The 52,577-nt window shown below is 56.9% G+C and carries 51 protein-coding genes and 2 tRNA genes; 31 read left to right on the top strand and 22 right to left on the bottom strand.

Annotation, left to right across the window (positions count from 1 at the left end; genetic code table 11):
- Positions 1-66: 66 nt before the first annotated feature.
- The 3 genes from Q0O33_RS06820 to Q0O33_RS06830 form a co-directional block, all read right to left on the bottom strand.
- Positions 67-142: transfer RNA gene (locus Q0O33_RS06820), tRNA-Thr, on the bottom strand.
- A gap of 64 nt (positions 143-206) precedes the next feature.
- Positions 207-1,478 (bottom strand): hypothetical protein, encoded by a 1,272-nt coding sequence (locus Q0O33_RS06825; RefSeq protein WP_295497596.1) that lies wholly within the window; start codon positions 1,476-1,478, stop codon positions 207-209.
- Between the two features lie 206 nt (positions 1,479-1,684).
- Positions 1,685-2,557 (bottom strand): zinc-ribbon domain-containing protein, encoded by an 873-nt coding sequence (locus Q0O33_RS06830; RefSeq protein ID WP_295497598.1) that lies wholly within the window; start codon positions 2,555-2,557, stop codon positions 1,685-1,687.
- A 300-nt stretch (positions 2,558-2,857) separates the two neighbouring features.
- Here Q0O33_RS06830 and Q0O33_RS06835 point away from each other — a divergent pair, with 300 nt between their 5' ends.
- Positions 2,858-3,388 carry a YdcF family protein gene (locus Q0O33_RS06835; protein ID WP_295497601.1) on the top strand — a complete coding sequence of 177 codons (531 nt, stop codon included), beginning with the start codon at positions 2,858-2,860 and terminating at the stop codon, positions 3,386-3,388.
- Positions 3,389-3,391: 3 nt separating this feature from the next.
- On the top strand, positions 3,392-4,081 hold the full coding sequence (locus tag Q0O33_RS06840; RefSeq protein ID WP_295497603.1) for a lysophospholipid acyltransferase family protein: 690 nt from the start codon (positions 3,392-3,394) through the stop codon (positions 4,079-4,081).
- 4 nt (positions 4,082-4,085) lie between these two features.
- Here the strand turns inward: Q0O33_RS06840 and Q0O33_RS06845 are convergent, their stop codons facing one another.
- Together Q0O33_RS06845 and hisC are read right to left on the bottom strand one after the other, a co-directional pair.
- The gene (locus Q0O33_RS06845; protein WP_295497604.1) at positions 4,086-4,991 is read right to left on the bottom strand and encodes a prephenate/arogenate dehydrogenase family protein; all 906 of its coding nucleotides are present in this window, start codon (positions 4,989-4,991) and stop codon (positions 4,086-4,088) included.
- Positions 4,991-6,088 (bottom strand): histidinol-phosphate transaminase, encoded by a 1,098-nt coding sequence (gene hisC, locus Q0O33_RS06850; RefSeq protein WP_295497605.1) that lies wholly within the window; start codon positions 6,086-6,088, stop codon positions 4,991-4,993. The genes Q0O33_RS06845 and hisC overlap by 1 nt, the downstream gene beginning before the upstream one ends.
- A gap of 139 nt (positions 6,089-6,227) precedes the next feature.
- Here hisC and Q0O33_RS06855 point away from each other — a divergent pair, with 139 nt between their 5' ends.
- From Q0O33_RS06855 to Q0O33_RS06865, 3 genes are all read left to right on the top strand, one after another.
- Positions 6,228-7,361 (top strand): homoserine O-acetyltransferase, encoded by a 1,134-nt coding sequence (locus Q0O33_RS06855; RefSeq protein WP_295497606.1) that lies wholly within the window; start codon positions 6,228-6,230, stop codon positions 7,359-7,361.
- Positions 7,358-7,951, top strand: coding sequence for a methionine biosynthesis protein MetW (gene metW / locus Q0O33_RS06860; RefSeq protein ID WP_295497607.1), 594 nt, complete (start codon positions 7,358-7,360; stop codon positions 7,949-7,951). The genes Q0O33_RS06855 and metW overlap by 4 nt, the downstream gene beginning before the upstream one ends.
- Before the next feature lie 78 nt (positions 7,952-8,029).
- Positions 8,030-8,116 (top strand) — tRNA-Leu (locus Q0O33_RS06865).
- Between the two features lie 83 nt (positions 8,117-8,199).
- On the opposite strand, the gene Q0O33_RS06870 is transcribed toward Q0O33_RS06865, so the two are convergent.
- Positions 8,200-8,793 (bottom strand): TlpA family protein disulfide reductase, encoded by a 594-nt coding sequence (locus Q0O33_RS06870; RefSeq protein ID WP_295497608.1) that lies wholly within the window; start codon positions 8,791-8,793, stop codon positions 8,200-8,202.
- Positions 8,794-8,809: 16 nt separating this feature from the next.
- On the opposite strand from Q0O33_RS06870, the gene argH reads away from it, so the two are divergent.
- From argH to Q0O33_RS06910, 8 genes are read left to right on the top strand one after another with little or no spacing between them, the layout of a single operon-like run.
- Positions 8,810-10,180: an argininosuccinate lyase gene (gene argH, locus Q0O33_RS06875; protein WP_295497686.1), complete on the top strand. Its 1,371-nt coding sequence runs from the start codon at positions 8,810-8,812 to the stop codon at positions 10,178-10,180.
- Positions 10,177-10,482: a hypothetical protein gene (locus Q0O33_RS06880; protein WP_295497609.1), complete on the top strand. Its 306-nt coding sequence runs from the start codon at positions 10,177-10,179 to the stop codon at positions 10,480-10,482. Before argH ends, Q0O33_RS06880 begins: the two co-directional genes overlap by 4 nt.
- 6 nt (positions 10,483-10,488) lie before the next feature.
- Entirely contained in the window at positions 10,489-11,751 is a 1,263-nt protein-coding gene (gene lysA / locus Q0O33_RS06885) for a diaminopimelate decarboxylase (RefSeq protein ID WP_295497611.1), read from the top strand.
- A gap of 9 nt (positions 11,752-11,760) precedes the next feature.
- Positions 11,761-12,540, top strand: coding sequence for an NAD(P)-dependent oxidoreductase (locus tag Q0O33_RS06890; RefSeq protein WP_295497613.1), 780 nt, complete (start codon positions 11,761-11,763; stop codon positions 12,538-12,540).
- A 14-nt stretch (positions 12,541-12,554) separates the two neighbouring features.
- The gene (gene proC, locus Q0O33_RS06895) at positions 12,555-13,388 is read left to right on the top strand and encodes a pyrroline-5-carboxylate reductase (RefSeq protein WP_295497615.1); all 834 of its coding nucleotides are present in this window, start codon (positions 12,555-12,557) and stop codon (positions 13,386-13,388) included.
- Positions 13,385-14,989: an amidase gene (locus tag Q0O33_RS06900; RefSeq protein ID WP_295497617.1), complete on the top strand. Its 1,605-nt coding sequence runs from the start codon at positions 13,385-13,387 to the stop codon at positions 14,987-14,989. The genes proC and Q0O33_RS06900 overlap by 4 nt, the downstream gene beginning before the upstream one ends.
- Entirely contained in the window at positions 14,990-15,463 is a 474-nt protein-coding gene (locus Q0O33_RS06905; protein WP_295497619.1) for a PaaI family thioesterase, read from the top strand.
- Entirely contained in the window at positions 15,460-15,870 is a 411-nt protein-coding gene (locus Q0O33_RS06910) for a PaaI family thioesterase (RefSeq protein WP_295497621.1), read from the top strand. The genes Q0O33_RS06905 and Q0O33_RS06910 overlap by 4 nt, the downstream gene beginning before the upstream one ends.
- 5 nt (positions 15,871-15,875) lie before the next feature.
- Here Q0O33_RS06910 and Q0O33_RS06915 read toward each other — a convergent pair whose 3' ends face one another.
- The 6 genes from Q0O33_RS06915 to Q0O33_RS06940 form a co-directional block, all read right to left on the bottom strand.
- Positions 15,876-16,388 carry a YbjN domain-containing protein gene (locus Q0O33_RS06915; protein WP_295497623.1) on the bottom strand — a complete coding sequence of 171 codons (513 nt, stop codon included), beginning with the start codon at positions 16,386-16,388 and terminating at the stop codon, positions 15,876-15,878.
- Between the two features lie 107 nt (positions 16,389-16,495).
- A complete protein-coding gene (locus tag Q0O33_RS06920; RefSeq protein WP_295497625.1) occupies positions 16,496-16,804 on the bottom strand; it encodes an accessory factor UbiK family protein in 309 nt (102 codons plus the stop codon).
- A gap of 37 nt (positions 16,805-16,841) precedes the next feature.
- A complete protein-coding gene (locus tag Q0O33_RS06925; protein WP_295497627.1) occupies positions 16,842-17,393 on the bottom strand; it encodes a TspO/MBR family protein in 552 nt (183 codons plus the stop codon).
- Between the two features lie 148 nt (positions 17,394-17,541).
- Positions 17,542-17,841, bottom strand: a complete 300-nt coding sequence (locus tag Q0O33_RS06930; protein ID WP_295497629.1) for a hypothetical protein — start codon at positions 17,839-17,841, stop codon at positions 17,542-17,544.
- 11 nt (positions 17,842-17,852) lie between these two features.
- Positions 17,853-20,732: a pitrilysin family protein gene (locus Q0O33_RS06935; RefSeq protein WP_295497631.1), complete on the bottom strand. Its 2,880-nt coding sequence runs from the start codon at positions 20,730-20,732 to the stop codon at positions 17,853-17,855.
- A gap of 94 nt (positions 20,733-20,826) precedes the next feature.
- Complete coding sequence (locus Q0O33_RS06940) at positions 20,827-22,935, bottom strand: acylase (protein WP_295497633.1); 2,109 nt, start codon at positions 22,933-22,935, stop codon at positions 20,827-20,829.
- Positions 22,936-23,028: 93 nt separating this feature from the next.
- On the opposite strand from Q0O33_RS06940, the gene Q0O33_RS06945 reads away from it, so the two are divergent.
- Together Q0O33_RS06945 and clpB are read left to right on the top strand one after the other, a co-directional pair.
- Positions 23,029-24,591, top strand: a complete 1,563-nt coding sequence (locus tag Q0O33_RS06945; RefSeq protein ID WP_295497635.1) for a leucyl aminopeptidase — start codon at positions 23,029-23,031, stop codon at positions 24,589-24,591.
- A gap of 125 nt (positions 24,592-24,716) precedes the next feature.
- A complete protein-coding gene (gene clpB / locus Q0O33_RS06950) occupies positions 24,717-27,293 on the top strand; it encodes an ATP-dependent chaperone ClpB (protein ID WP_295497637.1) in 2,577 nt (858 codons plus the stop codon).
- A gap of 131 nt (positions 27,294-27,424) precedes the next feature.
- Here clpB and Q0O33_RS06955 read toward each other — a convergent pair whose 3' ends face one another.
- Together Q0O33_RS06955 and Q0O33_RS06960 are read right to left on the bottom strand one after the other, a co-directional pair.
- Positions 27,425-27,712 carry a hypothetical protein gene (locus Q0O33_RS06955; protein WP_295497639.1) on the bottom strand — a complete coding sequence of 96 codons (288 nt, stop codon included), beginning with the start codon at positions 27,710-27,712 and terminating at the stop codon, positions 27,425-27,427.
- Between the two features lie 49 nt (positions 27,713-27,761).
- The gene (locus Q0O33_RS06960; RefSeq protein ID WP_295497641.1) at positions 27,762-28,946 is read right to left on the bottom strand and encodes an aspartyl/asparaginyl beta-hydroxylase domain-containing protein; all 1,185 of its coding nucleotides are present in this window, start codon (positions 28,944-28,946) and stop codon (positions 27,762-27,764) included.
- A gap of 11 nt (positions 28,947-28,957) precedes the next feature.
- On the opposite strand from Q0O33_RS06960, the gene Q0O33_RS06965 reads away from it, so the two are divergent.
- Positions 28,958-30,013 carry a hypothetical protein gene (locus Q0O33_RS06965; protein WP_295497643.1) on the top strand — a complete coding sequence of 352 codons (1,056 nt, stop codon included), beginning with the start codon at positions 28,958-28,960 and terminating at the stop codon, positions 30,011-30,013.
- Positions 30,014-30,173: 160 nt separating this feature from the next.
- Here Q0O33_RS06965 and Q0O33_RS06970 read toward each other — a convergent pair whose 3' ends face one another.
- Positions 30,174-33,350 (bottom strand): TonB-dependent receptor, encoded by a 3,177-nt coding sequence (locus Q0O33_RS06970; protein ID WP_295497688.1) that lies wholly within the window; start codon positions 33,348-33,350, stop codon positions 30,174-30,176.
- 337 nt (positions 33,351-33,687) lie between these two features.
- Here Q0O33_RS06970 and Q0O33_RS06975 point away from each other — a divergent pair, with 337 nt between their 5' ends.
- Together Q0O33_RS06975 and queA are read left to right on the top strand one after the other, a co-directional pair.
- Positions 33,688-34,329, top strand: a complete 642-nt coding sequence (locus Q0O33_RS06975; protein ID WP_295497645.1) for a peptidylprolyl isomerase — start codon at positions 33,688-33,690, stop codon at positions 34,327-34,329.
- A 17-nt stretch (positions 34,330-34,346) separates the two neighbouring features.
- Positions 34,347-35,375: a tRNA preQ1(34) S-adenosylmethionine ribosyltransferase-isomerase QueA gene (gene queA, locus Q0O33_RS06980; RefSeq protein WP_295497647.1), complete on the top strand. Its 1,029-nt coding sequence runs from the start codon at positions 34,347-34,349 to the stop codon at positions 35,373-35,375.
- Positions 35,376-35,390: 15 nt separating this feature from the next.
- On the opposite strand, the gene pyk is transcribed toward queA, so the two are convergent.
- Positions 35,391-36,839 carry a pyruvate kinase gene (gene pyk, locus Q0O33_RS06985; protein WP_295497649.1) on the bottom strand — a complete coding sequence of 483 codons (1,449 nt, stop codon included), beginning with the start codon at positions 36,837-36,839 and terminating at the stop codon, positions 35,391-35,393.
- A 79-nt stretch (positions 36,840-36,918) separates the two neighbouring features.
- On the opposite strand from pyk, the gene Q0O33_RS06990 reads away from it, so the two are divergent.
- The 5 genes from Q0O33_RS06990 to ruvA all read left to right on the top strand — a co-directional run bounded on the left by Q0O33_RS06990 (position 36,919) and on the right by ruvA (position 39,546).
- A complete protein-coding gene (locus Q0O33_RS06990) occupies positions 36,919-37,221 on the top strand; it encodes a DUF1244 domain-containing protein (protein ID WP_295497651.1) in 303 nt (100 codons plus the stop codon).
- Positions 37,222-37,279: 58 nt separating this feature from the next.
- Positions 37,280-37,522, top strand: coding sequence for a DUF2312 domain-containing protein (locus Q0O33_RS06995; protein ID WP_125229489.1), 243 nt, complete (start codon positions 37,280-37,282; stop codon positions 37,520-37,522).
- Between the two features lie 116 nt (positions 37,523-37,638).
- Entirely contained in the window at positions 37,639-38,382 is a 744-nt protein-coding gene (locus tag Q0O33_RS07000) for a YebC/PmpR family DNA-binding transcriptional regulator (RefSeq protein ID WP_295497654.1), read from the top strand.
- Positions 38,379-38,849 (top strand): crossover junction endodeoxyribonuclease RuvC, encoded by a 471-nt coding sequence (gene ruvC, locus Q0O33_RS07005; protein WP_295497655.1) that lies wholly within the window; start codon positions 38,379-38,381, stop codon positions 38,847-38,849. Before Q0O33_RS07000 ends, ruvC begins: the two co-directional genes overlap by 4 nt.
- 88 nt (positions 38,850-38,937) lie before the next feature.
- A complete protein-coding gene (gene ruvA / locus Q0O33_RS07010) occupies positions 38,938-39,546 on the top strand; it encodes a Holliday junction branch migration protein RuvA (protein WP_295497656.1) in 609 nt (202 codons plus the stop codon).
- Positions 39,547-39,605: 59 nt separating this feature from the next.
- Here ruvA and Q0O33_RS07015 read toward each other — a convergent pair whose 3' ends face one another.
- Positions 39,606-39,923 carry a GIY-YIG nuclease family protein gene (locus Q0O33_RS07015; protein ID WP_295497658.1) on the bottom strand — a complete coding sequence of 106 codons (318 nt, stop codon included), beginning with the start codon at positions 39,921-39,923 and terminating at the stop codon, positions 39,606-39,608.
- Between the two features lie 175 nt (positions 39,924-40,098).
- On the opposite strand from Q0O33_RS07015, the gene ruvB reads away from it, so the two are divergent.
- The 8 genes from ruvB (at position 40,099) to Q0O33_RS07055 (ending at position 49,059) form a co-directional block, all read left to right on the top strand.
- Complete coding sequence (ruvB, locus tag Q0O33_RS07020) at positions 40,099-41,124, top strand: Holliday junction branch migration DNA helicase RuvB (RefSeq protein WP_295497660.1); 1,026 nt, start codon at positions 40,099-40,101, stop codon at positions 41,122-41,124.
- Positions 41,125-41,214: 90 nt separating this feature from the next.
- Positions 41,215-41,667: a YbgC/FadM family acyl-CoA thioesterase gene (locus Q0O33_RS07025; RefSeq protein ID WP_295497662.1), complete on the top strand. Its 453-nt coding sequence runs from the start codon at positions 41,215-41,217 to the stop codon at positions 41,665-41,667.
- A 7-nt stretch (positions 41,668-41,674) separates the two neighbouring features.
- Positions 41,675-42,367 carry a protein TolQ gene (tolQ, locus tag Q0O33_RS07030; RefSeq protein ID WP_295497664.1) on the top strand — a complete coding sequence of 231 codons (693 nt, stop codon included), beginning with the start codon at positions 41,675-41,677 and terminating at the stop codon, positions 42,365-42,367.
- Between the two features lie 2 nt (positions 42,368-42,369).
- Positions 42,370-42,834 carry a protein TolR gene (tolR, locus tag Q0O33_RS07035; protein ID WP_295497667.1) on the top strand — a complete coding sequence of 155 codons (465 nt, stop codon included), beginning with the start codon at positions 42,370-42,372 and terminating at the stop codon, positions 42,832-42,834.
- A 10-nt stretch (positions 42,835-42,844) separates the two neighbouring features.
- Positions 42,845-43,684, top strand: coding sequence for a hypothetical protein (locus tag Q0O33_RS07040; protein WP_295497669.1), 840 nt, complete (start codon positions 42,845-42,847; stop codon positions 43,682-43,684).
- 13 nt (positions 43,685-43,697) lie between these two features.
- Positions 43,698-45,053: a Tol-Pal system beta propeller repeat protein TolB gene (gene tolB, locus Q0O33_RS07045; RefSeq protein ID WP_295497671.1), complete on the top strand. Its 1,356-nt coding sequence runs from the start codon at positions 43,698-43,700 to the stop codon at positions 45,051-45,053.
- Positions 45,054-45,128: 75 nt separating this feature from the next.
- The gene (gene pal, locus Q0O33_RS07050) at positions 45,129-45,650 is read left to right on the top strand and encodes a peptidoglycan-associated lipoprotein Pal (protein ID WP_295497690.1); all 522 of its coding nucleotides are present in this window, start codon (positions 45,129-45,131) and stop codon (positions 45,648-45,650) included.
- A gap of 181 nt (positions 45,651-45,831) precedes the next feature.
- Entirely contained in the window at positions 45,832-49,059 is a 3,228-nt protein-coding gene (locus Q0O33_RS07055) for an amidohydrolase family protein (RefSeq protein ID WP_295497674.1), read from the top strand.
- A 65-nt stretch (positions 49,060-49,124) separates the two neighbouring features.
- Here the strand turns inward: Q0O33_RS07055 and gloB are convergent, their stop codons facing one another.
- The 5 genes from gloB to Q0O33_RS07080 form a co-directional block, all read right to left on the bottom strand.
- Positions 49,125-49,847: a hydroxyacylglutathione hydrolase gene (gloB, locus tag Q0O33_RS07060; RefSeq protein ID WP_295497676.1), complete on the bottom strand. Its 723-nt coding sequence runs from the start codon at positions 49,845-49,847 to the stop codon at positions 49,125-49,127.
- Positions 49,848-49,849: 2 nt separating this feature from the next.
- Entirely contained in the window at positions 49,850-50,290 is a 441-nt protein-coding gene (locus Q0O33_RS07065) for a VOC family protein (protein ID WP_295497678.1), read from the bottom strand.
- A 79-nt stretch (positions 50,291-50,369) separates the two neighbouring features.
- Positions 50,370-51,155 carry a tetratricopeptide repeat protein gene (locus tag Q0O33_RS07070; protein WP_295497680.1) on the bottom strand — a complete coding sequence of 262 codons (786 nt, stop codon included), beginning with the start codon at positions 51,153-51,155 and terminating at the stop codon, positions 50,370-50,372.
- Between the two features lie 111 nt (positions 51,156-51,266).
- Complete coding sequence (locus Q0O33_RS07075; protein WP_295497682.1) at positions 51,267-52,025, bottom strand: alpha/beta hydrolase; 759 nt, start codon at positions 52,023-52,025, stop codon at positions 51,267-51,269.
- On the bottom strand, positions 52,022-52,276 hold the full coding sequence (locus Q0O33_RS07080) for a DUF6356 family protein (RefSeq protein WP_295497684.1): 255 nt from the start codon (positions 52,274-52,276) through the stop codon (positions 52,022-52,024). Before Q0O33_RS07080 ends, Q0O33_RS07075 begins: the two co-directional genes overlap by 4 nt.
- Between the last annotated feature and the right edge of the window lie 301 nt (positions 52,277-52,577).

Raw genomic sequence — 52,577 nt, forward strand, 5'->3', positions numbered from 1 at the left:
ATACAACAAAAACGGTGCTGAGTTTCGCTTATTTTTCCAAAACCATATTGATTTATTGAGAAAAAATGGTGCCGCTTATAGGATTCGAACCTACGACCCCTTCATTACGAATGAAGTGCTCTACCAACTGAGCTAAAGCGGCAATGGCGCTTCCATTAGCGGGAATGCGCCCGATTTCCCAGCCTTTTTTTGACCCACCTACATCTTCAATCGTCGATGGCGCCGCTCTGTAATTGAGCAATATTCATCTCGGCAGTGAGATGCTTGGCATAGAACCGATCTATCATCTCGACAGAGGTTCGTGCGCTGCGGGCAATTGTAAGCAGATCAATGCCTTCTCCATGTATCATGCGGAACATGATACATGTATGCCTCAAGCTATAGAGCGTCCTTGCATCACCGTTTGGACCTGTTTTTAACCCAGCGACCTTAAGCACTTGATCAAACTGCCGTGTGATATCCCGCAATGCATAATCACGGTTCAACTGCTGTGGACAAAACAGATAGTCATCTGGCTTCCCAAAGCCTTCTGCCTTTTGACGCTCCAATAACTTATCATACACCTCAACCGCTCGTTTGAGCGTCACTACTGGGCTTCCATGACCCTTTGTCGGTGGATGAGTCAGACGCAGATAAGTGTCCTTGCCGCGAATAATCGCAACATGCTTATGCTGAAGTACCTTAATGTCAGTTGGACGAATGAACGCGTTCGTCATGAAGATGATGAGATCATACACATCTTGTGTAATCTCGACATTGCGCAGGAACTTTCCAGCCTTTGTATCTACCCGTATTTTCGTGCCAATGCGTGACCTACAGACGGAATGAAGCGTACTATACTCTTTGCTGTTGAACCAAGGACGGGCTGTGTCAGTCGTTTTGAGACGCGGGAACGCTGGAAGCCCAGTTATCACTCCAACTCGCTGAGCGTACTTTAATATCGTCTTGATATGCGACAGATGTATCTTGAGGGTGTTGATCGTAAGCGGACGATCTGGAGTACTGAGCTTGTTGATGTAATCGCTGATGACGCTGTAATCTATGTCCGCAATCTCATACTTTCCAAAGTGCGGTAGCAAGTCAGCTTCCAGTCGCCCTGCGTCATAACTAATCTTCTGCTTTGATAATTCACCACGCTTGAACCGTGCATCATTCTCTTTGGCAAGACCACGAGCGCAAACTTCAAAGCCACTCGTTTTTGTGAACGGCAGATTGTTCATCTTGCGATGCTTGAGATCCACAAAGACCTTCTTGGCAGCTTTGATCGCTTCCTTTTTGTCAGCAACCTTCAAACTACGACGAACGATTTTTCCGTCCTCATAATAGCGCGCATACCAGAATGGAGACGCTGCCATTCTGTAAATCGTGAGCGTACCGAACCCCGTCACCTTCTGTAGCGAACTTGGGATTGGCTGCGTGCGGTCACGCATTGTCGGGTCAACACGACTTTGGCTAGCGTTTACAATGCCTTTGCTCATGAAATTGTTGTATAGTAAAAACTATACAACAGCAAGCGTGTCTAAATCACTGTAAGTACTGCATTTCTGGGAAAAATAGGGTGTTCGCCAACACATTACGAATGCGATGCTCTACCAACTGAGCTAAGGCGGCATATGGCGCTTCGGCCGAGGCTCGCATAGCCAACAGCGCCGGTGAGTTCAAGTGGCCTTTGTGCGGGGCGGGGTTAATCGCCCGAAAGCACCCAGCCGACGCTGATCTGCTTGGCGGCCAATGGAACGTCAAGCCGCGCCTCGCTAAAATCGACCTTTGCGCCGGGCGCAAGCGTGCTTGCCTTTGCTTTCATTTTCCAACTGTAAACCGGTCTGCCACTGGCATCCTTTAGCGTTACCAACATGTCGGGCACATTTTGCTGCACCCCGGTCGGGTTCACTATGCTGCCGCTGGCGATAAAATAAGGTGTGCCGTCTTCACGCTGGTTCAGTTCCAGATTTTCGTTAAGTACGATTGTCAGGTCGGGTTCGTCTGTTGTGCTGGAAAAACCGATATTTGGCATACCAAAATAGGAAATAGCCGTGCCAGTGAAGGTGACCGTCAGCGCGAAGATGATAGCAACCAAAGTCCATATTTTCGCAGGGCTGCGGCGTTGATTGAACGGTGGTTCATGCGCAAAACGGCTTTGCTTTGGTTCTGTTTCGGCCCATTTACCTGCACTTAACGACGGGTCGACATATACAGGGGCCGGATCAGGCGTGGCCGCACGCTCGGGCGCAAATCGAGGGAAATCGGGCTGCGCGTCATCCGTATCCGTGTCTGCAACCCTGAATCGTGGAGCGGGGGCTGGGGCGCTTTCTGCCGGCTCTGCACCTGCTGGTGGCATTTGTGCGGGAGCAGCAGCCTCTGGCAGGGCGACAGTGGGCGCCGGATCGCTCGGTTCGGCGGGGGCGGGGATGGAGGGTGTTGGCGCCGTCGGGGGAGCCGCCGCTTCTTGAAACCATGCATGCTTGCAATTGGCGCAGCGTACTTGGCGGCCATCAACACCAACGGCATTGTCAGGAACATTGTAACGTGTGCGGCAGGAAGGGCAAACAAGCAGCATGGAAAAGACTAAACAGCAGCATCTTGTGACTTGCAACCCTGCTGGTGAAAAATGCTGTGGACGACGCGTTTTCGGTTGATGACTCGACCAGGAATAGCCCTTAACCCGTCCTGCCTTTATGCCATTTATCGCTGCGATGTTGCACATATAGGCGTTTGACAGGCTGGGACTTCAACCAAATCGCAGCCTTGCAATATCGGTATCGGGCTGGGTCACCCGTGCGCGCATTCCGCTTGCTGTGAAGACGCTTGCTATGCTTAAATCGTGCTTCACGGTGGTTACTGTGTTAAAGAAGAATTTATGATCAGTCGCTCTATCGCTTTCCTATTGTTAATTTGGATGCTGGGTTTTGCCTGGTTTGCATTGCTGTTGCCGCAGCCAGCGTCCATCACGCCAACCGATTGCGTTGTCGTGCTGACAGGTGGCGCCGACAGAATTGATCGCGGCCTTGAAATATTGGAATCGGGCAAGTCCAAAAAATTGCTGATTTCGGGTGTAGACCGCGATGTGAAGCCGCCTGAGCTTGAGGCACAATACCCAAAATCTGCCAAATATTTCGAATGCTGCATTGCGCTGGGTTTCCAATCGGTAGACACGCGCTCCAATGCGTTAGAAACGGCGGCATGGGCAAAGCGGAACAATATGCGCAGCATTCGACTTGTTACGCATGATTGGCACATGCGCCGCGCACGCTTTGAATTGGACCGGGCCTTGCCCAATGGTATCACCGTCACCAATGACGCAGTGTCGACACAACCGTCGCTTGGCGGCTTGTTCAAAGAATATAATAAATATTGGTTGCGCGCTGTCGCGTCGCTTCTTGGGCTTTAAGCCATGATGGCAGTCATCCGGTCTGCTGTGTACATCGTGATATTTTACACCATATCGGTGTTTTTTGTCGTGACCGCATTCTTGGCACAATGGTTCTCCATCCCGCTGATGCAGTGGGCCGTGCGTGGCTGGTCGCGCTGGCAATATACCTGCTACCGCCGGATATTGGGCATCAACATCAAGATTGAGGGCGCATTGCCGCAAAAGCCCGTTCTCTATGCTATCAAGCATGAAAGCATGTTTGAAACCATCGACATGCCTCGCATGTTTCGCAAACCCGCGGTGGTGACGAAAAAAGAGCTATTCGACATTCCCTTTTGGGGCCCAGCCGCACGGGCCTATGGCATGATCCCTGTTGACCGCAATGGTGGCGCGGCGGCGCTGCGGGCCATGCTGGTTCTCGCCAAAAAAATGATCGCCGACGGACGACCAATTGTGATCTTCCCCGAAGGTACCCGCGTTGCCCCCGGCCACCGGCCGCCATTGCAGTCGGGCTTTGCGGGACTGTATAAGCTTATCAACCTACCCGTTGTGCCCATTGCGGTGGACAGCGGCACGTTAAGCCCGCGCAAAGCGGGTATCTGGAAATCAGGGACGATTACCTACAAGGTGGGGGAAGAACTTCCCACGGGCCTACCGCGCGCGGAAATTGAGGCGCGCGTGCATGCGGCCATTAACGCGTTGAACGTGTGACGGCTTAATGCTTGCGTCCGAAATCGGGCGCGTCATCATCCTGGCCCTGTTCAACAATCGACCGCCGGATATTGCGGGTGCGGGCAAATAACGCCTCAAGCTCATCGCCTTTATCGTACCGGATCGCGCGTTGCAGGGCGCTTAAATCTTCCGAAAAACGCTGAAGCATTTCAAGGACAGCGTCCTTGTTGGACAAAAACACATCGCGCCACATCACGGGGTCGGACGCGGCGATACGCGTAAAATCCCGGAAACCACCGGCGGAATATTTGATGACCTCGCTTTGTGTCACGCCTTCCAAATCATCAGCTGTGCCAACGATGGTGTAGGCGATCAAATGCGGCAAATGGCTAGTGACGGCAAGGACCATGTCATGATGGCGGGCATCCATAATCTCAACATCGGCGCCAAGCTGCTGCCAAAAAATGCGCAGCCGCTCAATAGCGGCCTCGGGCGCATTTTCGGGCGGCGTTAATATGCACCAGCGGCCCTTGAACAAGGTCGAGAAACCCGCATCGGGACCGCTTTTTTCGGTGCCCGCTACCGGATGGGCGGGAATGATGATTGCGTTCGGCAGCACCGCGCCGAGCGCCTCTGCCACGCTTTGCTTGCAGGAACCGACATCGCTGACAATCACATCGGCAGGCAGGTCGGCGGCAAATTCCGCAGCCACCGCGCCCATCGCGCCAACGGGCACGCACAATATGACAAGGTCAGCGTCCAGCACCGCCGCGCCCGAGGTGTCCGTCACATCGTCGCAGATACCCAGCGCAACCGCGCGTTCACGCACAGCCGGGTCCGCGTCATGCCCGGTGATCCGCACCGCGGGCATCTGCGCCCGGACCGCGCGCGCGACCGATGAGCCAATGAGACCCAGGCCAATGATTGTCAGGCGCGCAAAGGGTAACATTACGCGTTCGCGTCCAGGATATGGCGCAAGGCCGACATAATGCCGCGATTTTCCTCTTCGGTACCGATGGTGACGCGCAGGCCGTTGCCAAGCCCCTGCCCCGGCAACCAGCGCACGATATAGCCTTCGGCCATGAGTGCGTTAAACGCTGTCTCTGCGCTGCATGCACCTTCAAACAAGACCATCAAAAAGTTGGCCCAGGAGGGAATGACCTGCAATCCATGGTTGGATAACGCAGCAAATTCTGCGGCCATCCAGTCGCGCCATTCGGCATTATGCTGACGGCTACGCATCACGAAATCTGTGTCCGCAAGCGCAGCGATAGCCGCTGCCTGTCCCGCGGCTGTCACATTGAACGGCGCACGCACGCGGTTGAGCGTCGCGATAAGGCCAGCATGGCCATAGCACCAACCAATGCGTTCTGCCGCGAGGCCGTAAATTTTAGAGAAAGTCCGGGTGATCAGGACATTGTCGTGGCGGCGCGCCAGTTCCATTGCGGCGGGACCGTCATCTTCAAGATATTCGCCATACGCTTGGTCCAGCACGAGCACACAATTGCTCGGCAAGCCCGCATGCAGCCGCACAATTTCGCTGTCGTCGGTATATGTGCCCGTCGGATTATTGGGGTTCGCCACAAAGACCACGCGCGTTTTGTCGGTCACCAGCGCCAGCAGGGCATCGACATCGGTGCCATAATCCTTGTCCGGCGCGACAATCACATTGGCCGCCGCTTTGCGGGCCGCAATGTCATAGACCGAGAAACCATAGCGGACATAAATGATATCATCGCCTGCGCCTGCATAGCCCATGGCAATGAGGTTCAGCAGTTCATCCGAACCCGTGCCGCAGACGATTTGGTCGCTATCAATCTCATAGGCCGCGCCCAATGCTTCGCGCAAAGCACTGCAGCCCGGGTCAGGATAGCGGGCCAAAGAAGCGCTTTTGTTCACCAGTGCCGCCGACGCGTCAGCACTGCACCCCAAAGGGTTTTCATTCGCTGATAATTTAATCAGCACGCGGCCATCGTCCGACTTTGCTTTGCCGGGGGTGTAGGCGCTGATCGCTTCAATCCATGGTTTGGCTATGGGTGTGTTCATGCCCGCGGCCATAGCGGCGGCAGCGCCGAAGCGCAACGTGTCGCCAACGCACTAGGGTCAGGACCACTTAAATATTTAAGTGGTCCTGACCCTAACACTTCTTTTGCGAGTTTCTGTTGTTTCGCACGAAACCGCTGATATGGCGGTCAGCATGCAGAATGATACGCGTTTCGGTCTGGATAGAAAGACACAGTTGCTTGGGCCAGTTCAGCTCGACAGCGGTGTAGAGTTTGCGCCTGTCGACTTTGCCTATGAAACTTATGGTACATTGAACGCCGACAAATCCAACGCCATCCTGATTTGCCACGCGCTGACCGGTGACCAATATGTGGCATCAAACCATCCCGTTACGGGCAAAGCAGGCTGGTGGACGCGGATGGTTGGTCCCGGCAAGCCCATCGACCCCGCGCGCCATTGCATCATCAGCATAAATGTTTTGGGCAGCTGCATGGGGTCATCTGGCCCTGCCAGCATCGATCCGGCAACGGCCGCGCCTTATGCGATGGGTTTTCCCGTTATCACTATCGCCGACATGGTCCGTGCGCAGGCGCTTTTGCTGAACCATCTGGGCATCGAAACATTGGAGGCCGTGGTCGGCGGGTCGATGGGCGGGATGCAGGCATTAAGCTGGGCGGCCTTATATCAAGAACGCGTCCGTTCGGCGGTCATCATTGCATCGACGGCGCGGCATTCGGCACAGAACATCGCCTTTCACGAGGTTGGGCGTCAGGCAATTATGGCGGACCCGCGCTGGAACAATGGCGCTTATTATGGGCATGAAGCGCCCGCTGCTGGGCTTGCCGTGGCCCGCATGGCGGCGCACATCACCTATTTGTCGGAAGCCGGCCTGACCGAGAAATTCGGTCGTCGTTTGCAAAATCGCGATGCCAAAAGCTTTGGCTTTGATGCTGATTTTCAGGTCGAAAGCTATTTGCGCCATCAGGGCCTTAGCTTCGTCGATCGCTTTGATGCCAACAGCTATCTCTACATTACCCGCGCGATGGATTATTTCGATCTGGCCGAGCCGCATGACGGCGTGCTTGCCAAGGCCTTTGCCGGCACTAAAACGCGTTTCTGCCTCATCAGTTTTGACAGCGACTGGTTATATCCAACAGCGGAATCGCGGCGTATTGTGCATGCCCTGAACGCCGCTGGCGCGGCGGCGAGTTTTGTTGAACTATCGAGTCCCTTTGGCCATGACGCATTTTTGTTGGAAGCGCCCGAAATGAACCGCATCGTCGACGGCTTTTTGCGTGCAGGTGAAAGCCGGTGACAGCGCTGCGCTCCGACCTTGCGATTATCGCCCGCGAAGTGCGCGCAAACGCACGTATCTTGGATGTCGGCTGCGGCGATGGCCTGTTGATGGCGGCCTTGCGCGACAGCAAAGATGCCGATGCGCGCGGGTTGGAGCTGGATGCCCGCGACGTTGCGACTGCGGTCGCGCGCGGCCTATCGGTGGTTCAGGGCGATGCGGATACCGACTTGGCCGATTATCCCGATGGTAGCTTTGACTATGCGATTTTAAGCCAGACGCTGCAGACCACCAAAAGGCCCGATCTGGTCTTGGACCATCTTGTGCGGATCGGGCGGCAAGCCTTTGTCTCCTTCCCCAATTTTGCGCAATGGCGCATGCGTTTGGCCCATATGTTTGGCGGACGCATGCCCGTGACGGAGCAGCTTCCCCACCGTTGGTATGACACGCCCAACATCCACCATGTGACCATTGACGATTTTCGCAGTTTTCTGGCCGAGCGCGATATTCGCATAGAAGGCCAATGGTTTTTGTCGGGTGATAAGCCGCGCAATGAACGCCTCGCTAATCTGTTGGCGGAACATGCTGTGTTCCTGCTGCGGCGCGATTAGGCCGCGGCGAAACCATAATGCCTGTTGCGCCTGCCTACACGCTTTGCTAGGGGCCGCCTCCTACCTGTCTAGGCGCGTGCGGCCATGGCGGAATTGGTAGACGCGCAACGTTGAGGTCGTTGTGGGCGAAAGCCCGTGGAAGTTCGAGTCTTCTTGGCCGCACCATTTTTCAATCTGTCGATCGTAGGCAAAGATATTGCCTCAAGGCGTTGATCGCCAAATGTTACCTTCGGCTTATCCTAAATGGATTAGTCTGCTGCGCGCAGCAGCTTTGTTATTTCGGCATCATCCCATTCAACGCCGCCCGTAAGCCGCCAAACCTCTTTGCCTGCGCTGTCGTACAAAATGGTCGTGGGTAGCCCGAGGCTGTTGTTGAACGCGGCCAAAATCGAGTTGTCAGCGTCGGTATAAGGCTCCAGATTCTGGACCTTAGTCTCGTTGAAAAAGGCCAAGACAGGCGCGCGGCCATCAAGGTCTTGGGATACTGCGATGACCGCTATCCGATCCTTTTCCAGCTTTGCCAGCGCGTCCAGCGTCGGCATTTCGGCCCTACATGGTGGACACCACGTCGCCCAAATATTCAGCAACAATGGCTTGCCTTCAAAATCTGCCAAAGTCACATCCTGCCCGTCGGCGTCCGCAAAGGGCGCAGTCGGCGCCATTTGCCCAGCGAATTTGTAACTCAGCATCGCGCGGGCGCCATTTGCACTTTCCAGCATGATATCGGCCTTGCCCGCGATATCAGAGTTTTCAGCAGATGCGGGTTGCGCTTGCCCCTGGGGTAGGGTTTCTTTATCGCACCCGGTTAACACCAGAAGGATTAGGGCAATTACAAAGCGCATGTCGAATTCCAATAGCATGTGGGGCGGCCGGTTCGGCGAAGGCCCCGGCGCAATTATGCGCGAGATAAATGCCTCCATCCCATTCGACAAGCGTCTTTGGCAAGAGGATATAGCGGGCAGCAAAGCGCATGCCGATAACTTGGCCGCGAACGGCATCATTTCGGATGCGGACAATGCCGCTATCCAAAAGGGGCTCGACGCAGTCCACGCCGAATATCAAGCCAATGGCGTGCCCGTTGATCTCACGCTTGAAGATATTCACATGGTCACAGAAACGCGCCTGCGGGAGCTGATCGGCGAACCTGCTGCGCGCCTGCACACCGCCCGATCCCGCAATGATCAGGTGGCGACCGATTTCCGTCTGTGGGTGCGCAATGCCACTCTGGAGATTGATGCGGGCCTACGCGCGTTCCAATTAGCGCTCGTCGCCCGCGCCGATGAACATGTCGGCAGCATCATGCCCGGCTTCACGCATTTGCAAGTGGCGCAGCCCGTGACACTGGGTCATCATTTGATGGCTTATTATGAAATGGCAAAACGCGACCGCAGCCGCTTTGCCGATTGTCGCAGCCGCCTGAATCATTCGCCTTTGGGAGCTGCCGCCTTGGCGGGCACATCCTTCCCCATTGATCGCGCCGCCACCGCCGCTGCGCTTGGCTTTGACGGCCCGATGGGCAACAGCCTGGACGCCGTATCCGACCGTGACTTCGCTTTGGAGTTCCTGACGGCAGCGGCGCAAACCGCCTTGCATCTGTCGCGTCTGGCCGAAGAGATGATCTTATGGGCATCGCAGCCCTTTGGCTTCATCGCCTTGCCCGATGCGTGGTCAACGGGCAGCTCGATCATGCCGCAAAAGCGCAACCCTGACGCGGCCGAGCTGGTGCGTGGCCATGCCGGGCGGATTATGGGTTGTATGAATAGCCTGATGATCACCATGAAGGGTCTGCCCTTGGCCTATTCCAAAGATATGCAGGACGACAAACCTCCGGTGTTTGAAGCGTATGACCTGCTCGCTTTATCAATTGCGGCGATGACGGGCATGGTTGCCAATGTGACGTTCAACACCCCGCGCATGCGCGAAGTCGCAGATACCGGATTTTCTACGGCAACCGATTTGGCAGACTGGCTGGTGCGCGCATTTGCCATGCCCTTTCGTGATGCGCATCATGTGACCGGAAGCGTCGTGAAGGCGTGCGAGGCGCGCGGCATGGGCCTGTCGGAGATTACCGCTGACGACCTTGCCGCGATCAACCCCATGCTCGCAGGCTGTACTTTGCCGGACCTGTCGATTGATGGTTCTGTCGCCAGCCGCACCAGCGCGGGCGGCACCGCGCCCGTGCGCGTGAAAGAAGCGATAGCGGCTGCAAAAAAGGAACTTGAGGCATGACATTGCAACGCGTCCTGTTGGTGTTCGGTATCGCATTAACGACCACCGCGTGCGGCTTGGTTGGCGACCTTGAACCGCGTTCGGGCAATGCCATGCCGCCGCAGGCCTATGGCCAGACAGCCGAGCAAAGCGCGGGCGGGTTAACGACACCATCGGTGCAGGCGCGGCCCGGGCGTACCGATGAATTGCTGAAACGTTCAGAACGGCGAGAGGATGATCCCTTTGACATCGCACCGGGGGAGCAGCCCAAGCCTTTAAACCCCGAAGCGCAAACGCCACCTTCCAAAACTGATCCTGAATAGAACCCAATGAACCATTTTCACCTTATCGATGGCGTGTTGCACGCCGAAAACGTGCCGTTGGCCGACATTGCGGACGCCGTTGGTACGCCCGTCTATGTCTATTCACGGGCCACATTCGAACGACATGCGCAGGTATTTCGGGCTGCTTTGTCAGGACTGGATAATCCGCATTTGGCCTTTGCGGTAAAGTCGAACCCGAACCTTGCCGTCTTGAAAGTTCTGGCGCGGCAGGGCTATGGCGCCGATGTCGTCTCAGGCGGCGAAATGGACCGCGCGCTGGCCGCCGGCATGGCAGCCGAAGATATTGTCTTTTCCGGCGTTGGTAAAACTGCCGAAGAAATGACCCGCGCCTTGAAGGTGGGCATTGGCCAGTTCAACATTGAATCCGAAGAAGAAGGGCAAGAGCTGGCAGCGCTAGCCGCGGCGCTCGGCCTAACCGCGCAGGCCGTATTGCGTATCAACCCCGATGTGGACGCAGGCACACATGGCAAGATTTCAACGGGCAAGGCGGACAATAAATTCGGCGTCGGCATTGACCGCGCACCGGGCATTTACGCACGGCTAAGCACTTTACCGCATCTGCACATGCGCGGTGTCGCGCTGCATATCGGCAGTCAGTTGACGAGCCTTGAGCCGCTTGAAACCGCTTTCCAAAAGGTGGGCGTGCTGTTGCAAGAATTGCGCGGCGCAGGCCATGAGGTCACGCATGTCGACTTGGGCGGCGGCCTTGGCGTGCGCTACCGTGACGGTGACAATCCGCCGGAGCCTGCCGCATATGGCGCTATGGTTGCGCGCGTGACCAAGGATTGGGGCGTGCGGTTAATGTTCGAACCCGGCCGCGTGATCGCGGGCAATGCGGGCGTCTTGCTGACGCGGGTCATTCGCGTGAAGCCCGGCGCCGGTAATGCGCCATTCGTTATCGTTGACGCTGCGATGAACGACCTCGCCCGCCCTGCGCTCTATGATGCATGGCATGATTTTGAGGCGGTCGCACCCAATGGGCAAAAGATGATGGCCAATATTGTGGGCCCGGTATGCGAAACCGGCGACACCTTCGCCATGGGCCGCGAGATTGATCCGGTTGTCGCCAATGACCTTGCCATTTTCCGGACCGCCGGCGCTTATGGTGCGACGATGGCAAGCACATATAATAGCCGTGGATTGGTGCCCGAAGTCCTCGTCGATGACGACAAATTCGCGGTCGTCGCAGAACGCATTGCACCCGAGACGATATTGGCGGCGGAGCATGTGCCCGACTGGCTGAAATAGGAACGCGCTTTGGACCAGCTACCGATTTTTGTGAATTTGAAAGGCCGGAATGTCATATTGGTCGGTGCAGGCGAAATGGCGGATGCCAAACGGCGGCTGATCGAACGCGCGGGCGGTATATCTGTGGATGCGGGTGATACCGACGCTCGGATTGCTTTTGTCGCCATCGCCGAAGAAGACGAAGCCTGCGCTGCTGCCGATGATTTGAAAGCGCGCGGTTTGCTCGTCAATGTCGTGGATAGGCCTGAAATATGCGATTTCAACACGCCAGCGATTGTCGACCGGACACCCGTTTTGGTGGCGGTCGGCACCGGCGGCGCGTCGGCGGGCATGGCAAAGGCCATTCGCCAACGCATCGAGACCTTTTTGCCCGAAACCTTAGGCCCGCTGGCCAACGCGATATCTGGCGCGCGCGACAAAATCCGCGCACGCTGGCCCGAGGGACCACAGCGCCGCCGTGCATTGGATCAAGGATTTGCCGCAGGTGGCCTGCTCGACCCGTTTGGCCATCACGCGCCCGACACTGTCGCGCATTGGTTGAAAGTCGCCGACGAACCCAAAAGCGACCGCATCATTGAAATCACGTTACTTTCGGATAATCCCGATGACCTGACCTTGCGGACCGCGCGTTTATTGGGTGAAGCAGACCATATTTTCCATGACGCCAATGTGCCAGCGGCTATCCTCAACCGTGCCCGCGCTGACGCGGTACGCCACGCAAGCCCGCCACCTTCACCCGCGCCCGCGGGCCTGTCCTTGTTCCTACGGTTGCCGTCCACGCAGGGATAGGGCATGAGGTTGGCTTGAACAGTAGCAAGGTCGTCCATTTGTCCGCTTTTCCATCCAAAATCTGTTTCTACGGCTGCGGCAATATGGGCGGCGCGATGCTGCGCGGTTGGCTGGCTGCGGGCGTGTCGCCGGACATTTTCCATGTGGTTGACCCTGTCGCCACAAATCTGCCCGCGGGCGTTGCGATTTCACGGTCGCCGCAAGAGGTGCCGCAGCGGTTCGATGTACTGATATTAGGTATAAAGCCCCAGCTTCTATCATCGCTCGCCGCCGACATTGCGCCATTGATTGCCCCCGGCGCATTGGTGATTTCTATACTCGCGGGCACCACAACGCATACTTTGTCGGAAGCCTCTCCTAATGCGCGGATCGTCCGGCTGATGCCCAATTTGGCGGCCGCTATTGGTAAGTCCCCCTTGGGCGTGTTTGCGCCCAATGAAACGGCATTGGCCAAGACGGACATTGCCGCGTGGCTCACGCCATTGGGGACAGTCATCTGGATCGACGATGAAGCGCATATGGATGCGGTCACGGCGCTGGCGGGGTCAGGCCCTGCCTTTATCTACCGCGTCATTGATGCGCTGACCAAAGGCGGGGAGGCAACGGGACTGCCACCAGCGGTTGCCGCGCAACTGGCTATATCCATGACTGAAGGCGCCGCGATTTTGGCCGCAACGTCGCCCGAAACACCGGAGGCACTCGCCGCGCGCGTCACCAGCCCGGGCGGCACAACCGCCGCTGGCCTTGCGGTGCTGGACGCAGATACGGCTTTAGATAGATTGATGACGCAGACCCTGCGCGCGGCACGCGACCGGGGGGCGGAATTGGCCAAGGGAGAGGTCAAATGAAATTGAAATTCATATTGGCCCTATCTTGCGCTTTGGCACAGCCAGCCACCGCATCGCCAGCCACCCCGCCATCGACTGCACAGGCCAATATGAATCTGGCCAAAGCGGGACCCATGGACAGTCTGGACCTGTCGCAACTGGCAGACGGCATCAATGATGGCACGTTCAACAGCGAAGCGGTAACCGCCGCTTACCTCACGCGGATTGCTGCCATTGATGACAGCGGGCCGACGCTGAACGCGGTCATCGCCACATTCCCCGACGCGCTCGACCAAGCCCGCGCCATGGACGCCGAATTGCGCGCGGGCCGTTATCGCGGTCCGATGCATGGCATCCCCATTTTGGTGAAGGACAATGTGGAGGTTGCAGGCCCGCTCCCAACGACCGCCGGATCACTGGCACTTGCGGGCAATATCACCAATCGTGATGCGCCCTTCATTGCGCGCTTACGCGCGGCGGGAGCCGTGATTTTAGGCAAAACCAATTTGAGCGAATGGGCCAATATCCGGTCTCGCAGTTCCACCAGCGGCTGGAGCGCGGTGGGCAGCCTAACCAAGAACCCGCATGCGCTTGACCGCAACAGTTGCGGCTCCTCCAGCGGCAGTGGCGCGGCGGCAGCAGCGGCTTTGGCGGCGGGCACGATTGGTACGGAAACTGATGGCTCCATCACTTGTCCCGCTGGCGTCAATGGCGTGGTTGGGTTCAAACCGACCGTCGGCTTGGTCTCGCGCCATTTTGTCATACCGATCAGCCACAGCCAGGATACCGCAGGGCCGATGACGCGCTCAGTGCGTGATGCGGCCATCATGCTCACGGCTATGGCGGGTACAGATCCGCAAGACGCCGCAACCGTAGATGCGGACAAATGGCGCGGCGATTACAGCAACGGTCTATCCATTGACGGCCTGAAAGGGATGCGCATTGGCGTCCTGCGCGCACCCAATGCCGACGCTGTCTTATTCGACGCTGCCATCGCCACATTGAAGACTGGCGGCGCGGAAATCATCCTGCTCGATGCCAGCAAAATTGACCGGCAAAAAATCGGACAAGGTGAATTTAAGGTCTTGCTGACAGAACTTAAAGCGGACCTTGCGTCTTATTTGCAGGGCTTGCCGGACGGTTTAGTCCCGCACAAAACGCTCGCGGACATCATCGCGTTCAACAAGGCGAATGCCGACAAGGAATTGCAGCATTTTGGACAAGACACGTTTGAGGCGGCGGACAAGGAAAAAGGGCTGGATGACCCAGCTTATCTGGAGGCGCTCGCAACGTCACGCGGGCTTGCGACCGATGCGCTGAACCAGATATTTGCCAGCAACAAGGTCGATATCATCATCGCGCAGACCAACGGTTCTGCCTGGGTGTCGACATTGGGCAAGGGTGATGCCTTTTCCGGGCCAAGCGCCAGCCAATTGCCCGCCGTTGCCGGCTTTCCGCATTTGACCGTGCCCATGGGCCTATCTGGCGGACTGCCGATTGGCCTCAGCTTCATTGGCCCAAAATGGCATGACCATGCTGTTCTGAAAACGGGCTTTGCGTATGAGCAGCTTTCAAAGGCGCGCGTGTCACCAAAATTTCGACCAAATGTAGAGAGCCGTTAAATGACGACCGGAACAACCGACATTGGAACCCTAGCCCCTAATGGTGGCGGCTTTGACCCTGCCTTGGTGAACAAATTGATGGGTAAATTCGGCCATGGTGGATTTCTCAACATGGAATATGTTGGCCATGGCGATGACTGGGTTGAGCTTGCGATTGATTGGCGCGAAGACCTTGTTGCGGACCCCGAAACCGGCATATTGGCTTCCGCGGTGATCATCAGCCTCATGGATAACGCCACCAGCATGTCGATTTGGACCAAGCTGAATGAATTCCGGCCGCAAGCCACGATGGACCTGCGCATCGATTATCTGCGCCCGTCACCATCTGGACAGCGCGTTTATGGCCGGGGCATCTGCTATCATTTAACCAACAGCATCGGCTTCGTGCGCGGATATGCCCATAATGGCAATCCTGACCAGCCATTGGCCCATGCCAGCGGCACGTTCATCAGGACTGGTGGGCAAGCGGCGTGAGTGCATTATATACCGCGTTGCCCCCATATGCACGGGCGCTCGATATGACCGTCGTTGACGAAATTAATGGCGCGCCCGTGATCGGCATGCCCTTTGCCGACCGCGTTCAGGGCCGTCCCGGCCTTCTACATGGTGGCGCGATATCCGGCATGCTCGAAATTGCTGCCATCGCCGCCATTCATCAGGCGCTTAGGGCCAAAGGTAGCGATTCCAATATTAAACAGGTCAATGTCACCGTCGATTTCATGCGCGGTGGCCTAAACCAAATGACGTTTGCCGTTGGCGAAGTGACCCGCCTTGGTCGAACTATGGCCAATGTAGAGGCCCGAGCATGGCAGGAGGACCGGGATAAGCCCATCGCCATGGGCTATATGCATTATTTGATTAAGGCAAAACGCGAAGGTTAGCGCCCTCAAGCTTCGCCATGCGTTTCGATAAGCGCACTGGCGATAGCCTCTTCCGGCGTTTTATCACCCCAGATGATGAATTGAAACACGGGATAGAAACGCTCACATTCGTCAATCGCAACGTCAATGATGGTCTGTGCTTGGTCGACACCCAACAACCCATTGGAGGCCATCAGGCTGCCATGGCGGAACAACAATATGCCATTGGCCGACCACATGTCAAAATGGCCAAGCCATAATTGTTCATTGATCAGACCAAGCGCCGTGTACACACTCGCCCGCTTGTCCGTGGGAACCGTGATGTCCGGCAAAATGATCAGTTGAAGCGCATTATCTTCCTCACGCCAGATCGCGCGCAGCTGATAGCTCGCCCAACTGCCCTTATATTCGGCGGTGATTTCGTCTTCACCATCCAGTTCAAATGACCATCCGCGCGCTTCGAACAAAGCCGCAAGCATGTCTACGGGCGCGGATTCATCGCGCTCGAATTGCTCATATTGTTCGTCTGCGTCGTGCATGATGATCGCGCCTGTCGTGTTGGTTCGAGTCTGCCCCCTGACGGACTCGCACGCAAGGGCCTTGCGGCAACGCGCAACATTAGGCTGTGGGCCCACTGTGGAAAAGTTTAGGCGGAGCGCTTTGCCGACTTGGTCGCTGGCTTCGCCTTGGCCGGGGCGACGCCGCCTTTTGCCTGCAACGCAGCTTCTAAGGCAGCGACCCGCTTACCAAGCGCATCGGCTTCGGCGCGGGCGTTCGCTGCCAATGTTTTGACGGCGTCAAACTCTTCGCGGGACACAAGATCCAGTCCGCCAGCCCATTCGCGTGCACGTTCGCGCATGCTTGCCTCAGCCTCACGGCCCATGCCCGCCACGGTTCCGGCAACGCCGTTCAAAACCTTAGCTAAATCATCAAGAATGCGCTTTTCGCTTTGCATGTCATTCACTCCATTGCGGTCAGGGGATGGACCAACATCACCCTATTTGGGAAGTTACAGCCGGAACGTAAAGGCTTTCCGCGTCAGGATTAAGCTGGTCAATTTGAAAATTCAAAATGGCTGCGAAGCTGATCCACACCAAATAGGGCACCATCAACCACGCCGCAGCCTTGCGCACCCGCGCAAAGGCAAAGGTCGTCGCGATGGCAATACCCAGCATGACGAGGATAATGAAAAAGGCAGCTGTCACCTGATGCGCACCAAAAAATATCGGCGACCAAGTGAGGTTTATCAAGAATTGGGATACAAAGAGGAGAATGGCCTTATTGCGATCCCGCGTCCCGCGCGCGTTCAGTACCATCGCCAATGCCAACCCCATCATAAGATATAAAGTGGGCCAAACGACGCCGAATACCCAACCTGGCGGCTGAATATCGGGCTTAAGCAATGTTTGATACCATGCGTTGTCGGCCGTTGATCCCGACATGGTGCCGGAGAGAAAACCCAGAAACATGATCGTCGGGATCACAAAAAGCGCCCAACGTGCCAAGGACATCCGTGACTGCGTTGGAGGAACAAACTGGTTCATGACGTGGCCCCGATCTGGGTCATCGCGATTCGGAGGAACCGCGTTCGGACTCAACATAAGCATTGCCGCCATATAGAACAAGGCCGCCTACCCGGTGGGATAGACGGCCCGTCAATTGCGTATCAGCGCAAACCGCGCGCTGCAGCCTTTACTTGCGTGTGCCGGTCAAGCCCATCGAACCAAAGGCACCAGCCTTGACTTCGCCGGTCATGGCATCGCCCGACACGGTAGCTGTCGCGTTCAAATGCATCGGCATAGGCACAGTGATGTCCATGCCCCAGCTCAACGTATCACCATCGACAGTGCCGCTGGCGATATCCATGGAACCCAGTCCACCGGACATCTGCCCTGAAAAGCTGCCGCCGTCGCTGTTGACGGTCAGCACCGCTTTTTGATCACCCATGGGGCTTTTGATTGTTACGTCCCAATCACCATCAACTGCTGCCATATCCTTGCTCCTTATTTAGCATTGTTGCTTGCACTGGTGTTAGCAGCTTCCTTCGCCATTTCAATTGGCAATCCTAGTGCTTCCAGCTGCGGTTTCACCTTCGCCGCATCGCCCACAACGAGCCAAGTGACCTTCGAAGGATCCACCTTGACCCGCATGGCGTCATTCAATGCCTGCGCGGTCAGCGCATTATAGCGGCCCGCCAATGTTTCGGCATAATTGAAAGGCCGTTTGTTCAGGCGGTCTGCCTGCATTTGCCCCAGCACCGCCGAAGATTGTTCGAAGTTACCGGGCAGTTTGAGGACATTGCCCTTGATGGTCTTTTCCAGTTCCGCCGCCGTGACCGGCTTGGCGCCGTTAAAGTCCTTCAATTGATCGATTAAGACTTTGACCGATGGCCCGGTCTGGTTGGTCTGCACTGGCGCGAACATGTAAAATGGTACGCGGTCCTCGGCACCATTGATTTGGCTGCGCACGCCATAGGACCAACCCTTGGTTTCACGCAGGTCCATGTTGATACGCGACAGGAAGTCACCGCCGAAAATCTCGTTCGCCGCGCGCAGGGTCAGCAAATCGTCCGATCCCTTTGCATCGAGCACAAGGCCAGCAAGCACCAAGGATTGCGGTGAATTTGGACGGTCGATCAGCAGAATTTTTGATTCAGGTGCTGGCAATGCAACCGCGAAATTCTTCGCCGGCGCGGCGGCTGCTTCAGGCTTCCATTTGCCAAAACGCTGCTCCAGCATGGGCTTGATTTCTTTCAGGCTGGTATCGCCGACAACAAAGATTTCCGCCTTCGATGGGTGCATCCATGACTGATGGAAATTGGCAACATCGGCGCGGCTGATTGTTGCAACGGTTTCTGCATATCCGCTACCAGTCTGTGGTCCACCATATGGATGCGCTGCGCCATACAGCAAGGGCGGCAGGCGGCGCACGGCAATGCCCTGCGGCTGGTTATTCTCCGACTTGATCCGGGTCAGTTGCTGAACGCGGACACGCTCCAGTTCCTTTGTGGCAAAGGCCGGATTTTTGATAACATCCGCAAGCAGATCAAGCGAAAGGCCAAGATTTGGTTTGACCGCACGCAGGCTTGCGACTGTCCGGTCGAGTGATGAACCGACACTGACGTCAGCGCCCAATTTCTCTTCGGTTTCGGCGATTTGGGTCGAGGTCAGCGACGTTGTGCCTTCCATCAGCATGGTCGACATCATGGACGCTATGCCGCGCTTGTCGGCTGCGTCAGCCGCATAGCCCGCATTGAAACTCACCGCGACCCGGACCGTTGGTACCGCAGCGCGGCGCGCGAAGAACACCTTAATGCCATTGCTTAAGGTTGTTTCTTCCACTGTCGGAAAATCGAGCGCAGGCGTGCTTGTCGGTTCAGGGAATTTGCTGCGATCCTGAAAGGCGACGGGTGCCGATACCAATACATCGTCGGCACCTGGAGGCGCATAAAATGCAGGTGCCGTTAACGTGCCTGTGCGGCTACCTGATCCCGCAGCGACTTCTTTATAAGCTTCGCGCTCACCGGGTTCGACGCGAATTTCGAGCACAGGGCGCGTCAGCCATTTCTGCATCGCGGCCTTCACCGTTTCTGGCTTTGCCGAAGCAAGACGCTCCAGTTCCTTTTTGTAGAAGGACGAATCCCCCACATATAGTTCGCCTTCGGCCAAAGCGACGGCTTTGCCGCCAAAGCCACCGACTTGTTCGAGACCATCGATTTGCTGGGCAATGTTGCTTGCGGCAACGCGCTGCACCTCTTCGGCGGTTGGGCCGGTTTTGATATAATCGGCCAAGATTTCATCGAGACGCTTCGCTACCGCATCGGCATCGCCGCCGGGTTTCACATCGGCTTGAATGTTGACCAAGCTGCCATGTACGAACGGAATGAGGTAAGCAGAAACGCCCACAACGCTCTGTTCTTGACGCACCAAAATATTATCGAGACGTGAGCTCGACAGGCCGCCCAGCGCGCTCATCGCAATGAACAGCGAATTGGCATCGGGGTCAGCAAGACCTGGTACAACCCAGTTGCGATAGATACGCGTGGTCGGCACCTTGTCCTTCATGACGATCTTCACGTCTTTTTCGAGCGTTGGCACGGGTGCATTAACAGGCGCAACCTGCTTGCCACGCTTGATGCTTCCGAACCATTTTTCCACCAAAGGCTTTGCTTGCGCCGCATTGATGTCGCCGGCCAAAACCAAAATCGCATTGTTCGGGCCATAATGGTCGATGAACCAGTTTTTCATATCATCGAGCGACGCCGCTGACAGGTCTTCTAAGCTACCAATCGTGCTGTGATGATATGGATGGCCCACGGGGAAAAGCGTCCCTGACTGCGTGTAACTGACCAAACCGAAGGGCTGATTGTCGCCCTGACGCTTTTCGTTCGAAACAACGCCGATCTGGTTATCCAGCTTTTCCTTCGTCACGGCGTTGAGCAAAAAGCCCATACGGTCGCTTTCGAGGAACAAAGCAGATTCAATCGCTGTTGTCGGCACGGTCTGGAAATAATTGGTACGGTCTAACCATGTGGTTCCGTTCAAGTCGGTCGCGCCGATTTTCTTGGTATATTCAAAATAATCGCCCGGCGCATTTTCGCTGCCGTTGAACATGATATGTTCGAACAAATGGGCATAGCCCGTTTTGCCCTTTGGTTCGTTCTTGGATCCGACGCCATACCAGATGGACACGGCCACAATCGGGGCCTTGCGGTCTTCATGCACCAAAACAGTCAGGCCGTTGTCGAGTGTGAATTTTTCATGCGGAATATTGACCGCCTCGACCAATTTCGAAACGGGCGCCGCCGACTGCGCGAAGGCGGGTGTCTGCGCGGCGAGCACCGAGCCCGACATCATAAGGGCGAGGGTTAATTTACGGATCATATTCTGCTCCTATAGCTAAAAATCATTGCCGCTAAAGATAGCGGCGACACAGGCAAACACAATGTAAGGCCAAAAAATTTTCGACAAACGGCGTTCAGGGCCGATAACGGCGTTTTGCATTCTTGACGGCGTCGGCCCATTCGAAATGTACAGGCTTATACCCGCCAGCAACGAACAATTTCATCTGGTCGGTATAATGCGGCGATTCGGGCCGTGTGGTCGCTGAACCATAAGGCTGGATCGATTCCGATTGCACCTTGCCCTCCTTGTCCCATCGCATCAGCATGATGTAACTATCGCCATGCCGGACGCGCATTTTGCCATCGGCTTGCTCGGCATCCCATATTGTTGTGGCGCGCAACGCGTCGCTGCCGCCAAGCATCGCCAAATCGACATCGCCGCGCCGCAAGCGTTGAATGTCGGCAAGCGGCGGATCAATCCGTCCGAAGCGATCTTTAAACTCTGTGACAGCCTCCTGCAGCGTTTCGCGGGGATCGGGCATTTTTTCCCCGCGCCAATTTCGCCGCGCGCCAAAGCGGATGATACGTTCGGCAAGGGCATCAGCGCGGCCCTTGCCATCGCTTGACCAATCCCAACTGTTGAGCAGCTTCTGCGCTTCGGCAAGCTCGGGCGCATCTTTCAAATCCAGCGCAGCAAAGGATGCCATCCACGCCCCGACCCAGCTTTGCTTGCTGTACATCATGTCCATCTTGATCGCGAGCAGCTCTTGCGGCGTGATCAATGTATCGGCGGCCAACAACTCGGTTGCACGTAAGCCGCGGTTGGTCATGCCAAGCTCAATGCCCAAATACGGCGAGTAAGCCGCAGGGTTCATTTCCGAACCCGGACCCGCCGCCAGAAACGGGGTGTTATTGGCGTTCTGAACAAAGCCCGATGCAGGATTCACAATCTTGGGATAACGGTCAAAGCCAACCGGCCCTTTCCACATCGCCGCCGATGTGTCGCCCGGAAGCAATTTGGTATAATCATAGCCCGGCTTACGGTCGGGGAAGAGGGCATTGTAAATATAGGCAACGCGGCCAGTCTTATCGGCATAAATGAAATTCGTTGCCGGAATGCCGCCAATCGCCATCGATTGGGTCCATTCATCCCAATTCGTCGCCTTAGTGTTGCGATAATATTGTTCAACGACTTTGACATTATCGATGCCCGCATAGCGGATCGCGAAATAGCCCTTGTCATTTTTGATGACCGGTCCGTGGATGGAGCGATATACCGTCTGCGGCACGGGCAGGTTGAATGGCCCCATTTTCACCGGCAACCAAACCCGCTTCGACGACAAAGGCATCCATTTGCCATCATAACGATATTGGTCGCCTGCTTTGTTCATCACCAATTTATAGACATCGATCAGGTCAGGGCGGTTGACGGTATTGGTCCAGCCCAAATGACGGTTGTGGCCAAGCAGGACAAAAGGCGATCCGGGGAACAAGGCGCCTGCCATATCCAGCCCCTCACCCGAATGGGTCACGGCTTCGTACCAAGCAACTTGCCCTTCATAAGGCTGGTGCGAATTGGAAATCAGCCAGGTCTTGCCATCGGCCATACGCTTTGGCGCAATGGCAAAGGCGTTCGAACCGTTCATTTCCGGATCGCGCCCGATGGGGGTCATCGGCGCAGCACTTTCCTTTGGCAACGGTTTGCCTTCGGTCAACGCGCCAATGGCGGCATCCAGGCCATAAAAGAACGGCGCGCGCAGCACGAAACCTGTAACAATATCTTGTCCGGTTACGGGAAACAGCTTCGACAGGCGGACTTCTTCGGGATGTTTTGACGCATAATGGTTCACACCTGCGGCATAAGCCTCTGCCACCGCGCGGACTTCGGGCGACAATTCCATATAGCGCGTCTCGGCAGTCTCCCGTGCACCCAAAAGATGCATCACATAATCGACCTTGGCCCCATCGGAGCCTGCAAGCGCGCCATAGCGCCCACGTGTCATGGCAACGACATCCTGTATCGTCGCAAAATCATCTTCTGAATGGGCAAAGGCGAGGCCGTAAGCGGTGTCGGCATCGGTCTTGCCGTTAATGTGCGGCACGCCAAATTCATCGCGCACAATTTCCACATCATAGCTGCGCTTTGGCATGTCATATCCGGTGGCCGCCAACGGCTCCCACAACGCGCCTGCACCCGCAACGACACCGACAAGCGCCAAAGACGCCCACAAAAATTTCCGCATAAAACTTCCCCCCCTGCAATGAGACCTTGTCACATCGGTTCATTTGCTTACATAACTGGCATAACCAAGATTTACGGAAAGGAAAGTCCCTCTATGTTTCGCAGCTTCTTAGCCCTTGCACTGGCAAGCGCCGCAATCACTCCCGCATTTGCGCAGGCCGATGTCATTGGATCGGGGGTCGCACCGTCGACAGCTGCGCATTCGCAAACACGGCCCATCAATTTTGCGGCAACAGCGCCAACGTCCGGCGCTTTGGTAATATTGATGCGCAATGCGACATTGCCAGCCAAACTGGTTGATGCAACCACGGCGCAAGCATTGAACGCGGCAATCGCTTCGGCAAAGTTTGAAGGCAAAGAGGGCAGTTCCTTGTCGCTACGCGGCATTGGCGGTTATGCGCGCATCCTATTGAGCGGTGTTGGCGAGGAAGGTGACCGCATCACCCATATCCGCAACGCATCGGGCAAAGCCGCACAGGATTTGCGCGATGAAGCCCAGCCCGTCACCATCACAGGCGGCCTCAACCAAGACGAAGCCGCGGCCGCCGCTTTGGGCTATGCTATGGGCCAATATCGGTTTGACCGCTATAAAACCGCCGACCGCAAAACGCCGCCCACAAACCCCGTGACCATCGTGAGCAGCGATGCGGGCAGCGCCGAAACTTTGTGGAAGTCGCGCCATGCGGCCTTGGCCGAAGGCGTGGCCTTATCGCGCGATCTGGCAGCTGAGCCTGCGAATGTGATTTACCCCGAAACCTTTGTGGAGCGCGTACGCGCCGCATTTGGCAACACTGCCAATGTCAAAATCGAAGTTCTAGACGAGCCGATGATGCGTAAATTGGGCATGGGGACGATACTTGGCGTGGGCCAAGGGTCGCGCCGTCCATCCCGGATGATGATCGTCGAGTATCGCGGCGCTGGTGATACTGCGCCATTGGCGATGGTCGGCAAAGGCATTACTTTTGATTCCGGTGGCACATCGCTCAAGCCCGGTGCGGGCATGTGGGAGATGAAGGCAGACATGTCTGGCGCGGCCAGCATCATGGGCGCTGTGTTGTCACTTGCAAAGTCAAAGGCATCGGTGAATGTCATCGGCGTTGCCGCGCTGTCGGAAAATATGCCCGGCGGCAATGCGCAGCGTCCGGGCGACGTCGTGCGCACAATGAGCGGCAAGACCATTGAGATCCTCAACACCGACGCCGAAGGCCGCTTGGTAATGGCCGACGCCAATGAATATGTAATCGCCAATAAAAAACCCGGCGCTTTGGTGAACATGGCAACGCTGACAGGCTCAATCGTTGGCGCCCTCAACGACGAATATGCAGGCCTATTCAGCCGTGACGACAAATTGGCCGCAGCGGTTACCGCAGCGGGCACCGCAACAGGTGAAGATGTGTGGCGCATGCCGCTCCATAAAAATTATCTCGATGATATGAAATCCGACATTGCCGACATTAAAAACGTCGTTGAGGGCGGAGGCCCCGGCGCAGGTCTAGGCGCGACCTTTGTTGGCTATTTCGTCGATAAAAATATTCCTTGGGCGCATCTTGATATTGCTGGCGTCAACTGGGCGGACAGGTCCGGCCCAGTGACGCCGAAGGGCGCATCGGGCTGGGGCGTGCAATTACTGGATACGCTCGCCCGCAATTGGAAATAATATCGACGTCGTCGCATTTCCGCTGAATGGTCGCAGCACTTGTGTTGCGAAAATGCCGCACTACATTCTGTGTAGATATGGAGTCTTTGTGAACAAAGGCTCCATTGGCTTTTAGGAAATAGCGCATGAACCTCGAAAAATTCACGGACCGCGCCAAGGGTTTTCTCCAAAGCGCGCAAACCGTCGCCATCCGCATGAGCCATCAGCGGATCGGGCCTGAACATCTCTTAAAAGCTTTGCTGGAGGATGAGCAAGGCATGGCGTCTGGCCTCATCAAAGCCGCTGGCGGCGACGCGGCGACGGCTTTGCGTGAGACCGACGCCGCGCTCGCGAAGGTCCCTGCCGTATCGGGTGGCGGCGCACAGCAGACCCCCGGCCTCGATAATGACGCGGTGCGCGTGCTCGATGCCGCCGAACAGGTCGCGCAAAAGGCCGGCGACAGCTATGTCACCGTTGAACGGCTTTTGCTGGCGCTGGCACTCGCCAAGACCAGCACAGCAGGAAAAGCGCTGGCCGTCGCGGCCGTCACCGCCGAAGGGTTGAACGCCGCTATCAACGCACTGCGGGGCGGCCGCACCGCCGACACATCGGGCGCAGAGGACCGTTATGACGCGCTGAAGAAATTTGCCCGCGACCTGACCGAAGTCGCGCGCGCCGGAAAGTTAGACCCCGTCATCGGCCGCGACGAAGAAATCCGCCGCACGATCCAGATCCTTGCGCGCCGCACCAAGAATAACCCCGTGCTGATTGGCGAACCCGGCGTCGGCAAAACCGCCATTGCCGAGGGGCTGGCCTTACGTATCGCCAATGGCGACGTGCCCGACAGCCTGAAGCATCGCAAATTGCTGTCGCTCGATATGGGCGCATTGATCGCCGGCGCAAAATATCGCGGCGAATTTGAAGAGCGTCTCAAGGGCGTGCTGGATGTGGTCAAGCAGGCCGAAGGTGACATCATCTTATTCATCGACGAAATGCATACGCTTGTCGGCGCGGGCAAAGGCGAAGGCGCGATGGATGCCGCCAACCTGATCAAGCCTGCTTTGTCGCGTGGCGAATTGCACTGCATTGGCGCAACGACGCTGGATGAATATCAAAAACATGTCGAAAAAGACCCTGCCCTACAACGCCGGTTTCAGCCGATTTTTGTCGGCGAACCTACGGTCGAGGACACGATTTCCATCCTGCGCGGGTTGAAGGAGAAATACGAGCTGCACCATGGCGTGCGCATTACCGACGGCGCATTGGTGAGCGCTGCCACGCTGTCGCACCGTTATATTGCCGACCGTTTCCTGCCCGACAAAGCCATCGACCTGATGGACGAGGCTGCATCGCGTCTGCGGATGGAGGTGGAATCCAAGCCGGAAGAGATTGAAACGCTCGACCGCCGGATCATCCAGTTGAAGATTGAGCGCGAAGCGTTGAGCAAGGAAAGCGACGCCGCATCCAAAGACCGTCTAGCCAATTTGGAGGGCGAGCTTGCCAATCTAGAGCAGCAATCGCTGGAACTGACGCAGCGCTGGCAGGCCGAAAAAGACAAGATTTCTGCCGAAGCCAAAATCAAAGAACTACTTGATGGCGCGCGCATCGAATTGGAACAGGCGCAGCGGTCGGGTGACCTCGCCAAGGCAGGCGAACTGCAATATGGCACGATCCCGGGCTTGGAAAAGCAACTAGAGGACGCAGAGGCAGCCGCGGGCAATGCGATGCTACGCGAAGAAGTCACCGCGCAAGATATTGCCAGCGTTGTCAGCCGCTGGACCGGCATCCCCGTCGATAAAATGTTGGAAGGCGAACGCGACAAGTTGCTCAATATGGAGCAGCTTATCGGCGCGCGCGTCATTGGCCAGAAGGACGCAGTGGAAGCCGTGTCCAAGGCGGTGCGCCGTTCGCGCGCGGGGCTTCAAGACCCGAACCGCCCGCTGGGTTCCTTCCTGTTCCTTGGGCCGACGGGTGTCGGCAAGACCGAATTGACCAAGGCACTCGCGTCTTTCCTGTTCGATGACGACAATGCAATGGTCCGCATCGACATGTCCGAATATATGGAAAAGCACAGCGTCGCACGGCTGGTCGGCGCGCCTCCGGGCTATGTCGGTTATGAAGAAGGCGGCGTCTTGACCGAAGCAGTTCGTCGGCGGCCCTATCAGGTCGTCTTATTTGATGAAGTCGAAAAGGCCCATTCGGACGTTTTCAATATCCTGCTGCAGGTATTGGACGATGGCCGCCTGACTGATGGCCAAGGCCGCACGGTAGACTTCTCCAACACGCTCATCATCCTGACATCCAATCTGGGCAGCCAGCATATGGCCGCATTGGAAGACGGGCAGGATGTGAAAGACGTGGAACCACAAGTCATGGAAATCGTGCGTGCCCATTTCCGGCCTGAGTTCCTGAACCGCTTGGACGAGGTCATCTTGTTCCATCGCTTGGGCGCCGACCATATGGCCCCAATTGTCGATATTCAGGTGCAGCGCGTGCAAAATCTGCTCAAGGATCGCAAGATTACCTTGTCCTTGTCCGACGAAGCCAAAGCATGGCTGGGACGCGTCGGCTATGACCCTGTATATGGCGCGCGCCCCCTGAAACGTGCCATCCAACGCTATTTACAGGACCCGCTGGCGGATATGCTCCTGCGCGGCGGCATCCCCGATGGCGCCATGGTGACAGTGGAAGAGGGCGATGGGGGGTTGGTATTGGCGGTGTAAGCGGCATGTTGTACCGAAAACATTCGGGTTGCTGAGGCATGCGCTGGCCACCCCGAATACACCAAAATAGTCAGGCACCGGCTTTTGAGCGTCGCAAATTAATCTCCGGCATATTTCTGGTAAAAGCGGCTTTACTGACCGCCGGGCCGGGAGGTTCCATCCTCGACCAAGCGACGGGCGAGTTCATTGCCGGAATCTGTCATCTGGCGCCACTGCGCCAATGTCTTGCACACCTTCCCTTTTTTCACCAGCGACCCAGTCACCCGAACGGTACGACAGCTGATGGTTTGGTCTGGATCGGAAGCTTTGTCACTGGATGCGTTGGAGCCGTTATCGGTTCCCGATGCCTGAGCTGGTGCTTGGGCCGAAGCCGATGACATTAAGCCAATAGACAATATTGCAAGTAAGAGAGTGCGCATGAAATATTCCTTAATTATTTCTGCTCACTAACACATCTTAGGAGCACCCTCAACGCGCAAGTTTCAACCCTGTTGCGTCAGCGGCCGTGTAATAACGGGCGATGACGTTTTGTTCTGCGACCGTTAAATGCGGATTCCATACGTCAAAGATAAGAACGGCACGATACTTATCGCTATCATTCCACGCTTCATGTTCGATGGTATCATCAAAGGCAAAAGCCTTCCCCACTTGCCATTCACGGGTTTCCCCGCCGACGCGGAAGCCGCAATTTTCCGGCACGATCAACGGTAAATGCACAATCGCACGGGTATTCGTCACGCCTGTATGTGGCGGAATTCGGGTGTGCGGCTTCAATATGGAGAAAAACGCACTGGGCGCACGATCTGGCAGCGTGGTGGTCGGTAAGCGGGCCAAGGCAGCCGCTGTGTGCGGGCAGCGGTCCAAAACCGCCTGATTGGGTTGCCCATATTCCCATAAAAAGCATGCGCCCCAATCGAGGGACTGGTCGAGCGCAGACCATTTATTTTCCGGAACCCCTGAATCCATCCGAACATATGGCCGCAACGCATCACCCGGATCAGCAAGCAGCGCCTCTAATTCTTTGCGTATGTCGTCAGTCGCAGCTTCAATGGCGGGCATCCATGGGAAATGATGCCTGTCAAAAAATTCATCCGCCGGAAGAAAGGGATAATATAGGCCTTCGCATGTGTTTACATAGGTCCGTCGACGCCCCAATGCGCCGTCAACAAATGCCTTACTTCGGCGCAGCTCTGTCGCATCCATAGCAGCGGATAAGGGTGCGAGTTCGGTGCTAACCGCATCGGCAATCTGAAGCGTCGCTTGCGAAATAAATGCCTGGCCCTTTTGCAATGCAGCGGCAATATCCGGAGATAGGTCTGATGCATGCGCCGCCATTTGAAGTACGCCGCTCCAAGCGACCAAAGCTGGCGCCTTTTCACCTAGACGTTCATGCAATTCAGCCTTGCGGAGCCACCCCATGAAATCGCGGCGGTCGATGTTAATTGCGGCGTCTAGCGCCTGCATTTCTCCATCGTCATCGCCTTGCGCGCGCCGTGCGGTTGCAACATTTCGCCACAGCGCGCTCGACATAGTGTCATGCATAACCGCCGCCACGAACAGGCGCTCCGCCTCGGCATAATTTCCGGCGCGCAGTGCAAGCATGCCTTGGCTGTTCAGTTGGGCCGCTTCGGCCGGTGGTGCGCAATTGTTCATAAGGCGAATGCTTGCCATTTACCGTCAGAAACGGCAAGGTCGATGATGTCATGGCAATCAATAATAGCGACATTTGGAACGACGGCGCGTGGCTAGCGCATCGCTATGACGCGTCCGCAGATGCCTTTCATCTGCGTCATGTAAGCCGTCCAGCGCACAATGCCGCCACCTTCCTCACCGATGAATATCTTGGCGCGGAACAAAGCCCGATGGTCCTTTCGCGGCGCGACGCAAAAGGCCGCAGCGCACACAGTGCCAATCTGCATTTTATTTTGCATTCCGCCTTTTGTGCATCGACCATGTTCGCCAACGGGTTTGATTTGCCGGGTCTATCGATGGGTTTGAAGGAACCCGTTTTGCTGAACGACATTGTCGGCTTTCGCCGTCGCGGCGCGCCAACTCTGGCGGTGGCCGAACGGCTGGGCGATGCACTGGATATGCTCGCGCGTCCCTTTGCGGACGATTCTGCAGTGGTAGTAAAACCGTCCAATATCTTCAATGCGCTTGCCCCCGCATCGCTTGCCATGCGGCCGTCTAGCAAAGCCATTATCGTGCATGCCCCACTTTCGATGTTCCTTTTGTCTGTCGCCCGCAAGGGTCTTTGGTGCCGGCTATGGTGTCGCGAATTATTGGAGGGGCAAATAGCCGACGGCATTGTTGATCTTGGTTTTGAGCCGGGAGATTTTTTCCGGCAGACCGACTTACAAATCGCCGCGGTCGGTTGGCTGGCGCAGCAAAAGCTGTTTCATGACATGACGCAAAAGTTCGGACCTGAACGTATCGCGACGCTGGACAGTGAACGGCTGACCGCCAATCCCGGCAAGGCTCTTTCCTCTGGAGCGTTCCACTTCGAACTGGGCGAGCATGCCGCAGCGAATGACGCGCACCCCGCGTTCGGTACACATAGCAAATTTGGCGGAAATTTCCGGACAGAGGACCGGCACGCCGAATATGCATTGGCGCAGACCGCGCATGGCGATGAGATTGAAAAGGTCCTGATTTGGGCTGAAGCCGTTGCCAAATCTGCCAACATCCCACTGACTTTGGAACATCCGCTTCATTTTTAAGGCCGCTTGCCAGACCTATTAGGGGCCGGACTTTACCTAAACTCACATAACCCAGCATTGCGGGGCATGCTTGCGCGCCTTGGTTCGGCGTCATGTTATGGCATAACAAAAGGGGCGGGCATTGCTGCCCGCCCCCTTGTTCCTTTAACTGCTCTTCAGATTAGAAGCGCAGCTTTGCCGTTACAGCATAACGACGACCCAACGCATCATATGTCGATGGGAAGGTGTTGCCGCTGTTATACGATGTCGAACCAGCATTGTTGCCGGTTACTGGCGGCTCCTTGTCCAGCAAGTTCTGCACCGAGAGGGTGAGAGTCAGATTTTCGCTGGCATTAAGACGCGTCGACAGATCAAAATAATTATAGGACTTGATCTTGCCGAAGTTAATCGTCCGGCCGCCAACGCCCAAGACTGACGCGCCAATGGTTCCGTTGAAGAACGCACCACCGTCAATCACGTCAAGTGGCTCTTGCTCCATTCCGGAGATATGGCGCCACAACAACGAAACGTCGATCTTGTCGTACGACACTGTTGTACGCTGCGACCATGAATAGTCTGGTTGCAGTGAACCACAGTTCGAGCTGAAATATCCGGTGCAATCACGATTGATCGATTCCGGGTTGAGCACGAACGCGTTGAACGCCGATTTTAACGTGTAGTTGCCATTGAAGGACAATGCCAAAGCGATTTTGTCGGTAAGATCCGTCTTGTAGTTCAAGATCAAGTCGATGCCGTCAGTTTCAATCGCACCTGCGTTCGACAGAACTGAAGGCAGACCTGTGAAAACGTTCGGATCACCGCTCAGACCGCCATCGGCTGGGCTACGGCGAATGCTTGTACACGCCGACGTGGTCGATGCTCCAGCAGCTGGGCTGAATACGTTCGATCCAAAGCAAGCTGCAATTACGTCACCAGGGGTTGGCGACGAAATCGCACCCGTTACCTTGATGTTGTAATAATCGAGCGATGCAGTGAAACCAGGGATAATCGCTGGCTGGAAGATCGCACCAACAGTGAAGCTGTCCGACTTTTCAGGCTTAATGTTGACATTACCGCCACCAGTCGAGTTCACTTGGCCTGCGTTAGGCTGGGGAATCGAGTTGATGTTGCCCAAATTGGCACCTTGCGCCAAGCAGACAGCACGAAGCTCACCGGTTGGACCAGAAGCTGGACGTCCTGGCAACACAGCGCCAGCTGTCGTCAACGTCGCGCAAGGATCGGTACCAAGGTTGGTCAATCCAGTGTTCACTGGCGAGAACAGTTCACCAATGTTCGGCGCACGAACGGCACGCGCGAAGTTACCGCGAAGAGCGAGGCCTTCGACAGGCTCCCAAGTACCGCCAGCCTTAAAGGTTGTGGTGTTGTACGATGGGTTACCTGGTGCGTCGACTGTGTATGACGAATAACGAAGGCCGCCTTCAACAGTCAGGCTGTTAAAGAATGGCTTGTCGCTAACGACTGGCACAACAAGTTCACCAAAGGCTTCATAAACATCGAAACCACCTTTGATGTCTGGTGTTGCACCACCGGCACCACCAAGATCGCCGCCTTTGGCAAGCGCATCGGCACCCTGACGGGCAGTATATTTACGAAACTCACCGCCGACTGCAAATGCCACGGGATCTTCAGCAAATGGGCTGGTAACGCCCGCATCGCCGTTGATGGTTCCCTTAACTTGTGCCAGCGAGGTTTTCGTAAAGCTGGTGCTTTCCTGAACCAAGAACGGAATTGCTTGTGGCTGAATGGTACCAAAGACATTTGCGGCAACGCATCCATTTGATGTGTCGAAGCAGACTGGCGCCGCAGCTGTTCCGCCTGCGCGAAGCGACTGACGGAAACGCGAGTTCAAGGTGTAACCCTTAATCGTCTGGATGTTTTCACTTTGGCCATAGGCACCGGTGATATCCCAGTCGATTGAGTCGGTGATCGAACCACGGGCACCCAAACGGTAATCGAATACGGTCGTGACATATTCGGAAATACGTGGGCCGGCTTCAACTGCGCGACGGGCAAACAATGATTGCGGGTTAGGGTTGTAACCTTCACCTGCTTCAATCACACCATTGCCGTTAACGTCGAATGGCTGCCATGCTTGCAATACAGCAAGACCGTTGCCCGACGTCGTAGCAGTTGCAGACGCGCCACCGGTACCGATTTCAAGATAACCAGCCTGACCAGGACGCAAGTTGGGGTTAGCCGCGGCATCGCACTGCGCTTGCGTGAAGCGTGGGGTATAAACCGTCGCGCTTGGGTTCACGTCGAATGCGCAGAACTGGTTACGCATAGCGGCAGGCAAGAACGGGTTGTTCAAAGGAATGTTCACGCCGATGCTGAACGCGCCCGAAGGTGCGATGATCGTGTTTACAGTGTTCTTTGAGAACAAACCACGCGAGTAAACTTCTATCGCATCACTGACTTCGTAACGCGCTTGACCGAACATGTTGAAACGCTCGAACGGTGTCTGGAAGACGTTATAGGGGTTAAAGTTGAACGTCGAGAAGGTCGGAACGAGCTGACCTGCCTCGTTAATCTGGTTGGTACCGCCGTTGCCCGTACCAGCTACAAGACGACCGCCCGAGAAGCGCGACGGGAACGCCGTGCCTGAACCAAGCGCTGTACCAGCGTAGGTTTCTAGGGTAGTCAGCGATACATCGCGCGCGCCTTGATAGACTGGGTCAGCTTGCTGATAGCCAACGCCAAATACGGCATTACCGCGACCATCGTCGAAGTTTGCACCGATTGTCACATCAGCGCGGAAAACGTTGCCGTCACCTTTTTCGGTGAGCTGCTCCGAAACCTGAGCTTCCAAACCAGAGAAATCATTCTTCAGAATGAAGTTAACAACACCACCCACAGCGTCAGCGCCATAAGTCGTGGATGCACCACCGGTAAGAACGTCAACGCGCTCAACCAGAGCGAGCGGAATGTTGTTCAAATCGACCTGGCCACCAAAACCGGCGGGTACGATACGATCACCGTCCAACAGAACGATGTTACGGTTTGAACCAATGCCGCGCAAGTTAACGTAGGACGCGCCGCCGTTACCGTTATTGACCGCGGAACCGATCGAAGCAACAACACCTGGGATTTCACGAAGAACTTCTTCGGCCAAGTTGGACTGAAGCAGTTCCATTTCCTCGGAGGTGGTCACGTTCACCGGAGCCGAACGCTCAAGGTTCGGATTGGTAATGAGCGAGCCGGTAACGATGATTTCGCTTGCCGCCTCTTCTTCGGCTGCCGCATCCTGGGCGAACGACGGCGTTGAGATCAACGCCAAGCCCAATGCCAGCGGTGCCGCTGCATATTTCAAATTGCTGATACGTGTGTTTTTCACGATATAGCCCCTTATAAAAAGCCAAAGATTCACGGTTTCCCAGTAACCAATGGCGGTTCAACTCCCCAGCTTTTCCACCATCACTGCACGCGCCTTAAGCACGTAAAGCGCGATGGAAACCCTCCGGGTTGCGTTCGCTTTGACGGAAATCCAGTATTTGCGCAACAAATTGAGCATAAATTTCAATATTATTGCAATGGTGTATCAATTACGCAACAGTGCCCTGGTGGGCAGTCGTCTGAATCGATAGGCCTTGCGTCGCAGGCACAAAAATCGTTCATGACAGCGACAGCGTGGTTCGTTAAGGAGGCCTCATCCGGTTTTCAGAGGCACTTCATACATGTCCGTACGTTCTTTAGTTTCGAAGCTCCTATTACTCTTGTCCGGCATTCTTGCCTTTGCCGTTTCGCCGGCCTTCGCGCAGACGGCTGCGCCGGCGCCCGCCGCGCCAGACCTTGAGAATGTTTTGGTTTTGGATCTTTCCACGGGCGGCCGTGTGACGATTCAAATGTTTCCAACCGATGCCCCTGCCCATGTCGAGCGTATCAAGACGCTGACGCGGCAAGGCTTTTACAATGGCGTCGTCTTTCACCGCGTGATTGACGGCTTCATGGCACAAACCGGGGATCCAACAGGCACGGGGCAAGGCGGATCGGAGCTTCCCGACCTCAAGGCCGAATTTAACAGAATTCCGCATTTGCGCGGCACGGTCTCGATGGCGCGCACGAACGAGCCGGATACCGCCAACAGTCAGTTCTTCATCTGCTTCCAACCGCGCTTTAATCTTGATAACAAATATACGGTCTTTGGCCGCGTGACGTCGGGCATGCAATTTGTCGACGCTATTGAACGTGGCGAGCCGCCTTTGAACCCAGCCAAGGTGCTTCAGGCCTCTATCGCGGCCGATAATGTGCCGCCCCCTGCGTTTACGTCGGCACCGGCCGAAGCGCCCATCACCGTTGACCAATTAAACGCGGGATAAGCGCGCAGCACTCCCCCATGCGCGTCGATCTATTTGATTTCGAGCTTCCGCCCGAGCGGATTGCTTTACGGCCCGTGTCGCCGCGGGATTCCGCGCGCATGTTATGTGTAAGCGGAGACGCTGCACTGGCAGACCGCTCGGTACGCGACCTGCCGCAAATGTTGCGCAAGGGCGATTGCCTAATCTTCAATGACACACGGGTCATTCCAGCGCAGTTGCAGGGGAAGCGCGGCGATGCGTCCATCGGGGCGACCTTGCACAAACGGATCGACCTGCGCCGGTGGCAGGCGTTTATCCGCAATGCCAAACGCCTACATCCCGGCGATGTGATTGATTTTGGCGCAGGCGTCACGGCCATATCCGAAGAACGCCATGACGACGGCAGCTTCACTTTGTTTTTCGAAGGGGAGGAGGCCGTTGAAATCCTACTTCACCGCGCAGGCACCATGCCCTTGCCACCCTATATCGCGGGCAAGCGGCCGACCGACGAACGCGATGCGCAAGATTATCAAACGATGTTCGCGCAAAAGGATGGCGCGGTGGCCGCGCCGACAGCTTCCCTCCACTTCACGCCCGAATTGATGGCGGCAGTGCACGCAGCGGGCATCGAAACGGCGACCCTGACGCTGCATGTCGGTGCGGGCACATTCCTGCCGGTCAAGGCCGATGACACCACCGAACACCGCATGCACAGCGAATGGGGCAGCATCGACGCCGCAACCGCGCAGCGCCTCAACAGCATACGCGAGGCTGGTGGGCGTTTGATCGCGGTCGGCACAACGTCACTACGTCTTGTTGAAAGCGCGGCGGACGACAATGGCGTGGTTCATCCGTTTGAAGGCGACACCGATATCTTCATTACGCCCGGTTACCGTTTCAAGGCGATTGGCGGCCTGATGACCAATTTCCATCTGCCCAAATCGACTTTGTTCATGCTGGTCAGCGCCTTAATGGGGCGCGAGACCATGCAAGCGGCTTATGCTTATGCCATCGCCAGCGAATATCGTTTCTACAGCTATGGCGACAGCAGCCTGCTCCTGCCCTAATCGTGCCGCTGGCGCTTAATGCCCTTTTAATTCGTCACCCGTCAGGCGCACGATATGCAGCACATTGGTTGACCCCGGCGTCCCGAACGGCACGCCTGCCATGATGATGATCCGGCCACCGGCGACGCCCAGATGGTAGCGCAGCGCCATGCGCTTGCCCTTGGCGACCATTTCTTCGAACGAACCAATGTCCTTGGTGCGCACGGCAAAGGCGCCCCATAATAGCCCCAAGCGCCGCGCGGTTATCTGGCTTGCGGTGAGCACTAACAAAGGCACGGCAGGGCGTTCACGCGAAATCCGGCGCGCTGTTGAACCTGACGATGTGAAGCAGACGATGGCGCTGGTTTCCACGGTGTCGACAATACGCCCACTCGCCTCCGCCAAGGCATCGGCGGTCGTGCCATCGGCTGGGGTTTCGGTGAAATGGATGCGTTTGAAGAAATCCGGGTCGCCCTCCACCTGTTGCGCAATGCGGTCCATGATCGACACCGCCTCAATCGGCCAAGCACCCGCGGCCGTTTCCGCAGATAACATCACGGCGTCTGCGCCATCGTAAATGGCCGTCGCCACATCCGAAACCTCTGCCCGTGTTGGTGAGGGCGAAACGATCATCGATTCCAGCATTTGCGTTGCCACCACGACGGGCTTGCCCATGCGCCGTGCGGTGGACACAATCTTCTTTTGCAGCGGCGGCACTTGTTCGGGTGGCAATTCCACGCCCAAATCGCCGCGTGCAACCATAACCCCATCGGCCAGCTCAAGGATTTCTTCCAACCGTCGAATCGCCGCAGGCTTTTCGATCTTGGCCAACAAAGCCGCCTTGTTGCCGATGAGCTTCTTGCCTTCGGCCACATCCTCAGGCCGTTGGACGAAGGACATCGCGATCCAGTCCACCCCTTGCTCCAGCGCAAAGGCAAGGTCTGAACGGTCCTTCTCCGTCAACGCCGCAATCGGCACCACCACATCGGGGACATTCAGCCCCTTGCGGTTCGATAGCATCCCGCCAACTTCAACTATGGTATTAATATATTCAGCGCCAATCTCCGTAACGCGCAAGACCAGCTTGCCATCGTCGAGCAACAAGCGCGCGCCAACCTCCAACGCGGCAAAGATTTCCGGATGGGGTAAGTGAACACGATGCGCGTCACCCGGTGCCGTGTCGGTATCCAGTCGGAAATTGTCGCCCGTGTGCAACTCGACCTTATCATCGGCAAAGGTTCCGACCCGCAATTTCGGGCCTTGCAGGTCAACCAATATCGTCGTTGGCCGATTATACGCTTTTTCCAGTGCACGGATGTTGGCAATCAACTGCGCCTTGTCGGCCTGATCGCCATGGCTCATGTTGATGCGGAAAGCATCCGCACCGGCCCGAAACAATTTTTCGATCATCTCGGGCGTATCGCTCGCGGGGCCCAAGGTGGCCAATATGCGGACCTTGCGCATGCGGGGTTTATGATATTGCATGAAAATGGCTCCGCGATATGGATTTTAAACGTCAAACGCCCCATAACGCGGCAAGCCAGCAACGGGAAGGGCGCATAGCATGCAACAGGAAATACAAATCTCAGACGCCGCCGCCGCCGCCGCATTTCGCCGCCTTGTCGCGCATTTGCAGCACCGGCATGATGCGCAGAATATCGACCTTATGGGCCTTGCCGGCTTTTGCCGCAATTGCCTGGCTGATTGGGTGATGGAGGCGGACGGGCAGCTGACGAAAGATGAAGCGCGCGAAATCATACACGGCATGCCCGCCGCAGAGTGGAAGGCAAAGTATCAAAGCGAAGCAACGCCGGCGCAATTACAACGGATGCAGGAAAGCGTGGCGAAAAACGCCCCTTCGCATTAAGGCGCTGTCAACGTGATTCGGGGGTTTTGCCCCCAACCAACACCACAGGGAGAATATCATGGCTGAAGGCAATATCGCCGCTGACCAACTGCGTCTGTTCATTGAGCGCATCGAGCGTTTGGAAGAAGAGAAAAAGGGCATCGCTGACGACATTCGCGACGTATATTCGGAAGCCAAGAGCCAGGGCTATGACGCAAAAATCATGCGCCAGATCGTCCGCTTGCGCAAAATGAGCCAAGACGACCGTCAGGAAATGGAAGCGATCCTCGACACCTATAAATCGGCGCTTGGGCTGGCGTAAGGCCTAGGCTTTCCCAAACCTTGGTGCAGCAGCGTTAAAGCACATGGCTTGCCCAATGGCGTGTGCCTGATGTAAGGGCGCTGCTTCATATCCTTTAGCCAGAGAAGAGTAGAGCCATGGCAGGCCATAGCAAATTCAAGAACATTCAGCATCGCAAAGGCGCGCAGGACAAGAAGCGTTCCGCGCAATTTTCCAAGCTGTCGCGTGAAATTACTGTGGCGGCGAAGATGGGCATGCCCGATCCGGACATGAACCCGCGCCTGCGTCTCGCGGTCAATGCCGCAAAGGCGCAATCGATGCCCAAGGACAATATCCAGCGCGCCATTGATAAGGCGGCGGGCGGGGACGCCGAAAGCTATGATGAAATGCGCTACGAAGGCTATGGTCCCGGCGGCGTTGCGATCATCGTTGAGGCATTGACCGACAACCGTAACCGCACCGCGACCAATGTGCGCACCGCGTTCAGCAAAAATGGCGGCAATCTCGGCGCGTCCGGCGCGGTGAGCCACGGCTTCGACCGCATGGGTCTGATCACCTATCCCGCGAGCGCAGGCGACGCAGACAGCGTGTTTGAAGCTGCATTGGAAGCGGGCGCTGAGGATGTGGAGTCAACCGAGGACGACCACAGCATCTGGACCAGCATGGATGCGCTGCACGAAGTCGCCAAAGCGCTGGAAGCCACGCTTGGAGAAGCCGAAAGCGCCAAGCTTGCGTGGAAACCACAGCTTTTGGTCGAAGTTGACGAAGCCAATGCGGCAACCTTGCTCAAAATGATCGACGCTTTGGAAGAGGATGACGACGTCCAAACCGTATGGGGCAATTACGACGTGTCCGACGAGGTGATGGCGAAATTGGGATGATCATCCTTGGGCTTGACCCCGGCTTGGGGACCACCGGCTGGGGCGTTATCCGCAAGGAAGGCAATCGTCTTTCTCATATCGACAATGGCGAGATTGTAACCGACGCCAAGCTGCCATTGGCGAACCGCCTCGTGCTTTTGGACGAGAAGCTGAGCGTGGTGCTTGATCACTTTCGCCCCGATTACGCGGCCGTCGAAGAGGTGTTCGTTAACAAAAACCCGCAATCGACGCTAAAGCTTGGGCAAGCACGCGGCGTCGTGCTTTTGGGTGCGGCGCGCAACCGCACCCCCGTCACCGAATATGCCACGCGGCTCGTAAAAAAATCCGTCGTTGGCACCGGCAAAGCGGAAAAGGAGCAAGTTCAAGCCATGCTGCGCATCCTGTTGCCGGGCTTGAAACTCGCAGGGCCCGACGCGGCCGATGCATTGGCGGTCGCCATTACCCATGCGCATCATATCAGGCTTTGACCGGTTCACTTCGAGAAAAAGCTCCCCCCTGTTCACGCGATGTTCTCTTTTGCTTGCTGATTTGAAATCGAACAGCTAACCCACAAACATGATTGCAAAGCTGTATGGCCGGATTGATGAAACGGGCGTTGACCATCTGGTGATTGACGTCAACGGCGTCGGCTATCTGGTGCAGGCCAGCGCGCGGACGCTATCGGCCTTGGGCAAGACCGATGATTTCGCCACCGTCTTCACCGAAATGCAAGTGTCGGAGAACGACATGCGCCTCATCGGCTTTGCCACCCGCGAAGAACGCGACTGGTTCCGCCTGCTGACGGGCGTGCAAGGTGTCGGCGGTAAGGTTGGCCTCGCTATTTTGTCCGCGATCGAACCCGCCGACCTCGCGCTTGCCATCGGCAGCGGCGATGCCGCGATGGTCGCGCGCGCCAATGGCGTCGGACCAAAATTGGCCAGCCGCATCGTCAATGAATTGAAGGACAAGGTCGGCGCTTTGGCCGGCATCGGCGGCGGCGCAAAGCTGATGGCCACAGCCGCCGCAAACGGCAACCACGCACAAGACGCCATGTCCGCGCTTGCTAACCTTGGCTTCAAACACGGCGAAGCTGGCAATGCTGTAGCGCAAGCCGTCGAAGAACTCGGCCCCGATGCAACCTTGGATGCGCTCGTCCGGCTGGCATTGAAACGGGCGTCGCGATGACATCTTACCCCGCCGCGCAAAACCGTCACCCTGAACTTGTTTCAGGGTCCATCGCGCAATTATTCTTGCGCTATCGGCGGGAAACCCAGCCCAACCGCCAAATCCACCCAATACGGATTTTCGGCGTTAAGCAGATTGATTTTCCAAGCCCGATGCCAATTCTTCAATTGTTTTTCACGCGCAATCGCGGCCTCCATCGTGCCAAAAACCTCAAAATGCACCAGCCGGTAAATCGCATATTTGGACGCATGTCCTGGCGTCATGCCGCCCCGATGTTGCGAAAGCCGTTTGAGCAGGTCAGAGGTGACGCCGATGTACAGCGATCCGTAAAGCTTGCTTGCAAGTATGTATACACAGGGAGTTTTTTCATTTCTCACGCGTTGGACAGTGCGGCAAAATGGACCCTGAAACAAGTTCAGGGTGACGTAAATTGTTATCAGGGTGACGTAAATTCTGGCAAAATGTTCCGCATGAATTCAAACCTCCACGCCGTCACCCTGAACTTGTTTCAGGGTCCATCGCGCAATTCAAAACTGACGTTGAGATGCCCGCATGACTGACGACGACCGCCTCACTACACCCGACAAACGGCCCGAGGATATTGACGCCGCGTTGCGGCCTAAAACGCTTGCCGAATTTATCGGGCAAGCCGCCGCGCGCGACAATTTGCGGGTGTTTATTGAGGCGGCGAAGGGGCGGGGGCAGCCGTTGGACCATGTGCTGTTCTTTGGCCCGCCGGGTCTTGGCAAGACCACGCTGGCGCAGATTGTCGCAAAGGAAATGGGCGTCGGTTTCCGCGCCACCTCCGGCCCGGTCATCGCCAAATCCGGTGATCTGGCCGCCTTGCTCACCAATTTGGAAGATGGCGACGTCCTGTTCATTGACGAAATTCACCGCTTGAGCCCCGTGGTTGAGGAAATTCTCTACCCCGCTATGGAGGATCGTGCGCTCGATATCATGATCGGCGAAGGGCCTTCGGCGCGGTCGGTGCGGATTGATTTGCCTGCGTTTACGCTTGTCGGCGCGACCACGCGGCAGGGGTTATTGACCACGCCCTTGCGTGATCGCTTTGGTATTCCGGTGCGGCTGAATTTCTATACCCATGCGGAGCTGGAGCTGGTGGTCACCCGCGCCGCGCGGTTGCTCGATTTGGGCATCGCCCCTGATGGCGCGAACGAAATTGCCAAGCGCGCGCGCGGAACGCCGCGTATTGCCGGACGCTTGCTGCGCCGTGTGCGCGATTTTGCCAATGTGGCTGGCGAACCCGTTGTCACCGCCAAAATCGCCGATAGCGCGCTCAACCGGTTGGAGGTTGATGCGCTTGGGCTAGATGCGATGGACCGGCGTTATTTGCATATGATCGCCGACATTTATCGCGGCGGTCCCGTGGGCGTTGAGGCTTTGGCCGCCGGCCTGTCCGAGCCGCGCGACACGATTGAGGATGTGGTCGAGCCTTATTTGCTCCAGCTGGGCCTAATCGCGCGTACCGCGCGTGGCCGCTGCCTCAATGCGCCGGGTTGGAAACATCTTGGCCTCAACCCGCCCGCCGGGTCACAGGACGGATTGTTTGACGCATAGGACGTGCCGAGTCCCTCAAGCGACTAATCGCACGTTCGCTTGCTAAAACCCCTTCCCGCCGGACTCCACAAAGGTTAAGCAAAGAGCGCAATGTCCATGCCTCAACCCTATCAAGGCCATTTTGACGGCACGCGGCACCTGTTTGCCGTGCGCGTCTATTTTGAAGACACCGATTTTTCGGGCGTGGTCTATCATGCGCGCTATTTGCATTTCATGGAGCGGGCGCGTTCCGATATGCTGGCATGCGTCGGCATAGACCAGCGCAAGGTGCATGCCGAAGGGCAAGGCGCATATGCCGTGACCGACATGCACATCAAATATCGCCGCGCTGCCCATTTTGACGATGCGTTAGTGATCATCAGCACAGTGGAAGCCGTCCGCGCGGCCAGTTGCGACATTCATCAAACCGTCATGCGCGGCGACCAAATACTCACCGAGGCGCGGGTCACCGCGGCCTTTGTTTCACCCGACGGCAAGGCTCGCCGACAACCTGCGCATTGGGTTGCCGCGTTCCAGCCGATACTTCATCGACCCGCAGAATAGGATATCCATGAGCCTGCTTATCGCGACCCAAAATATGGGCTTTTCACCCGTTGATTTGTTTATGGACGCCGACTTGGTGGTCAAATCAGTCATTGTCGGCCTGGCGTTGTCGAGCGTCTGGGTATGGACAATCATCATCAGCTTCACGGTCAAAATGTTAGGCATCAACCGAAAAAGCGAAGCGTTTGAACGTGAATTTTGGGGCAGCTCGGACATTGCTGCATTTTCCAAGGCACATGCCCAAAATGAATTGCCGGTGGCGAAGGTCTTCGCTGCAGGCATGGCCGAATGGCGGCTGTCAACCAAGGGCAAGCACATTGACCGCGCCGGAACGCGGGAACGGCTGGCCACGGCGATGGATGCCACCATTGCCGCGGAAACCGACCGCCTTGCCAATCGCCTGAACTTTCTCGCCACCACGGGCTCGGTCGCACCGTTCATTGGCCTGTTCGGCACGGTATGGGGCATCATGCGCAGCTTTGCCGCGATTGCAGCTGAACAAAATTCCAGCCTCGCGGTTGTCGCGCCGGGTATTGCAGAGGCGTTATTTGCCACGGCCATTGGCCTGTTTGCCGCCATTCCAGCGGTTATCGCTTATAACCGATTCTCCCACCGCCTGAACCAATATGAAGCGCGCATGGGCCGCTTTGCCGACGGCTTTCATGGCACGTTGAGCCGCGAATTGGAGCTTGAGGCGTAAACATGGCGATGAACACCTCATCTGGCAGCAGCGGCGGCGGACGCGGGCGGCGGCGGAGCGGCCGACGTGCGCCGATGGCGGACATCAACGTCACGCCCTTTGTCGACGTCATGCTCGTTCTGCTCATCATATTCATGGTCACCGCGCCCTTGTTGGTAACGGGCGTGCCCGTTGAGTTGCCGGAAAGCCGTGCCAATGCGCTCGAACAGCAGGATGAACCCATCGAAATCGCGATTGACCGCGATGGCGTGACGTTCATCGATGGCACCGAGGTCGCGCCCGCGGACCTCGCCGTTAGGCTGGACGAAATCGCCGCCGCGCAAACCCAAGACAAGCCACGCCAGATCATGCTGCGCGGCGATACCGCGATCAGCTACGGCCAAATGATGCGCGTCATGGGCGAATTAAACCGCGCGGGATTGAACAGCGTAAGCTTAGTCACCACCGGTTCATCCAACGACACCTAAGCAGATGGCAATGGATCGCGCGGAAATATTGGGATTTGGCGCTGCACTTTGCGCCCATGCCTTATTATTGGGCGTGTTCGCGCTTGGGCTAATGGCCTCTACAAAAACCCCGCCTAAGCCAGAGTCTATTTCCGTTTCCCTTGTCGGTGAAATTGCCGATGTGTCGAGCGCGCCGGATGCCATCCAAGAAGAATCTGCGCCACCTGCTGCCGGCGAGACCGCGCCAGCAGAGCCACCGCCTGCCCCGACACCCGTTATGAAGGTCGAAAAGACAGTGGAGAAGCCGCAGCCCAAGCCACTGCCTAAACCCGCGAAACCAGAAACGGCCCCCACTGTGACTAAGGCCGCAGCCAAGCCCGTAAAAACCGCTACCGCCGCTCCACCCAAAACCGTCAAAGCGCCGACAGTCAGTGGCAAAGGCACGACACCGGCCAAGCCCGGCGGCCTCAGCCGCAGCTTTGAAGACAGCATCAACAATATCGGCAAGGCCCTGGGCGCGGGTAAAGCGGTGGGCACGCCCGCCACCAAAACCGCCACCGAAGTGCGGCGCTCCGTGGGCGTTAGCATCGCTGGCCAAATCCGCGGTCGCGTGCGTGCCTGCGCGCCATCTGGTGTCGACATCAACAAAATCGAAACCTTTGTGACGCTCAGCCTTGAACCATCAGGCAGATTGGCCTCCGTGCGTTTTGATAGGCAAACTGGCATAAATGAAAGCAACCAGCCGCAGGCGGGCCTGTTGAAGGATTGCATTCTGCAAGCGGTGCGCGCAGCATCACCCTATAACGGACTTGATCCTGAATATCATGACGTTTGGAAAAACCACGCGCTGCGTTTGCGCGCGACGGGATAAAGGAATGAGATATATGTCACTCATCGCGTTCAACCGGAAACTGGCGTCTTTCCTTTTGTTATTCCTCGGCACGCAAGCTGCGATGGCGCAGACACTGCCGCCTGCAACAGATGAACCGGAATTGGTCGAATTTGACACCGCCAAAACCCGCTCCATCGCGGTCCCTGCCTTAGTCGCGCCATCGCCTGTGGACACACCCGCCGGCAACAGCGCGGCGCTTGGCCGCCAAATTGCGGAAGTTATTTCCGCCAACCTGCGCGCATCGGGCGTGTTTGAAACCCAAGGGCCAAATGGCCTGCGCGTGATTGGCTTGCCCGAAGTGACCGCGCCGCAATTTGGGTATTGGAAAGCGCGTCCGGTGGAACAACTGGTGCAAGGCTTTGTCCGCGTTGGCGGCGATGGCAATTTGACCGTTGGCTGTTATTTGTATGATGTTGGCTTTGGCAGCGAAACCACACGGCTTGGCTTTAACGTACCGCCGCGCGACTGGCGCAGGGCCGCGCATAAATGCGCCGATGCTATTTATTCACGGTTGACGGGCGAACTGCCCTTTTTCGACAGCCGCATTGCCTATATCGCCGAAAGCGGGCCTAAGAATAAGCGGATTAAGCGGTTAGCGATTATGGATTCGGATGGCGCAAACCACCGTTTCATCACCAATGGCCAATCAACCGCACTGACGCCGCGCTTCTCGCCCAACTATAAATCGATCCTGTATTTGTCCTATGTCGACGGCAACCCGCGCATTTATGTCTATGACATTGATGCCGGACGGCAGCGCCTGATTACACAGTCCAAGAGCCCGACATTTGCGCCCCGCTGGTCGCCGGATGGCCAGACGATACTATATTCAATGGCGGTTTCGGGGAATACCGACGTCTACAAGATTTCGGCGAGCGGCAACGGCACGCCTGTGAAGCTCACCAGCTCGCCCGGCATTGATGTCGGCGGCAGCTTTTCTCCCGATGGCCGTCAGATTGTCTTTGAAAGCGACCGTTCGGGCAGCCAGCAAATCTATGTGATGAACGCCGACGGCAGCAACCAACGCCGGATCAGCTTTGGCGGAGGCCGTTATGCGACGCCCGAATGGAGCCCGCGCGCGGACTTGATTGCCTTTACGCGCATCGCAGGCGACTTCCGCGTGGGTACAATGCGGCCCGATGGTTCGGGCGAGCGGCTGCTGACCAATAGCTGGCAAGATGAGGCACCGACTTGGGCGCCCAATGGCCGCGTTATCCAATTCTTCCGCACGGCCAAAGGAAGTGGAAAAACAAGCATCTGGCAAGTGGACCTAGCCGGTTCCAACGAACGCCGATTGCCCACGCCCATCGATGGTTCCGACCCAGCATGGGGACCCGTATTGCCCTAACAGCGTTTCACACACATTTATATCCCGACCGAATGTCGGGCAAAGCCCAAGGAGAAGATCATGACGAAGAATACGATCAAAATGGAAGCCCTTTTGCTGGTATCGACCGCTTTTGTTGCGGGTTGCGGCAAGAAGGAAGTCGATACCCTGCCACCTGCCGCCGAAGGCACCGATTATGGCCAGACGCCGACGGCAGACCCGAACGCTAATGGCGCTGGCCAGATCACCCCCGGCAGTCAGGAGGATTTCCTGCAACAGCTTGGCCAATATGGTGACCGCATCTTGTTTGAAACCGACCGTTTCAACATTGATGCCGAAGATCAGGCGACACTCCAGCGTCAAGCGCAGTGGTTGGCGCAATATCCCAATACCCGCATCACCGTCGAAGGCCATGCCGATGAACGCGGCACGCGCGATTACAACCTTGCTTTGGGTGAGCGCCGTGCAAACTCCGCTAAGAATTTCCTCGTGTCCATTGGCGTCGATGCCAGCCGCATTCAAACCGTCAGCTATGGCAAAGAACGGCCATCGGCCTTGGGATCAGACGAGCAGGCCTGGGCACAAAACCGCCGCGCGGTGACCGTCACCGTTCGATAAAGAACTAGCTATTAGCGATGCGTCGGTTGGCTGCCGTCAGCCGCCGACGCGCCTTCCTTTTCGTTTCCATTGTCGTTCGCCGAACGCTGGGTTCGCGTTGTCGAACGGGTGATGCGGGCTTGCAGTCTGTCGCTAGGCATGACAGCTTGTAAGATAACAAAAATGGCAGGGGGGCCAATCCGTGAAAAATTACATTAAATCTGTCTTGCTGCTGAGCGCGGCTATCCTACCGACGAGCGCATTTGCCCAAGCGCCAGCCGCTGCGGACGACAAAGCGCCGAAATGGGATGTTGCCGCGCCGCCGGGCCTAACCCTGCGGCAGATCAACATCAACACCGATGAAGGTTCGTGGATGAACCTAGACGTCAGCCCCGATGGCAAGACGATAGCGTTCGATCTGCTCGGCGATATCTACACCATTCCTGTAACGGGTGGCACGCCCACGCGCATAGCCGAAGGCCTGCCCTTTGAGACACAGCCGCGGTTTTCGCCGGACGGAAACCGCATTGCCTTTACCTCTGACCGGGGCGGCGGCGACAATATCTGGATCATGAACCGCGACGGTTCGGACAAACGGCAATTGAGCAAAGAGGATTTCCGCTTGCTCAATCAGCCAAGCTGGAGCCCCGATGGCCGCTTCATCGCCGCAAAAAAGCATTTCACCACCGGTCGTTCGCTCGGGACGGGTGAAGTCTGGCTCTACCATGTGTCCGGCGGTGCGGGCGTCTTGTTGGTAAAGCGGCCCAATGAGCAGCATCAGAAGGAACTGGGCGAGCCTATCTTTGCGCCTGATGGCAAGCACATCTATTACACGCGCAACATCACGCCGGGCCCGATTTTCCAATATGCGCAGGATTCCAACGGCCAGATTTTCGATATTGAAAGCTATAACATCGAAACCGGCAAGACCGAAACAGCGGTATCAGGCGTCGGCGGATCGGTCCGCCCAACGCCTTCACCCGATGGCCAAAAAATCGCCTTTGTCCGCCGTGAGCGGACACAGTCCAAATTATATGTGAAGGACCTCAGCACGGGCGAAGAGCGCAAGATTTACGATGCGCTGGATCAAGATGTGCAGGAAACCTGGGCTGTAACGGGCGTCTATCCCAATATGGATTGGTCGCCCGACAGCAAGACCATCTATTTCTGGGCCGGTGGCAAGATCCGCAAGGTTGATTGGCCCAGCGGCGCGTCGAGCGTCATCCCGTTCCGTATTTCGGATACGCGTGATATGATTGACCCGCCGTTGCCGCAAATTGAAGTTGCGCCGACCAGCTTCGAAACCAAAATGCCGCGTGGCCCAGTCACCGCGCCAGATGGGCGTACGGTGCTGTTTGAAACCATGGGCAAATTATGGGTCAAGTCCGCATCAGGCGGCACCGCACGGCGCCTGACCTCTGCCGATACAGGTATGGAGGCCTATCCCACTTGGTCGCGTGACGGCAAAACCATTGCGTATGTGCATTGGACCGATAAGGGCCTTGGGAATATCCACACCATCAGCGCCAGCGGCGGCACGCCCAAAAAGGCAACGGCGCAGCCCGGCCATTATGCCCGCCCGCGTTTCTCCCCCGATGGCAAGACAATCGTCTTTGAAAAGCAAGAGGGCGGCGGACTGACGTCGCCCTTGCGTTCAGACCAATCGGGCATTTACCGTATGCCGGCAACGGGCGGCGCAGCGACACGCATCACCTCGGCGGGCACCACACCGCATTTCGGTGCGTCCAACGACCGGATGTTTTACACTGAATCGGGGGCAAACAAGCGCATGCTCGTCAGCGTGGATATGAACGGCGAAGCCAAGCGCACCCATGCCAGCGGCGAGCTAACCACGATTTACGAAGTATCGCCCGACGCCAATAACTTCGCCTTCCGCCAAAATTACGAAGCCTTTGTCATGCCGCTGATGCCGGGCACGCAGGACGTGACCGCTTCAGCATCGGGCAGCGCGCTTCCCGTCGTAAAGGTCAGTAAGGGCGGCGCGGATTATATGCATTGGAGCCGCAATGGTGACGCCTTGCATTGGGCGATTGGGCCAACGCTCTATTCGGCGCAGACCAACGCCTTTTACCCCAATGGCCCATTGGCCAAGGACGCAAAGCCCGTCAAATTTGCCCCGCCGAAGGAAGGCATTTCGCTTTCCTTGTCGGTTACCTCCGACCGGCCAACAGGCATCCTTGCCTTCACCGGCGCGCGCGTTGTGACCATGGCGGACAAGAGCGGCGGTATAATCGACAATGCCGTCATCTTGGTCGAAAATGACCGGATTAAGGCCGTTGGCAAGGCAGGTGACTTCGCCATTCCGGCGGGCGCAAAGACTGTTGACGTCGCTGGCAAGACAATCATTCCCGGTCTTGTCGATGCGCATGCCCACGGCCCTTATGGCGTGGATGAAATGACCCCGCAGCAAAATTGGGTGAATATGCTCAACCTCGCCATGGGCATTACCACACGGCATGACCCATCGAGCAGCGCCGCCACCGTGTTCCCAGCGTTGGAAATGCAGCGGGCTGGCTTGTTGCTTGGGCCCCGCTCCTTCTCGACGGGCGAGATTGTCTATGGTGCCAAGGCCGCGGACGTCTACGCCGAAATCAACGGTCTGGATGATGCACTGGCGCATGTCCGCCGGTTGAAGGCGCAAGGCGCGCACAGCGTCAAAAACTACAACCAGCCGCGCCGTGAACAGCGTCAGCAGGTGGTCGCCGCCGCGCTGCAGGAGAATATGCGTTCGGTGGCCGAAGGGGGTTCGCTGTTCGGGATGGACATGAACCTGATCGCCGATGGCAACACCACCGTCGAACATAATGTCCCGCTCGACATCTTCTATGATGATGTGCTGCAATTCTTCTCCAAGTCGAAGGTGGGTTATACGCCGACGCTTGTGGTGACCTATAGCGGCCCAGCGGGTGACCCGTATTGGCGGTCACACACCGATGTGTTCCGGCATCCGTTAATGGCAAAGCATTACCCGCCGACTGAGCTTGCGGCCAATAATGCCCGCCGCGAAATTGCGCCGGAAGAGGATTATGTCGACGACAATAGCGCGCGTGAGGCACATAAGCTTGCCAAGCTGGGGGTCCCTGTCTCCATCGGCGCGCATGGCCAAGAGGCCGGCATTGCCGCGCATTGGGAGCTGTGGTCCTTCGTCCGTGGCGGCATGTCACCTGTTGAGGCGCTGGCCGCTGGTACCATCGAGTCCGCCCGCTCGCTGGGCTATGACAAGGATGTAGGCTCCATCGCCGCAGGCAAGCTTGCGGATCTCGTCATCTTGGACGCTGACCCCAGCGTGGACATCCGCAATTCAGACAAGGTCGCAAAGGTCATGATTGGTGGTCGTCTTTATGACGCCGCCACGCTGAATGAAGAGGTGACAGGAACGCGCAAGCGCATGCCTTATTATTGGGAATAAGCATTTTTAGATAACTGCAATTTTCTGGCCCGGGTGCATTTCCCGGGCTGGAATCTTTTTGGATATCAGGCGGCGTCCTTCGCCGCGCGGCGTGCGGCAAGTTCCTCCACCGATGCCGCCCGCATGAACGGGTTGGTTGCGCGCTCCAGCGCAATCGTCGTCGGCACGGTCGCCTCGCCACGGTCGCGCAAAGCAATGACATCAGCCAAACGCGCGGCGAGATCGGCATTGTCCGGCTCGACTGTCACCGCAAAACGGGCATTGCTAAGCGTATATTCATGCGCGCAATAAATCGCGGTCTCGTCGCCCAAAGCCTCCAGCTTGCGCATATTGTCATACATCTGCGCCGCGGTGCCTTCAAACAAGCGGCCACAGCCCATCGCGAATAAGGTATCGCCGACAAAGGCGGCTTGCGCGGTCGCGAAATGATAGGCGATATGCCCCGCAGTATGGGCGGGCACGTCCAGCACCGTCGCGCGCAATTCGCCCAATTGGACGACATCCCCGCCGCGCACATGCACATCCAGTGTGGATATCCGCGCGGCTTCGTCCGCAGGCCCGGTGATGACGCAGCCCGTTGCGGCCTTAATCTCAGCATTGCCGCCGACATGGTCGGGGTGCCAATGCGTGTTCCAGATTTGGGTGATTGTCCACCCACGCGCCTCGGCCGCCGCCAAAACAGGCGCCGCCACCGCCGGATCGACAACCAAGGTCTCCCCACTATGCGCCTCATGCACCAACCAGACATAATTGTCCGACAACACCGGAACCCGCAGTATCTCGAGCATGCTCACCACACCCCAACATTGGGCATGCTCGCCCATGGTTCCGCAGGCGGAAGATTACCCTCTTGCAGCAGCTCAATCGAAATACCGTCGGGGGTCCGCACAAAGGCCATATGCCCATCGCGCGGCGGGCGGTTGATTGTCACCCCTGCATCCATCAGCCGCTGGCAGGTCGCGTAAATATCATCGACGCGATAGGCCAAATGGCCGAAATTCCGTCCGCCGTCATACACTTCCGGCGCGCTGCCATCTGCCGGCGGCCAGTTATGCGTCAACTCTACCTCGGCAAGGCCTGCCTGCCCCGGTGCCGCCAAAAAGATCAGCGTGAACCGCCCTGCTTCGCTGTCAAAGCGGCGCACTTCCTCCAACCCGATCAGCTTAAAAAAAGCGACCGTTGCGTCGGGGTCCGTGACACGGATCATGCTGTGCAGATAGGAAGTGGGCATTTTCATTCCATTCACAAAAGCGCGTTATTTGCCGCAACATCATGAACCTTGGCCGCTATCCACGCAAGGGGTGGCGCGCCTATCTGGATTGCGCCTCATCCTTAGGGGCTGGTGTCGCCGCCGCTAAAGCCGCAAGTTGCGCCCTTGCCGTTGTGGCTTGGCGGCTATTGGGCGCGATCTTAATCGTCTGTTCCCATTGCTTGCGCGCGGTGTCGTCATCGCCAGCGGCAATCGCGATATTGCCCGCCTCCAACGCCACCGCAGGATCACTGGGCAGCACCGCCGCCGCAGTTTGAATGAAGGCCAGCGCATCGGGCAATTTGTTCAATCGCCGGGCCAAGGTTGCCGACAGCAACCATGCCGCACCATTTTCGGGCGCCAACTGCCGCGCGGTTGCCAAGGCGGCCTCGCCATCGGCATTTTTGCCCAAGGCCACGAACGCCCGCGCGCGGTCCACTTCGCTATCGGCGCGTTCGTTATTATCGAGAGTATTCGATGCCAGCGCCTTGCCAAGCGCATCCACGGCAATATCCGCCTGCCCCGCCGCAATCGCGGCATTGCCCGCTTGTGCCCAAAAACGCGCGGCGCGTGGGTCGCCTTTTGCTTCCGCCAAGGTCGCCGCCTCGCTCAAGATTGGCACCGCAAGATCAAATTTAAAATCGGTCGCCAGCGCAAAGCCATGGCAGGCGCGGGCCAAATAACCGCCCTTTTGCTGCGCCCATAGACTAGCGCTGGAAATTGCGGACGCGGGATCTTTGCTAGCCAGCGTCAGGCATTCTGCAAACTGCACTTCGTCCAAAGTCGGGAGCGGTTGCGCAGCGACGAGAGAGGCGGCCTGGAGAAAAAAGAGGGGAAAGAGAAGCATGGAGAATCCTAAATAAGGCCGTCACCCTGAACTTGTTTCAGGGTCCATTGACCAACCTGAACTGCCAGTCGCGTGGTACGATGGATGCTGAAACGAGTTCAGCATGACGGGTTAAATCCTAATGGACCTTGCCAACTTACCAACAACATCGATCAGCAACGCAATATCCTGATCCCGGGAAAGCCGGTGGTCGCCATCCTTGACGCATATCGTCTGCACATCGGATGAACGAAGCGCCGCTGCGAGCTTCAACGACGTTTCCCATGGCACATCGGGGTCGCATTGCCCGTGAATCAACCGCACGGGACAATCAATCGCAACCTGCCCCGCCAACCGTAAATTGGCTTGCCCCGATTGCCAAAAATCTAGGGTGATGACCATGGCGTCATAGCCATAATCGCTGGGCCGTTCGATGCGGCCCGTGGCGGCAATGATCGCGCGGTCGGCGGCATCAAAATCCCAGTCGGTAAAATCGGGTGCGGCGGCAATGCCCACCATCGCGGCGACTTGGTTCCCAAGCTTTTCGGCCACCAATAGCATAAGCCACCCGCCCATGGACGAACCAATCAAGATAAGCGGCCCAATTTTGGCCTCCGCAAGCACCGCCAAAACATCGTCGCGCCAGATATCGAGCGTGCCGTCTTCAAACCTGCCGCCGCTCTCGCCGCAGCCGGAATAATCCATCCGCAGCATGGCCACGTCGTGCGCCGCCGCCCATGCCGCGAGCGCCTGCGCCTTACCGCCCTGCATGTCCGATTTATACCCGGGCAGAAAAACCAAAGTGGGTCCGCGCCCCGGCGAATATCGATAGGCCAGTCGAACGCCATCGGCGCGCGTGGCAAATTGTGCAGCTAATTCCAACAGCGTCAAATCACCCAGTCAACGGTCAGCATCTGCGTCACATCCTGCCCCTTGGCCCGGCGTTGTTCGACCATGATCATGTTCAACCTTTTCACTGTATCACTGCCCGATGTGATGCATAGGCCAGGGATGACCGCATGGACCAAAGCCTTCATCCCGCCCCATATCATCGTAAAGCCAAAGCGGCTGGCGACGCCAAAATGTGCACCGTAACTTTCATCGACGCTTTTGGGATGATCGACAAACAGGCGGTTGAACATATTAGGCTCCTTATCGGATGCTGCGGTGGGCGATTGGCTTTCGTGTAACCCGAACCTTAGTTAAAATCAAAGCCGAAGCCCGATTTCGCTTTGCGATCTTGCGCGCATTAAGAAAAGTCGTGGGTTACGGGAGTAGGATTTCAAGGCTTCGCCATGGTCTCCGCAATGGCGTTGCCATTGCTCCGGCTGAACAAGCTTCCAATCCAGCCCTTGCCACAGCCAACAAAAAACCCGGCACTAGGCCGGGTCTTTTGTTGGTTGCGGGAGTAGGATTTGAACCTACGACCTTCAGGTTATGAGC

The organism is Sphingorhabdus sp. EL138 (assembly GCF_945862485.1).
In the GTDB taxonomy this organism is placed as follows: Bacteria; Pseudomonadota; Alphaproteobacteria; order Sphingomonadales; family Sphingomonadaceae; genus Sphingorhabdus_B.

What these genes read in the sequence shown, in the direction of transcription:
- lysA (WP_295497611.1), top strand. Translation starts at nt 10,489, where the DNA reads ATGAACCATTTTCACCTTATCGATGGCGTGTTGCACGCCGAAAACGTG.
- tolQ (WP_295497664.1), top strand. Translation starts at nt 41,675, where the DNA reads ATGAGCCTGCTTATCGCGACCCAAAATATGGGCTTTTCACCCGTTGAT.
- Q0O33_RS06845 (WP_295497604.1), bottom strand. Translation starts at nt 4,991, where the DNA reads ATGTTACCCTTTGCGCGCCTGACAATCATTGGCCTGGGTCTCATTGGC.
- Q0O33_RS07040 (WP_295497669.1), top strand. Translation starts at nt 42,845, where the DNA reads ATGGATCGCGCGGAAATATTGGGATTTGGCGCTGCACTTTGCGCCCAT.
- ruvB (WP_295497660.1), top strand. Translation starts at nt 40,099, where the DNA reads ATGACTGACGACGACCGCCTCACTACACCCGACAAACGGCCCGAGGAT.
- gloB (WP_295497676.1), bottom strand. Translation starts at nt 49,847, where the DNA reads ATGCTCGAGATACTGCGGGTTCCGGTGTTGTCGGACAATTATGTCTGG.
- tolB (WP_295497671.1), top strand. Translation starts at nt 43,698, where the DNA reads ATGTCACTCATCGCGTTCAACCGGAAACTGGCGTCTTTCCTTTTGTTA.
- Q0O33_RS06940 (WP_295497633.1), bottom strand. Translation starts at nt 22,935, where the DNA reads ATGCGGAAATTTTTGTGGGCGTCTTTGGCGCTTGTCGGTGTCGTTGCG.
- Q0O33_RS07000 (WP_295497654.1), top strand. Translation starts at nt 37,639, where the DNA reads ATGGCAGGCCATAGCAAATTCAAGAACATTCAGCATCGCAAAGGCGCG.
- tolR (WP_295497667.1), top strand. Translation starts at nt 42,370, where the DNA reads ATGGCGATGAACACCTCATCTGGCAGCAGCGGCGGCGGACGCGGGCGG.
- Q0O33_RS06920 (WP_295497625.1), bottom strand. Translation starts at nt 16,804, where the DNA reads ATGCAAAGCGAAAAGCGCATTCTTGATGATTTAGCTAAGGTTTTGAAC.
- pyk (WP_295497649.1), bottom strand. Translation starts at nt 36,839, where the DNA reads ATGCAATATCATAAACCCCGCATGCGCAAGGTCCGCATATTGGCCACC.
- Q0O33_RS06915 (WP_295497623.1), bottom strand. Translation starts at nt 16,388, where the DNA reads ATGCACGACGCAGACGAACAATATGAGCAATTCGAGCGCGATGAATCC.
- clpB (WP_295497637.1), top strand. Translation starts at nt 24,717, where the DNA reads ATGAACCTCGAAAAATTCACGGACCGCGCCAAGGGTTTTCTCCAAAGC.
- Q0O33_RS06900 (WP_295497617.1), top strand. Translation starts at nt 13,385, where the DNA reads ATGAAATTGAAATTCATATTGGCCCTATCTTGCGCTTTGGCACAGCCA.
- Q0O33_RS06975 (WP_295497645.1), top strand. Translation starts at nt 33,688, where the DNA reads ATGTCCGTACGTTCTTTAGTTTCGAAGCTCCTATTACTCTTGTCCGGC.
- Q0O33_RS06880 (WP_295497609.1), top strand. Translation starts at nt 10,177, where the DNA reads ATGACATTGCAACGCGTCCTGTTGGTGTTCGGTATCGCATTAACGACC.
- Q0O33_RS06955 (WP_295497639.1), bottom strand. Translation starts at nt 27,712, where the DNA reads ATGCGCACTCTCTTACTTGCAATATTGTCTATTGGCTTAATGTCATCG.
- Q0O33_RS06960 (WP_295497641.1), bottom strand. Translation starts at nt 28,946, where the DNA reads ATGAACAATTGCGCACCACCGGCCGAAGCGGCCCAACTGAACAGCCAA.
- Q0O33_RS06855 (WP_295497606.1), top strand. Translation starts at nt 6,228, where the DNA reads ATGGCGGTCAGCATGCAGAATGATACGCGTTTCGGTCTGGATAGAAAG.
- argH (WP_295497686.1), top strand. Translation starts at nt 8,810, where the DNA reads ATGTGGGGCGGCCGGTTCGGCGAAGGCCCCGGCGCAATTATGCGCGAG.
- Q0O33_RS07065 (WP_295497678.1), bottom strand. Translation starts at nt 50,290, where the DNA reads ATGCCCACTTCCTATCTGCACAGCATGATCCGTGTCACGGACCCCGAC.
- Q0O33_RS06995 (WP_125229489.1), top strand. Translation starts at nt 37,280, where the DNA reads ATGGCTGAAGGCAATATCGCCGCTGACCAACTGCGTCTGTTCATTGAG.
- queA (WP_295497647.1), top strand. Translation starts at nt 34,347, where the DNA reads ATGCGCGTCGATCTATTTGATTTCGAGCTTCCGCCCGAGCGGATTGCT.
- Q0O33_RS07080 (WP_295497684.1), bottom strand. Translation starts at nt 52,276, where the DNA reads ATGTTCAACCGCCTGTTTGTCGATCATCCCAAAAGCGTCGATGAAAGT.
- ruvA (WP_295497656.1), top strand. Translation starts at nt 38,938, where the DNA reads ATGATTGCAAAGCTGTATGGCCGGATTGATGAAACGGGCGTTGACCAT.
- Q0O33_RS06930 (WP_295497629.1), bottom strand. Translation starts at nt 17,841, where the DNA reads ATGGCAGCAGTTGATGGTGATTGGGACGTAACAATCAAAAGCCCCATG.
- Q0O33_RS06945 (WP_295497635.1), top strand. Translation starts at nt 23,029, where the DNA reads ATGTTTCGCAGCTTCTTAGCCCTTGCACTGGCAAGCGCCGCAATCACT.
- Q0O33_RS07070 (WP_295497680.1), bottom strand. Translation starts at nt 51,155, where the DNA reads ATGCTTCTCTTTCCCCTCTTTTTTCTCCAGGCCGCCTCTCTCGTCGCT.
- Q0O33_RS06840 (WP_295497603.1), top strand. Translation starts at nt 3,392, where the DNA reads ATGATGGCAGTCATCCGGTCTGCTGTGTACATCGTGATATTTTACACC.
- Q0O33_RS06830 (WP_295497598.1), bottom strand. Translation starts at nt 2,557, where the DNA reads ATGCTGCTTGTTTGCCCTTCCTGCCGCACACGTTACAATGTTCCTGAC.
- hisC (WP_295497605.1), bottom strand. Translation starts at nt 6,088, where the DNA reads ATGAACACACCCATAGCCAAACCATGGATTGAAGCGATCAGCGCCTAC.
- Q0O33_RS07025 (WP_295497662.1), top strand. Translation starts at nt 41,215, where the DNA reads ATGTCCATGCCTCAACCCTATCAAGGCCATTTTGACGGCACGCGGCAC.
- Q0O33_RS06835 (WP_295497601.1), top strand. Translation starts at nt 2,858, where the DNA reads ATGATCAGTCGCTCTATCGCTTTCCTATTGTTAATTTGGATGCTGGGT.
- Q0O33_RS06825 (WP_295497596.1), bottom strand. Translation starts at nt 1,478, where the DNA reads ATGAGCAAAGGCATTGTAAACGCTAGCCAAAGTCGTGTTGACCCGACA.
- ruvC (WP_295497655.1), top strand. Translation starts at nt 38,379, where the DNA reads ATGATCATCCTTGGGCTTGACCCCGGCTTGGGGACCACCGGCTGGGGC.
- Q0O33_RS06905 (WP_295497619.1), top strand. Translation starts at nt 14,990, where the DNA reads ATGACGACCGGAACAACCGACATTGGAACCCTAGCCCCTAATGGTGGC.
- Q0O33_RS06990 (WP_295497651.1), top strand. Translation starts at nt 36,919, where the DNA reads ATGCAACAGGAAATACAAATCTCAGACGCCGCCGCCGCCGCCGCATTT.
- Q0O33_RS06925 (WP_295497627.1), bottom strand. Translation starts at nt 17,393, where the DNA reads ATGAACCAGTTTGTTCCTCCAACGCAGTCACGGATGTCCTTGGCACGT.
- Q0O33_RS06870 (WP_295497608.1), bottom strand. Translation starts at nt 8,793, where the DNA reads ATGCGCTTTGTAATTGCCCTAATCCTTCTGGTGTTAACCGGGTGCGAT.
- Q0O33_RS06935 (WP_295497631.1), bottom strand. Translation starts at nt 20,732, where the DNA reads ATGATCCGTAAATTAACCCTCGCCCTTATGATGTCGGGCTCGGTGCTC.